The sequence below is a fragment of the Cohnella fermenti genome (assembly GCF_004801405.1).
Classification (GTDB): domain Bacteria; phylum Bacillota; class Bacilli; order Paenibacillales; family Paenibacillaceae; genus Cohnella; species Cohnella fermenti.
In genome coordinates this window covers 1-45,503 of the sequence record NZ_SSOB01000061.1, presented here as the reverse complement: position 1 = coordinate 45,503, position 45,503 = coordinate 1, and the positions used below count along the sequence as shown (strand labels likewise).

Annotated in this window: 37 protein-coding genes; 12 read left to right on the top strand and 25 right to left on the bottom strand. The window is 60.7% G+C overall.

Features of this window, described 5'->3' with window-relative positions; all coding sequences use genetic code 11:
* Window positions 1–385 precede the first annotated feature (385 nt).
* The 3 genes from E6C55_RS30425 to pxpB are packed head-to-tail and all read right to left on the bottom strand — an operon-like array spanning window position 386 to window position 3,573.
* The gene (locus E6C55_RS30425; RefSeq protein WP_136373605.1) at window positions 386–787 is read right to left on the bottom strand and encodes a gamma-glutamylcyclotransferase family protein; all 402 of its coding nucleotides are present in this window, start codon (window positions 785–787) and stop codon (window positions 386–388) included.
* Window positions 788–802: 15 nt separating this feature from the next.
* Window positions 803–1,597, bottom strand: a complete 795-nt coding sequence (locus tag E6C55_RS30420) for a 5-oxoprolinase subunit PxpA (RefSeq protein WP_136373604.1) — start codon at window positions 1,595–1,597, stop codon at window positions 803–805.
* A 47-nt stretch (window positions 1,598–1,644) separates the two neighbouring features.
* A complete protein-coding gene (gene pxpB / locus E6C55_RS30415) occupies window positions 1,645–3,573 on the bottom strand; it encodes a 5-oxoprolinase subunit PxpB (RefSeq protein ID WP_168735963.1) in 1,929 nt (642 codons plus the stop codon).
* Between the two features lie 147 nt (window positions 3,574–3,720).
* On the opposite strand from pxpB, the gene E6C55_RS30410 reads away from it, so the two are divergent.
* Window positions 3,721–4,041, top strand: a complete 321-nt coding sequence (locus tag E6C55_RS30410) for a hypothetical protein (RefSeq protein ID WP_136373602.1) — start codon at window positions 3,721–3,723, stop codon at window positions 4,039–4,041.
* Here E6C55_RS30410 and E6C55_RS30405 read toward each other — a convergent pair.
* The 3 genes from E6C55_RS30405 to ssuE form a co-directional block, all read right to left on the bottom strand.
* Window positions 4,038–4,661 carry a TetR/AcrR family transcriptional regulator gene (locus E6C55_RS30405; protein ID WP_168735962.1) on the bottom strand — a complete coding sequence of 208 codons (624 nt, stop codon included), beginning with the start codon at window positions 4,659–4,661 and terminating at the stop codon, window positions 4,038–4,040. The two genes, E6C55_RS30410 and E6C55_RS30405, sit on opposite strands and share 4 nt — an antisense overlap.
* Window positions 4,662–4,736: 75 nt before the next feature.
* Window positions 4,737–5,705 carry an aldolase catalytic domain-containing protein gene (locus E6C55_RS30400; RefSeq protein WP_136373600.1) on the bottom strand — a complete coding sequence of 323 codons (969 nt, stop codon included), beginning with the start codon at window positions 5,703–5,705 and terminating at the stop codon, window positions 4,737–4,739.
* A gap of 377 nt (window positions 5,706–6,082) precedes the next feature.
* A complete protein-coding gene (gene ssuE, locus E6C55_RS30395; RefSeq protein WP_330999676.1) occupies window positions 6,083–6,643 on the bottom strand; it encodes an NADPH-dependent FMN reductase in 561 nt (186 codons plus the stop codon).
* 558 nt (window positions 6,644–7,201) lie between these two features.
* On the opposite strand from ssuE, the gene E6C55_RS30390 reads away from it, so the two are divergent.
* From E6C55_RS30390 to E6C55_RS30355, 8 genes are all read left to right on the top strand, one after another.
* Window positions 7,202–8,956: a sensor histidine kinase gene (locus E6C55_RS30390; protein WP_136373598.1), complete on the top strand. Its 1,755-nt coding sequence runs from the start codon at window positions 7,202–7,204 to the stop codon at window positions 8,954–8,956.
* Between the two features lie 623 nt (window positions 8,957–9,579).
* A complete protein-coding gene (locus E6C55_RS30385) occupies window positions 9,580–10,551 on the top strand; it encodes an ABC transporter permease (RefSeq protein WP_230986926.1) in 972 nt (323 codons plus the stop codon).
* 46 nt (window positions 10,552–10,597) lie between these two features.
* Complete coding sequence (locus E6C55_RS30380) at window positions 10,598–11,497, top strand: carbohydrate ABC transporter permease (protein ID WP_136373597.1); 900 nt, start codon at window positions 10,598–10,600, stop codon at window positions 11,495–11,497.
* Window positions 11,498–11,594: 97 nt separating this feature from the next.
* Window positions 11,595–13,445: a type 2 periplasmic-binding domain-containing protein gene (locus E6C55_RS30375; RefSeq protein ID WP_136373596.1), complete on the top strand. Its 1,851-nt coding sequence runs from the start codon at window positions 11,595–11,597 to the stop codon at window positions 13,443–13,445.
* 169 nt (window positions 13,446–13,614) lie between these two features.
* Window positions 13,615–15,027, top strand: coding sequence for a response regulator transcription factor (locus E6C55_RS30370; protein WP_168735961.1), 1,413 nt, complete (start codon window positions 13,615–13,617; stop codon window positions 15,025–15,027).
* Window positions 15,028–15,154: 127 nt separating this feature from the next.
* The gene (locus E6C55_RS30365) at window positions 15,155–16,906 is read left to right on the top strand and encodes an extracellular solute-binding protein (protein ID WP_168735960.1); all 1,752 of its coding nucleotides are present in this window, start codon (window positions 15,155–15,157) and stop codon (window positions 16,904–16,906) included.
* Between the two features lie 233 nt (window positions 16,907–17,139).
* On the top strand, window positions 17,140–17,262 hold the full coding sequence (locus E6C55_RS35135) for a hypothetical protein (protein ID WP_269145569.1): 123 nt from the start codon (window positions 17,140–17,142) through the stop codon (window positions 17,260–17,262).
* A 154-nt stretch (window positions 17,263–17,416) separates the two neighbouring features.
* Entirely contained in the window at window positions 17,417–20,794 is a 3,378-nt protein-coding gene (locus tag E6C55_RS30355) for a X2-like carbohydrate binding domain-containing protein (protein WP_136373592.1), read from the top strand.
* 622 nt (window positions 20,795–21,416) lie between these two features.
* Here E6C55_RS30355 and fur read toward each other — a convergent pair.
* Window positions 21,417–21,911: a ferric iron uptake transcriptional regulator gene (gene fur, locus E6C55_RS30350; protein WP_136373607.1), complete on the bottom strand. Its 495-nt coding sequence runs from the start codon at window positions 21,909–21,911 to the stop codon at window positions 21,417–21,419.
* Between the two features lie 177 nt (window positions 21,912–22,088).
* Here fur and E6C55_RS30345 point away from each other — a divergent pair, with 177 nt between their 5' ends.
* A complete protein-coding gene (locus E6C55_RS30345) occupies window positions 22,089–22,763 on the top strand; it encodes a futalosine hydrolase (protein WP_136373606.1) in 675 nt (224 codons plus the stop codon).
* On the top strand, window positions 22,760–23,590 hold the full coding sequence (locus E6C55_RS30340; protein WP_136373591.1) for a 1,4-dihydroxy-6-naphthoate synthase: 831 nt from the start codon (window positions 22,760–22,762) through the stop codon (window positions 23,588–23,590). The genes E6C55_RS30345 and E6C55_RS30340 overlap by 4 nt, the downstream gene beginning before the upstream one ends.
* Window positions 23,591–23,685: 95 nt before the next feature.
* On the opposite strand, the gene E6C55_RS30335 is transcribed toward E6C55_RS30340, so the two are convergent.
* The 17 genes from E6C55_RS30335 to ilvB all read right to left on the bottom strand — a co-directional run bounded on the left by E6C55_RS30335 (window position 23,686) and on the right by ilvB (window position 43,335).
* On the bottom strand, window positions 23,686–24,138 hold the full coding sequence (locus tag E6C55_RS30335) for a Fur family transcriptional regulator (RefSeq protein WP_136373590.1): 453 nt from the start codon (window positions 24,136–24,138) through the stop codon (window positions 23,686–23,688).
* Window positions 24,135–25,409 (bottom strand): MFS transporter, encoded by a 1,275-nt coding sequence (locus tag E6C55_RS30330; RefSeq protein WP_136373589.1) that lies wholly within the window; start codon window positions 25,407–25,409, stop codon window positions 24,135–24,137. The genes E6C55_RS30335 and E6C55_RS30330 overlap by 4 nt, the downstream gene beginning before the upstream one ends.
* A gap of 179 nt (window positions 25,410–25,588) precedes the next feature.
* Window positions 25,589–26,146 carry a redoxin domain-containing protein gene (locus E6C55_RS30325; RefSeq protein WP_136373588.1) on the bottom strand — a complete coding sequence of 186 codons (558 nt, stop codon included), beginning with the start codon at window positions 26,144–26,146 and terminating at the stop codon, window positions 25,589–25,591.
* 79 nt (window positions 26,147–26,225) lie between these two features.
* Window positions 26,226–26,897 carry a Crp/Fnr family transcriptional regulator gene (locus E6C55_RS30320; RefSeq protein WP_136373587.1) on the bottom strand — a complete coding sequence of 224 codons (672 nt, stop codon included), beginning with the start codon at window positions 26,895–26,897 and terminating at the stop codon, window positions 26,226–26,228.
* A 14-nt stretch (window positions 26,898–26,911) separates the two neighbouring features.
* Entirely contained in the window at window positions 26,912–27,703 is a 792-nt protein-coding gene (locus E6C55_RS30315) for an ABC transporter permease (RefSeq protein WP_136373586.1), read from the bottom strand.
* An 8-nt stretch (window positions 27,704–27,711) separates the two neighbouring features.
* A complete protein-coding gene (locus tag E6C55_RS30310) occupies window positions 27,712–28,515 on the bottom strand; it encodes an ABC transporter permease (RefSeq protein WP_136373585.1) in 804 nt (267 codons plus the stop codon).
* A complete protein-coding gene (locus E6C55_RS30305) occupies window positions 28,512–29,489 on the bottom strand; it encodes an ABC transporter ATP-binding protein (RefSeq protein ID WP_136373584.1) in 978 nt (325 codons plus the stop codon). Before E6C55_RS30305 ends, E6C55_RS30310 begins: the two co-directional genes overlap by 4 nt.
* 1,513 nt (window positions 29,490–31,002) lie before the next feature.
* A complete protein-coding gene (locus E6C55_RS30300) occupies window positions 31,003–32,292 on the bottom strand; it encodes an MFS transporter (RefSeq protein WP_136373583.1) in 1,290 nt (429 codons plus the stop codon).
* A gap of 68 nt (window positions 32,293–32,360) precedes the next feature.
* Entirely contained in the window at window positions 32,361–33,743 is a 1,383-nt protein-coding gene (locus E6C55_RS30295; RefSeq protein WP_136373582.1) for a two-component system sensor histidine kinase NtrB, read from the bottom strand.
* A gap of 147 nt (window positions 33,744–33,890) precedes the next feature.
* A complete protein-coding gene (locus tag E6C55_RS30290; protein ID WP_136373581.1) occupies window positions 33,891–35,432 on the bottom strand; it encodes an anti-sigma-I factor RsgI family protein in 1,542 nt (513 codons plus the stop codon).
* Complete coding sequence (sigI, locus tag E6C55_RS30285) at window positions 35,429–36,235, bottom strand: RNA polymerase sigma-I factor (protein WP_136373580.1); 807 nt, start codon at window positions 36,233–36,235, stop codon at window positions 35,429–35,431. The genes E6C55_RS30290 and sigI overlap by 4 nt, the downstream gene beginning before the upstream one ends.
* Before the next feature lie 128 nt (window positions 36,236–36,363).
* Complete coding sequence (locus tag E6C55_RS30280) at window positions 36,364–36,789, bottom strand: hypothetical protein (RefSeq protein ID WP_136373579.1); 426 nt, start codon at window positions 36,787–36,789, stop codon at window positions 36,364–36,366.
* Between the two features lie 222 nt (window positions 36,790–37,011).
* Complete coding sequence (gene leuB / locus E6C55_RS30275) at window positions 37,012–38,091, bottom strand: 3-isopropylmalate dehydrogenase (protein ID WP_136373578.1); 1,080 nt, start codon at window positions 38,089–38,091, stop codon at window positions 37,012–37,014.
* A gap of 543 nt (window positions 38,092–38,634) precedes the next feature.
* A complete protein-coding gene (locus tag E6C55_RS30270; RefSeq protein ID WP_136373577.1) occupies window positions 38,635–39,834 on the bottom strand; it encodes an aminotransferase-like domain-containing protein in 1,200 nt (399 codons plus the stop codon).
* A 90-nt stretch (window positions 39,835–39,924) separates the two neighbouring features.
* Window positions 39,925–40,917, bottom strand: a complete 993-nt coding sequence (gene ilvC, locus E6C55_RS30265; RefSeq protein ID WP_136373576.1) for a ketol-acid reductoisomerase — start codon at window positions 40,915–40,917, stop codon at window positions 39,925–39,927.
* A 190-nt stretch (window positions 40,918–41,107) separates the two neighbouring features.
* On the bottom strand, window positions 41,108–41,593 hold the full coding sequence (gene ilvN, locus E6C55_RS30260) for an acetolactate synthase small subunit (RefSeq protein ID WP_136373575.1): 486 nt from the start codon (window positions 41,591–41,593) through the stop codon (window positions 41,108–41,110).
* Window positions 41,590–43,335, bottom strand: a complete 1,746-nt coding sequence (ilvB, locus tag E6C55_RS30255) for a biosynthetic-type acetolactate synthase large subunit (protein ID WP_136373574.1) — start codon at window positions 43,333–43,335, stop codon at window positions 41,590–41,592. Before ilvB ends, ilvN begins: the two co-directional genes overlap by 4 nt.
* A 543-nt stretch (window positions 43,336–43,878) precedes the next feature.
* Here ilvB and E6C55_RS30250 point away from each other — a divergent pair.
* Window positions 43,879–44,409, top strand: a complete 531-nt coding sequence (locus tag E6C55_RS30250) for a GNAT family N-acetyltransferase (protein WP_136373573.1) — start codon at window positions 43,879–43,881, stop codon at window positions 44,407–44,409.
* A gap of 168 nt (window positions 44,410–44,577) precedes the next feature.
* On the opposite strand, the gene E6C55_RS30245 is transcribed toward E6C55_RS30250, so the two are convergent.
* A complete protein-coding gene (locus tag E6C55_RS30245) occupies window positions 44,578–44,862 on the bottom strand; it encodes a 50S ribosomal protein L33 (protein WP_136373572.1) in 285 nt (94 codons plus the stop codon).
* Window positions 44,863–45,503: the final 641 nt, after the last annotated feature.

Sequence of the window (45,503 nt, the reverse complement as noted above, 5' to 3'; positions counted from 1 at the left end):
GGTTTGCCTCCGGCTTCCTTCAGATTCGGCCTCGCGACCGACACCCTTGCCTTCAGCTAACAGTTCCTACTGCCAAGCCTGTAGCGGACTTGCACCGCCTAGTTACCGCCCATGCCGGGCGCACTTAGAGAAAGGGGCCGTCCCTAAGTCGAATCGACTTGGGGACGGCCCCTTTCGTTTATGTCTATGGCGGATGTGATGCAAAAATACATCTCTTGCCGTCGTTTTATCCTGAAATGATCGCATGAGCTGCAAAAGTACACTTCATTCTCGCCAATTGGCCTTAATTCCGGAAAATCGGCGGAATCAGATGCACTTTTACATCACATCTCTCCAAATCGACTCCGCACAGCACAAAGAGATGTACTTTTGCTTTACATCTAATTCAAAAGCTCCTCTTCCCCTCCGGCCACCAGTCGGTTCCGGCCGGGGGACAGCCCCGATCGTCCGGCCATACGTAGGCCCAGCCGAACAGCTCGGGGCGGTCGGCGTCCGAGAGGCGGATTCGCTCGTAGTCGTTGCTCTCCTCGATTCCGTAGAACTCCTCGTAGCGGTCGGCGGCTTCAAGTCCTTCGCGGCTTACCTCGACCCACAGGCCGCGAACGCAAGGAGAAGCAGGGGGAGAGGAGGAAAAGGGAGGGACGGCTGGAATCAGCGCCGGATAACCGCCGGCGTCGACAAGCCTGCCCCTGACGCTCCCCGGCAACGCGGTTCCAGCCACATATGGCGCAATAAGGCGATGCTGCGCGAATTCCGGCAGCAGCGTGCCGTAGACAAACAGCTTCATCGGCGCCTCCTCTGCTCAGCGCGGCGGCCGGATGGCGTAGCCCCGCTCCAGCAGGCTGCGCCGCAAGGAGGCTGCGAACGCCGCCGCTCCCGGCGTGTCGCCGTGAAGGCACAGCGTCCGCGCCTTGACGATGGCGACGCCGCCGTCCAGCGCGCGCGCTTCGCCGCGCTCCGCGATGGAGAGCGCCTGCCCGATCGCCGCGCTCTCGTCAGCGTGCACCGCACCGCTCAACGAGCGCGGCGCGAGGCTTCCGTCGGCCAGATAGGCCCGGTCGACGAAGCCCTCTTCGACCGGGCGCAGCCCGGCCGCCGTCGCCGCCCGCAGCAGCTCGCTTGCGGCAGGGCCGACGATCGCGAGGCCCGGATCGATCGCGCGGGCGGCGCGTACGATCGCTTCCGCCAGGTCGCGGCGGCGGGAAGCCATATGGTACAGCGCGCCGTGCGGCTTCACGTGGACGAGCGGAACGCCCGCCGCCTTCGCGATCGCCTGAAGGGCGCCGAGCTGATAGAGCACGTCCGCCTCGACCTCGGCGGGCGCAACCGCCAGCTCCCGCCGCCCGAATCCTTCCCGGTCCGGCAGACCGGGGTGCGCGCCGACGGCGACGCCGAGCTCCGCGCACCATTCGACCGTGCGGCGCATCACCCGGGCATTGCCTGCGTGATACCCGCAAGCGATGTTGGCGGAGCTGACCGAGGCCAGCAGTTGCCGGTCTTCCTCCATCTGCGCCGCATCCTCCCGCTCGCCCGCATCCACGTTCAAATCGATCGAACGCGAAGCCGGCGCAGACGAATTCGCCAAGGAATTGCTCATCGTTCCCACCTCGCTCCTCTCACCGACCCTCAAGATTAATGCCGCTTCTACCGGTACCACTTCAGCCGGATACCCGCCGCCAGTTGCGCCAGCCCCTCTTGCTTCTCCCGGTACGCCCGCAGCGCGTCCCGCAGGCCGATCGCTTCGAATCGGATGCGGTCCCCCGGTCGGAGCTGCGCCAGGAGGCCGAGGTCGGCGGCGGCTACGATCGCAATAATCGGATAGCCGCCGGTCGGCTGGCACCCTTGACCGAGCGCGATCGGCTGACCGGACGCCGGCACCTGAATGGCGCCGGCGCAAACCCCGTGCGACAGCAGCTCCGCCTGCCGCTCAAGGCGCAACGGCTCGCCGCTCAGCCGGACGCCCATCCGGTCCGAATCGGCTCCGACCCGGTACTCTCCCGCGAAGAAATCTTGCCTCGCCGACTCCGCGAACCAATCCCATTCCGTCCCTTCGAGCACCCGCAGAACGACGGAGCTGCCGGTGCCGACGCCGCTTCCGGCGGAATCTCGCTCGCACCGGGCGTATTCGCGGCCCGCATGCCAGGCCGCGCCCGCAGGGGCCGACTCGCGCAGCCGCCCCTGCAGCCGCTGCGCCTGCGCCGAAGGCGACGCGGCCCGCAGCTCGTCGCCGGGGCGAAGCGCCCTGCCATAGGCGCCGCCGATGGAGGCGCGAAGGTCCGCGCTCCGGCTGCCGAGCATCGGCCTCGCCGCGAACCCACCGGCTGCCGCCAGATAGGCCCGGCAGCCGCTCGCCCCGCCGCGGAACCGGAGAACCGCTCCCGCACGCAGCAGCGTCGGGCGCCCCGTCGGCAAGCGCTCGCCGCCCGCCGTCGCTCCGAGGTCCGCGCCGGTCAAGGCGACGAGCATGTCGCGCTCCACCCGGTACTCTCCGCCGGACAAGGTAAGCTCCAAGCCCGCCGCTCCTTCGTCGTTGCCGACAAGAAGGTTCGCCGCGCGCAGCGCTTCCTTGTCCATCGCTCCGCCGGCGGAGACGCCGAACGCCTGCCAACCGCCGCCCGTTCTGCCGAGATCCTGTATGGTCGTCTGAAGACCGGGGCGCAAGACGGTCATAACCGTCTCGGCTCCCTCCTCCCAGGCGCCTTCCGCGAAGATGGCGCTCAGGCCCGCCCCCGAAGCTTCGCCTCCGTTCTCCTTCAACCGTCCTCTCAAGCTCCCGTTCGAACTCTTCTCGAGACTCTCTGTCGAACTCCCGCCTCCGCGCTCCTCGAGACTCCCTGCCGCTTCCGCGCCCGCCTTGACGGGGACGAACCGAACCGTATCCCCGGGCCGGATCGGGAACGGCTCGTCCGATTCGGGGCGGAACAGCCGCTCCGGCGTGCGGCCGACAAGCTGCCAGCCGCCGGGCGAAGCGACCGGGTAGATGCCCGTCTGCAGGCCCGCGATGCCGACCGAACCGGCCGGAACGCTTAAGCGCGGCGTCTCGCGCCTTGGCTGCGCCAGATCCCCCGGCAACCCCCGCAAATAAGGAAAACCGGGGGTAAACCCAATCATCGCCACCGAATACTCGGAAGACGAATGCCGCCGGATGAACTCTTCCTCCGACAAGCCGCTCCGGCTGGCCGCTTCCGCCAGATCGGGGCCTGCCTCGCCTCCGTACTCGACCGGAATCGATACGGTCCGCGCGCCCCCCGATCCATCGGCCTCTTGCATGGCCGAAGGTCCCGCCGGCACTTCCTCTGGCGCCAATTCCGCAAGCCGAAGCAGCCGCCCCATCGCTTCCTCGAAGGCCGCTTCGGCTTCCTCTCCGAGCCGCCCCGCCGGCAGACGGTCCGCGTCGAGATTAACCGCCACCGTCTCGTAAGCCGGCACCGTCCCGATCACCCAAGGCAGCCCGGCTGCGGCGATTCGCCTGGCCAGCGCCGCGGGGTCCGGGCTGCTCCCCGGGCAAGGGACGTCCTCCGTCAAGTAGAGCAGCGCCATCCTCTCGCCCATCGGCTTTGCTCTCCACAACATTTTTACCCCAACTCCTCCCGGCTCTCCAAGTTCCCGTCCCGGTTGCAATCTCCCGCGCGCTCCGGCTACAATCGTGTTATTGCACATTCGGGGCCTTCTCGCGCTCGCGGACCCGCAAAGTACCTTCGACAGGAGTTGGTCTCATCCATGGAAACCTATGATCTGGCAACGCTGAGAATGAACCAGGAGGACGAATCGTGGACGATCTTGTTCGATAACGCCAAGCTGATGGTGATGGATGAATACGGCACGCGTTCCTGGTTCATCGACGTCAACGGAATTCCGGACAGCCAACTGCTGGACCGGTTCGCGAACACGGCCGATATCGACGTGACGGTCGAAGCGGTGACGATCGGAGGACGTTCCCTGAAGGGAAGCGGCTTCTTCCATCCGAACCCGAAGCATCAGACGGCTGCCGTTCGCGGACACGGCGAGTTGGTCGGTTACGCTCCCGGCGCGGCCCGTTAATCCGGAATTGGAGTTGTCGCGGCGGCCTCGCCCGGCGCTCTTCCGGAGCGAGCCCCATCGACGAAGAGCGAGAAAATCGCCTGCATCCTATCAAGAAGCGGCACCTCGTCGAGATCGAGCGACCACAGCATGAGAACGCCGTAGTAGGCTTCCACTGCAACGCCTGCGATCTGCTTGGCCGGGCGCTCCGGGGCAATCTCCCCGTTCTGTTGCGCCCGCTCGAGCAGCGGCGTCAGGAATTCGATGAACTTCTCGCTTCTCTTCCTCTGGACGTCGCCGATCTTCGCGCTTCCGAACATGCCCTGGAGAACCGCCCGCGTCGTCGACTTGAACATCGGATACTGCTTCACATAGGCGATCATTCCCTCGTACAGGCGATCCAGAATGGGGCCTTCGCCCTCCAGCTTGTCCCCGATGACGCTGATCAGCATATCCGATTGGAGCGCAAGAATCATGTCCTCCTTGGAAGCGAAGTAGTTGAAGAACGTCCCCTTGGCCACTTCGGCGCGATCGGTAATCATCTGGACGGACGTCGACAGGTAGCCGCGTTCCTCGAACAGCTCGACGGCGGAATCCATGATTCGTTTTCTCGTCAGGTTTTTCTTATCCTCGCGGTTCATGCGTCTCTTCTCCCTCTCCTTGAGAAAAAACGGCTCCATAGGAGCCGTTCTCATTCCGACACGATCAAACGGACATCAGCCCTTGGGGAAAATCTCCGGGGTCGTCAGCTTGTCGTAAAATCTCAGGTATTCGTCCTTCTCTGCGGAAGCGCGCCATGCCATAGCCGAACGGGGATGCTCGTCCAGCACGCCGGTCACCATGTAGGGAATCAGATAGCCCCACTCTTCCTTCTCGCGAAGCTTGACCATATGCTTCTCGATCATGCCGAGCAGCGGGCGCAGGTTGTATTCCGGCTTCGCCAGCTTGGCGAGCAGCAGCTCGGTGTGGCAGTTGCCGGCGGCGCGGCCCATGCCATATACGGAAGCGTCGAGCAGCTCGACGCCCATCTCGGCGGCGACAAGCGTGTTCGCGAGGGCGAGCTGCATGTTGTTATGGGTATGAACACCGAGGCGCTTATGCTTAAGGGCGCGGCGGAACTTCTCGACCAGGTAGCGGAAGTCGTCCGGGTCCAGGCTGCCGTAAGAGTCGACGATGTAGACGACGTCGATCGGGCTCTCGCTGATCAGCGCAAGCGCTTCGGTCAGCTCGTTGTCCATGACGTTCGACAGCGCCATGATGTTGATCGTCGTCTCGTAGCCGCGCTCGTGGAACATCGTGGCCAGCTCGATCGCCTTCTCCGTATCGCGGGCGTAGCAGGCGACGCGGATGAGGTCAAGCGGCGACTCGCTGCGCGGCAGAATGTCGTCCGGATCGACGCGGCCGACGTCGACGAGGGCGGACAGCTTCGTGCGCTTCTTCTCCGGGATCACCTTGCGCAGGAAGTCGTCGTTCAGGAAGCGCCAAGGGCCCGCATCTTCGGAGCCTTTCAGCAGGCGCGGGGAATTTTTGTAGCCGACTTCCATGTATTCGACGCCGGCTTCGTTAAGCGTCTCGTACAGGTCCTGCACGAACTCTACGCTAAAATCCCAATTGTTGACAAGTCCGCCGTCGCGGATCGTGCAGTCGACGATCTGGGTGTGGCGCGTTTTGCTATGTACGGTCATCTTGGGGACAAACTCCTTTACTCTTCTCCATCGATAGGGAGGAACATGCTATTTAGTTTATAACGAAACGGGGGGATTTATCAAGCGGGAACGCTTCAAAGCGTTGAAGCACGGCAGGGGTGGGCAAAATGGGGAGCGGCGGACGCACTCGGCAGCGTAGGAGGTGGGGAGGCAAGGTTAGCGGGGAAGCCCGTTCGGCGGCGGCGCACAGCGCTGGCCAGTGCGGCCGCTTGCCGGCTTCGTTGTGCGGATTTCCCGCACATCGGTGCCCAACGCTGCCCGGCGCACGGAGCGGCCTCGCCCTGGCGAGCGAACGCAGCAAAGCGCGGGGAGCACGCAAGCACTCTCCCCGCTTTGCTGCGCCGCCATCGCGCGTGTTATGCGCGGGCCTCTCTTGTCTGCCAGCGCACTTCCTGCACAAGCAGGTCGACCGCTCCGTCCACGCGGGCCGCGATCTCGTCGGCAAGCGATGCGGTGCCGTCGTCGTTCCACGTGACCTGGCTGTCGATGACGAACACGCCGCCGAGAATGTTGCGCGGCGCCATCGTCGAGAGCACCGGCTTCATCGCGAAGTCGATCGAGAGCAGATGCGCGATTGTGCCGCCGATCGCGATCGGCAGGACGATCTTATTCTCGAGCCCCTTCTGCGGGAGCAAGTCGATGTACGCCTTCAGCGCGCCGGGGAACGACGCCTTGTAGACGGGCGTCGCGATAACAACCGCGTCCGCCTCGGCGACCGTCTTGTTCGCCGCCTGGATCGCTTCGCTGCCGAAGTTGGCGAAGAGCAGATCCTCCGCCGGAAGGTCGCGAACAGAGATGGTCGACACGTCCAGATCGGTGTCGCCAAGACGACTCTTGACGCGGTCGACAACGCCGTTCAGCCTGGACTTGGCGGAAGGATTGCCGATTAATACGACTACTTTGGCCAATGGAATCACGTTCCTTTGCTATCGCTGACGGGCTTCACATGTCCAACCCAATCACTCGGAATATATCCGATTCATAAACTCGGAATTATTCCCATTATAGGCTTCCTTCTCCGGGGCCGTCAAGTGTCGGATGAAGCCCAAACGAAGGCCCGCGGTGCTTGAATCCTCTATCCTCCCATCCCTGAACGCTCGCCCTCCCCATCCTTGAATCCCCTGTCGCCCCGCAATGTACGTAGAGTTCGAATGAATGCTATTGCATGGATAAAATGACGAAGTTATAATAAAACTTAAAGAAGAAGCCGTGCGTCAACACGACTCCTCCCTAGCATAGTAGCCGCTTCAAAGGCGGTCGGCTTGGGAATACGATATCTAAGTTCACAGAAGTAGACCGCATTCCTTGCTATCGGGGCGGTCTATTTCCCTTGTGTAGACAATATCGCAACGATCAGCAAACCGAATACGGTTCGTCGATTTCCAACTGCTCGTTGATTCTCGCCTGGGCTTCCCGCCAAAGCACACAGTCCATTCGACCGCCTTCTATTCCATCCCGAGGGAGATGCGATCGCCATGCCCGCGATTCCCGCCTTGCGCCGCCGCTTCGAGAAGCGTTCCTTGCGCCGAGTTCTCGTTGTCTACGTGATGATCGGCTGCCTGCTTCCTCTCGTCTTCATGTTCGCGCTTACGTATTCGTCCATCTATTCGATCCTGTTCGGCAAAATCCAGAGCGGCATTCTCTCCAGCCTGACGCAGGAAGCCAGCAGCCTCGAGAACACGATCAACAACCTCGACTTCGCGTCCAAGCAGTTCGCGCTCGACGGGCAGATCGTCGACGAGGTGTCCGCCTTCCTCGAAGAGCCGAAGATCTACACGAAGTCGCAGATTATGGAGTCGATCAACGAGAAGATCAATCTCGTCAACTTCACGAACCCGTACCTCGGGCTGACCGCCTACATTCTCCCGAGCGCCGACGATCCGATTCTGTTCTCGAATCTGACGATGGATCGCCGCTTCGACACGTCCGCGCTGCCCCGCTTCATCGAGTACAACGGCGCCGTCTACTTCGGCCCTCACCGCACCCTCTACACGAACAGCAGCAACATGGTATTCTCCGAGCAGCGCATCGTACACGTTCAAGGCGACGAGGTGCTGTATATTTACCTGGAATCCAACTACGACCTCTTCCGCAAAATCCTCGGCCAGCAAACGTACGGAATGCCGGTGGCGCATCTGCTCGCGAACGAGCAAGGCGGCATCTCCTTCATCGAGGACGACGCCATCCCGGGCAATGTGCTTGCCGCAGCCGGCGCGGACGATCGGCAGACGCACTTCGAGGCGGGCGGCTATCACCTGTTCCGCTATTCCAGCCCGCAGGGCTGGCAGTTGCTCGCCGCCGTGAAGAAGTCCGACTTCGACAGCGAGATCCGCGCCTGGATGCTCAAGATGATCGCGCTCGCGCTGGCTACCCTCGCCTTCGCCGGGGGGCTCGCCTTCCTCATCTGGAAGCAGGTGTACCGGCCGCTGCGCAAGGTCAACGTCGAGATCGTCCGCATGGCCGAGAACCGGACGACCCCCGTCGCCTACACGCAGGTCGAGGAGTTCGACTTCGTGCTCAGCAACTTCCAGGAGATGAAGATCAAGATCAACGAGCTGATCCTCGAGGTCGAGGAGAAGGAGAAGCAGAAGGGGAAGTTCGAGATCGAGAAGCTGCTCAGCCAGATCAACCCGCACTTCCTGCACAATACGCTCAATACCGTCCAATGGCTCGCCCGCGCGAACGGGCAGAAGGAGATCGACAAGCTCGTGACGCTACTCGTCAAGGTGCTCCACTACAACCTCGGCAAGCAGAGTCTGATCGTGACCGCCCGCGACGAGCTGGAGGCGATGCGCAACTACATGGAGCTGCAGCGAATCCGGTACGACTACGAGTTCGAATTCAACGTCAGCGCCGAGGAGGAGATTCTGTCGGTCGCGGTGCCGCGCTTCCTGCTGCAGCCGCTCGTCGAGAACGCCATCTACCACGGCATGAGCGAGAGGAACGGCCGGATCGACGTCGCGATCGCCTCGTACGGAAGCTCCCATGCCTTGTTCCGGGTGGAGGACAACGGCGCGGGGCTCGACGCGAAGGAGATGGAGCGGCTGCTCTCGGACGAAGACGCCGATTCCCGGCGCAAGGGGATGGGCATCGGCCTCTCCTACGTCAACCGGATGCTGCGCCGCTACTTCGGAGACGACATGACGTTCTCCATCGAGAGCGAGCCGGGCATCGGAACGAAGGTGTCCATCGTCATCCCCAGACTCACGACCGAGCAGTTGGAAGAATAGGAGTGTAGGAGAATAGAAGAGCAGATATATAAGCTGAACTAGCGAACTTAACGGACTCCCAGTTTCGATGCCCCACGCAATGTGGATGCAGGTCACGAAATATAGTCGGAATTTCATGTTTATTCATTCGTTCGGGTCGCAAACGAGGGCTACGAATGTGAAATTTCGCATATATTCGGTAGAATCGTGGCTGGTTCGGGCAACGAATGTGAAATTTCGCATATATTCGACGGAATCGCGGCTGGTTCGGGCTACGAATGTGAAATTTCACATACATTCGGCAGAATCGCGGCTGGTTCGGACTACGAATGTGAAATTTCGCATATATTCGGCGGAATCGCGCGGTTGGCCACGGATTGTAGTCGGAATTGCTTGCTTATTCGCTCGACCTGGACAGCAGCTCAAGAGCTTTCGGTCCGCAACGATATGCGGTTGTAACTTACTGGGCGAGATTCATTCGTTCAGCTTATATAGGGTGAATTCCGTTCACTCCGGTGAGAAAATCGTGCGACAAGACCAGACGGCCCTCCTTTGACGGAGGGCTTTTTTCGCTCTCGGCCGCCTCCTTCCATCGCTTACAATGAGAACGCGAAACCGATTCCAAAGCGATTGGGGACTCCGATATGTCGTCTGCATCCGGCACGAATCCCGGCACGAATGCCGCCCTTGCCGCCTCCCCGCCTCCCCGCCGCAGGGGACTGGCGAACAAGTACAAGCTGTTCCTGATGGCTCTCCCGTTCCTCGTCGTCACGTTTGTTTTTTTCTACCTTCCGATCTACGGTTGGATCTACGCCTTCTACGACTACTTCCCCGGCATCCCGCTCGCGCAGACGGAATTCGTCGGCTTCAAGTGGTTCAAGTCGATCGCCTCCAACCCGATCCAGACCGAAGAGGTCATCCGCGTCATGAAGAACACGATCGCCATGAGCGGACTGGGCATCGTCACCTCCTTCTTCCCGATCGTATTCGCAATTCTGCTGACCGAGGTGCGAACCGGCTGGTACCGGAGAATCGTCCAGACGCTCACAACCATTCCGAACTTCATCTCCTGGATTCTCGTCTACGCCATCGCGTTCGTCCTCTTCTCGGTCGACGGCGGACTCGTCAATACGCTGCTCGTCAAGATGGGCTTCATCGAGCAGGGCATCAACTTCCTCGCAAGCGGGAACAACGTCTGGTTGCCGATGATTCTCTGGTACTGGTGGAAGTCGCTCGGCTGGAGCGCAATCATCTACCTGGCGGCGATTACCGGCATCGACCAGGAGCTGTACGAGGCCGCGGAGGTCGACGGCGCGAGCCGCTTCCGCAAGATTTGGCACATTACCGTGCCGGGCCTGATCCCGACGTTCTTCGTGCTGCTGCTGCTGTCGATCGGCAATCTCGTCAACAACGGCATCGAGCAATACTTCGCCTTCCAGAATGCGATGAACAAGGACACGATCGAAGTGCTCGACCTGTACGTCTACAACATCGCCTTCGCCAACAACTTCCCGTTCGCGACCGTCGTCAGCATGCTCAAGTCGATCATCAGCGTCACGCTCCTGTTCCTGGCGAACCGCCTGTCCAAGCGGGTCCGCGGCGAATCGATAATCTGAGATTCCCTGACTTGAGAATTCACATTCGGAGAGGAAGAGAGCTTCCATGAACGTTCGCAAGAGCAGCGCCGGCTCGACGGTTTTCCAGCTTCTCAATTATGCGTTCTTCGGGCTGTTCACGCTCAGCTGCGTGTTCCCCTTCTACTACCTGTTCATCAACACGATCAGCGACAACAACCTGTCCGCCACCGGCTACATCACGTTCTATCCCCGGGGCATCCACTTCGACAACTACCTCGAGGTGCTCAAGATCAAGGGGCTCGGCACGGCCGCGTTCGTCAGCCTCTATCGGACCGTCGTCGGCACCGTGCTTACCGTGGGAGCGTCCGCATTCCTGGGCTACCTGTTCACGAAGAAGGAGATGTGGGGGCGGCAGACCTCGTACCGGTTCGTCATCGTCACGCTCTACTTCAGCGCAGGGCTTATCCCCTGGTACATCACGATGCACAACCTGCACCTGACGAACAACTATCTCGCCTATGTGCTGCCGTCGATCATCTCTCCGTTCAATATCATCCTGGTGAAAACATTCATAGAGTCGCTGCCGCCCGCGCTCGAGGAATCCGCTTCGATCGACGGCGCCGGGTATGCGAGGGTGTTCTGGAGTATCGTTCTTCCGCTCAGCGCTCCGATTCTTGCTACCATTACGATTTTCTCCGCGGTGTATCAGTGGAATGCGTTCATCGATACGGCCTTCCTGATGACCGACACGAAGTACTACACGCTGCAATATTTGCTGTACCGCTACCTGAACGAAGCGAACTCGCTCGCGAACCTGATCAAGAGCACGCAGGACTTCAACTCGCTTAACCTGCAGAACATGCAGACGCCGACCTCGGTGCGCATGACCGTCACGATGATCGTCGTGTTCCCGATTCTGTTCATCTACCCGTTCTTCCAGCGCTACTTCGTCAAGGGCATCCTGATCGGCGCGGTCAAGGGGTAAGCGGGAAGCCGATATCCAGCCGGGTTTACCTCCGTTTAACAGGCGGAGCGAAACTATACAATCCATATCTTAGAAGATCAAAGGGAGGCAATTCGAAATGAAGGTCAAACGTCTCACGGCCGGCATCCTCGCGTCGACGATGTTCGTCGTGCTGGCCGCCTGCAGCGGCAACAACGGCAACACGTCCTCGCCGAGCCCGTCCCCGTCGGCTTCGCCGAGCGAATCCGCGTCCGCTTCCGTGTCGCCGAGCGAGTCGGCCAGCGCATCCCCCGATGACAGCGGGCTCGACCACTCCAAGGAGTTGACGCTGACCGTCTTCTCGACGACGGCCAACTACGCGGGCGAGCAGACCGGCTGGTTCGCCAAGCTCATCAAGGACAAGTTCAACATCAAGATGAATATCATCGCCTCCAACCTGGACGGCGGAGACGCGAAGATCGCCGCCATGATGGCGTCCGGCGACATGGGCGACATCATCGTCTGGGGCGACGACAAGGGCAACTACCCCAACGCCATCAAGGCCGGGCTGGTCCGGGATCTGACCAAGGACGATCTGCTGAACAAGTACGGCAAGGACCTCGTGGCGAGGTACCCGAAGGCGATCGAGAAGGCGAAGATCTCGTTCGGGGACGGCAACGCCGTCTACGGCATCGGCAACAACGTCGCGACGAACCCGACCGGCCCTTCCGAAGGCACGGAGATGACGTGGGGACCTGACCTGCGCTGGGACCTGTACCAGCAGATCGGCGCTCCCGAGATCAATTCCGTCGAGGACTACCTGCCCGTGCTCAAGAAGATGCAGGAGCTCGAGCCGACGAACGACCAGGGCAAGAAGACGTATGCGTTCTCGCTCTGGTCGGACTGGGACGGCGGCTACAAGATGACGCTGGCAAAGCAATTCGCCAACATGTTCGGCTACGACGAGATCGTCGACACGGCGCTCTACGTGAAGGCCGACGAGCCGAAGTACTACGACTTCCTCTCCGACGAGAGCTGGTACATGAAGTCGCTTAAGCTGTACTTCGACGCCAACCAGTTGGGCCTCGTCGATCCGGACTCCCCGACGCAGAAGTTCGACGACGTCGCCGGCAAGTACAAGGACGGACGCCTGCTGTTCTCCTGGTTCCCGTGGCTCGGCGCCGCCAACTACAACACGCCGGAGCGGACCGCCGAAGGCAAGGGCTTCGCACTCGTGCCGTTCAAGGGCGAGCTCATGTATTCGACCGGCTTCAACGTCTACGGCGGCAACGGCATCATCTCGATCGGCTCCAAGGCGAAGGAACCGGAACGCATCATGGAATTCATCAACTGGATGTACACGCCGGAAGGCGCCATGATCTCCGCCGGCAGCGGAACGGCCGTGCCGAACGGTCCGAAGGGACTGCTCTGGGACATCAACAGCGACGGCAAGGTGTACGTCACCGACCTTGGCTGGCAGGCTTATCAGGATCAGAAGGGCACCTCCATTCCGGACGAATACGGCGGCGGCAACTTCGCGGACGGCATGAACCAGATCAACTTCAGCTTCGTTATTCCGGCCGACGTCAATCCGGAGACCGGCGAAGCCTACGACCACAACCTGTGGGAGACGTCGCTTACGCGCAACCCGTCCAAGCTCGTCAGCGACTGGCGCGAAAAGATGGGCGTGCTGACCGCGAAGGAATACTTCGTCAAGAACGATGCGCTGGCCGTTGCGCCGCAAGGCTTCACCGGCAAGGAGCCGCTGCAGATGGATCAATCGCTGCTGCAGAAGAACAAGCAGATCGGCACGATCATCCAGCAATATTCCTGGAAGATGGTGTTCGCGAAGAACGAAACGGAATACAACAAGCTCAAGGACGAGATGATCAAGAAGGTCACCGGCCTCGGCTACTACGACGAGATCATGGACTTCTCGATCCAGAAGGCCGAAGAGCTGTTCGAAGCCCGCAAGAGCGTCACGCAGTAACGCCGGCCTGATCGCCGCCGAATCCGAGCCTCCCCAGCCGCGCCCCGAGCCGGCCGGGGAGGTTCGCTCGGCTATGCGGAAGTTCTCTAGCAACTATTTTCCAATTAATATGCTATAATTCCAGAAGCGGCATCGACCTCATTATTGGCGCAAAGGGGAGATTATGACGATGTTGAGAGCGGTCGTGGTGGACGATGAGAAACTGGTGCGCAAAGGCTTCATCTCCATGTTCGATTGGGCCTCGTTCGGAATCGCGGTCGTCGGCGAAGCGGCCGACGGCCGATCCGCGCTGGAACTGCTCGGGCGGACCGAAGCGGACCTGCTGTTCACCGATATCACGATGCCGGGCATGTCCGGCTTCGAGCTCATCAAGGCCGTGCGCCAGCAATACCCGAAGATCCGTTCCGTCATTCTGACCTGCCATCACGAATTCGATTTTATTCAGGAGGCGCTGCGGCTGGGCGCGATCGACTACATCGTGAAGACGCTGCTCGAAGCGGAGAATGCGGACGAAGTGATGGGGCGAATCGTCGAGAGAATCGGCTGGGAGAACATGAACCGCCCCTCCCTCGCCGCCGAGGACACGCCGCAGGCTCTCGCCGAGAATTCCGCCCTGCTGTTCGTTCCGCGAACGGAAGTCGTTCCCGATGCCGAGCTGCTGCGGCTGCCCGTCGTCACGAAGAGCCGATTGATTCGCCTGGGGCGATTCCGGCTCGTTCCGTTGGCCGCGCCTCCTTCGGGAGAGGAGCTTGCCAAGGAGCTGGCGGGCGCCCCCTCGGACCGCGTTCGAAGCTGCCTGCTGTCCGGCATTCAAGGCGAACCGCTGCCGAAGCTGCACGAAGCGCTTCAAGCCGGAGCGGCGCTCTATCAATTCTATTCCGATACGGAACGGGATCGGAGCCGTCTGTCGTACGACACGCTGAAGAGCTATGCCCACGCTTCGGCGGCCAAGGCGGACGAGCGGCTGGAAGCCGGTCGGGAGCTTCGCTGGACGCTCTACAGCCGGGACTTTGACGAATTCATTCAAGGAATCGTCCATAGCCGGGTCCCTCCGGAGAAGCTGCGCGAATTCGCGGAGGAGCTGTGCGAGAGCTGGGAAGGGCTGCTGCTCGACCCCCGGGACGGCGAGCGGCTGGAGAAGGAAGCGGCGCACCAGGCGGCTTGGAAGGATTGGGAGAGCTGGCTGCGCCGCTTCTCCGACCGCGTCCGCAACCGCATGCTGGACCTGTCGCTCTCCCGCGAGGTCATGGCCTGCCTGATCCGCGCCGTGCGTTACATGACCGACAACGCCGGGAGCAAGATCAACCAGAACGACGTCGCCGCCCATATCAGCATGAGCCGCAGCTACTTCAGCCAATGCTTCGCCCGGTTCGCCGGCCAGCCGTTCGGCGAGCTGCTCCGGCACATCCGGATCGAACGCGCCAAGCGGCTGCTCGTCGCGACCAACGCCCCCGTCTACGAGATCGCGGCTTCGGCCGGCTTCGAGGACGACAAGTACTTCAGCAAGCTGTTCCGCGAGCGGGTCGGCATGCTTCCGACGGAATACCGTGCGGGCAGGGACGATTTTGGTCCGACGCGGTAGGAGATCGGTCCGCAATCAGAAGGCAGGAACCGCGGAACATCAGGCGAAATTCCCTCCCCCCGGGAGGCCCGGAACGATTAAAATGAAAGCGCGATCATCCGATGGCGCCGCACGACGGAGGTTGCTCATGTCCATGGTTAAGCTTGCGACCGATTCGCAGATCGAATCGGAGACAAATTCGCAGACCGATTCGGTGAACGGTGCAGTGAACGGTGCGGCGAAAATCGTCAAACTCGCAGTTTCCTGCTCGCTGACGGCGCTGCTTCTCGTCTCCTGCGCAGATCGGGATCGCTCTTCGGGCGAAGCGGCCGCTTCCCTGAAGGCGGAGAACGATCCCGCATACGCCGCCTACGAGACTCCGGTCACGCTGCAGATCGGCTTCAAAATTCCCGACGCCCGCCTCATTACGGGCGATACGAACGACAACAACCCGATGTCGCGCTACTTGGAGCAGTTGACGAACATCAAGGTCGTTCATTCCTGGGAAGCGAAGGGAGACGAAGCGTTCAGCCAGAAGGCCGATCTCGCCATCGCGAGCAGCGACATTCCGGACGCGATGGTCGTGGACCGCGACCAACTGCGCAAGCTTGTCCAATACGGCATGATTCAGGACCTGTCCGACTCGTACGAGATGTACGGCTCCTCCCTTATGAAGGAGATGTACGACGCCACCGGCGGAGCCGCGCTGGACGAAGCCCGCTTCGACGGCAAGCTGTACGGCCTGCCGAACATCGCGATCGAAGCCGATGCCACGTCGCTGCTCTGGGTGCGCAAGGATTGGCTCGACCGGCTCGGGCTGCAGCCGCCTCAGACGCTGGACGACATCGCCCGGATCGCGCAAGCGTTCGTCGCCCAAGACCCGGACGGCAACGGCAAACGCGACACGGTCGGCCTCGCCGGCTACAAGTGGCTCGTGTACGGGCAGAAGCTGAACATGAGCGGCTTCGACGCCGTGTTCAGCAGCTACCATGCGTTCCCGAAGAACTGGATTCGCGACGCATCGGGCAGCGTCGTGTACGGTTCCATCGCGCCGGAGAACAAGCTCGCGCTCGAGAAGCTGGCGGAATGGTACCGCCTCGGCCTGATCGACCCGCAATTCGCGCTGTACAAGGAACCGCAGGAGCCGATTACCTCCAATCGGACCGGCCTGTTCTTCGGCCCGTGGTGGATGCCCTACTACCCGCTCTCCGAGGCGGTCGCCTCCGACACGAAGGCGGAATGGCGCGCGTACGCAGTGCCGCTCGATGCCGAAGGGCAGTACGTCACGCACTCGGCTCCCGTGACCGACCGCTATCTCGTCGTCCGCAAGGGGTACGCGCATCCGGAAGCGGCCGTCAAGCTGCTTAATGCGTTCACGCGGCTCGAGCGCCGGCAGGACCCGAACGAAGCGGCCGTTCGACAGATCGACGAGTTCGCGGCGAAGACGGGCATTCAGCCGCGGCAGTATTACCCGTTCGACCTGCTGCTCGACTACACGGATGCGATCGAACAGCGGTACCACTCCGTCACCGACGTCCTGGCCGGCAGGCGGGACGCCGGCAAGCTCGACCCGGACTCGCGCAAGATTTACGATTACTGGCTCGCGGAGCAAGCAAGCCCGAAGAAGGACATGGACGGCTGGAAGGCGGCCAAGGCGTACGAATACGGCGGCCTCGCGCTCGTCTCCCGGCCGATGGAACGGGTCAAGAGCGTCTTCTACGGAACGACGCCTACCATGGAGAAGCGCTGGGCGGAGCTGGAGAAGCTCGAGAACGAGACGTTCCTGAGCATCGTGGTCGGCGACCTGCCGATCGATGCGTTCGACGACTTCGTGCAGCAATGGAAGGCGAAGGGCGGAAGCGCGATCACCCGAGAGGTGCAGAACCTGACGAGCAGATAACGAGCCGCAGCGATCGGGAAGGAAGCGGGATCGGATCGGCGGATGAGGCAACGCGGCGGATGAGGAAGTCCGGCGATACGACCGCGCACGGGATGAGATGGAGAGCCGAACGGGACGAAAGGAGGTGAATTGACGAAACGATCGGTCGGCAGCGAAGGCTGCGCAGGTGGACATTGGGGTTTGACGACGGGGTTGATGGCGGAGTTTGATGCGGAGCTTGATGGCGGAGCTTGATGGCGGAGCTTGATGCGGAGTTTGATGCGGAGTTTGATGCGGAGTTTGATGCGGAGTTTGATGCGGAGTTTGATGCGGAGTTTGATGCGGAGTTTGATGCGGAGTTTGATGGCGGAGCTTGATGCGGAGTTTGATGGTGGAGTCGGGCTGTGCAATGTGGCAGTTGTTTGCTCTCTTGCTCAACTTTGCTCTCTTGCTCGACAGTATGATTTTCGCACGCTCGAATTTCCTTTTTATAACTAAAAATCAATTATATTATAATTCGGAGGTCTTACCGTGAACAACAAACGTTGGCATCGCGCTCTATCGTTGTGTCTTGCGGCAGCACTCCTTCTGGGCGCGGCACCGCTATTCGGCGGCTCCAAGGCCGAAGCGGCGGGAACCGAAGCGTACAACTGGCGTAATGTCGTCACCGGAGCCGGCGGCGGCTTCGTGCCGGGCATTATCTTTAACGAGTCGCAGCAGAACCTGATTTACGCAAGAACGGACATCGGCGGCGCTTATCGCTGGAACCAATCGACGAGCAGTTGGGTATCGATCTCCGACTCCGTCGGCTGGGTCGATTGGAACAAGAACGGCGTCGACGCGCTCGCCACGGACCCCGTCGACCCGAACCGCGTCTACATGGCGACCGGCACGTATACGAACGACTGGGACACGAACGGCCAGATCATGCGCTCGACCGACCAAGGAGCCACCTGGCAGTCGACGGCGCTTCCGTTCAAGGTCGGCGGCAACATGCCTGGGCGCTCGATGGGCGAGCGGCTCGTCATCGACCCGAACAAGAACAGCATTCTGTTCTTCGGAGCGCGCAGCGGCAACGGCTTGTGGAAGAGCACCGATTACGGAGTCACCTGGAACAAGGTAACGAGCTTCACCAATACGGGCACGTACATCCAGAATCCCGATCTGGATTACGGCAACGATCCGGTCGGCCTGGCCTGGATCACCTTCGATAAGTCGACCGGCAGCTCGGGCAATGCGACGCAGACGATCTATGTCGGCGTAGCCGATACCGGCAACAGCGTCTTCAAGAGCACCGACGGCGGCGCGACATGGGCAGCCGTTCCGGGGCAGCCGACCGGCTACCTGCCGCATCACGGCGTGCTCGCCTCCACCGGCAATCTGTACATCTCTTACAGCGATGGCGTCGGACCTTACGACGGAGCCAAGGGCGATGTCTGGAAGCTTAACACATCGACCGGAGTCTGGACGAATATCAGCCCGGTTCCGAGCTCGAGCACGGATAATTACTACGGCTACGGCGGCCTGGCCGTCGATAAGCAGAACCCGAACACGATCATGGTTGCTACTCTCAATTCCTGGTGGCCGGATGCCAATATTTTCCGCAGTACGGACGGGGGAGCGACGTGGACCCGCATCTGGGACTGGAACGGCTACCCGAGCCGGACGCTGCGCTATTCGCAGGACATCTCCGCCGCTCCGTGGCTGACGTTCGGCAAGGCGGATAACCCGCCGGAACCGGGGCTTAAGCTCGGCTGGATGATCGGCGACCTCGAGATCGATCCGTTCAACTCCAATCGGATGATGTACGGCACCGGCGCAACGATCTACGGAACGAACAACCTTGGCGCCTGGGATACCGGAGGAACGGTCAACATCTCCGTCATGGCCAAAGGCATCGAGGAGATGGCCGTTCTCGGTCTCGTCAGCCCGCCTTCCGGGGCGCATCTGCTCAGCGCAATCGGCGACGTCTCGGGCTTCCGCCACGATGATCTGACGACAGCGCCGACGGCCTATCAGACGAACCCGAGATGGGCGACGACGTACGGCATCGACTTCGCGGAATCGAATCCGAGTCTCGTCGTTCGGGTCGGGATGGCGGACTACGATGACACGACCGAGTCCAATCCGAAGTCGATCGGCATCTCGAACGATGGCGGCACAACCTGGTACAAGGCGAACTCCGAGCCTTCCGGCACCGCCGGAGGCGGCACTGTCGCCGTGGCCGCCGACGGAAGCTCGTTCGTCTGGAGCACCTCGGACAAGGGCGTCTACTACTCGAAGACGAACGGCAACTCCTGGACCGCGAGCACGGGCGTTCCGGCTCTGGCCAAGATTGCATCCGACCGCGTGAACAAGAACAAATTCTACGCCTTCTACTCGGGCACATTCTACATCAGCACGGACGGAGGAGCGACGTTCACCGCGACAGCCGCGACCGGCCTGCCGACCAACAACGTATCCGGCCTGCTGCCGAACGAGGCGCAGATCAGCATCAAGACCGTGCCCGGCATCGAAGGCGACATCTGGTTCGCCGGCGGGAACGCTACCGAGGGCATCTACGGCTTATGGCACTCGACGAACTCCGGCACCTCCTTCACGAAGCTGAGCAACGTGCAGGAAGCCGACCTGATCGGGCTTGGCATGGCCGCTCCCGGCCAATCCTACATGGCCCTCTACACCGTTGCCAAAATCGACGGCGTAAGAGGAGTGTTCCGTTCCGACGACGCCGGCGCCAGTTGGGTACGCATCAACGATGACCAGCACCAGTATGCGCGCATTAACATGGCGATCACCGGCGATCCTCGCGTGTATGGCCGCGTCTATCTCGGCACGAACGGCCGCGGCATTCTCGTCGCCGATCCGGTGAACACCGTCGTCAGCTCGACGATCAGCCCGACGACCGCCACCTTCGACAAGAAGACGGCGAACCAGGCCGATGTCGCCGTAACGATGACGCTGAACGGCAACACGCTCAGCTCGATCAAGAACGGCACCGCGACACTCGTCTCCGGCACCGATTACACCGTCTCCGGCTCGACGGTCACCATCAAGAAAGCATACCTCGCCGCTCAGGCCGTCGGAACGACGACGCTCACCTTCGCCTTCAGTGCCGGGGCGAACGCCGCTCTCGCCGTCTCCGTCGTCGACACGACCTCGACCGCCAGCAACTCGACGATCAGCCCGACGACGGCCTCCTTCGACAAGAACACGGCGAACCAGGCCGATGTCGCCGTAACGATGACGCTGAACGGCAACACGCTCAGCTCGATCAAGAACGGCACGGCGACGCTCGTCTCCGGCACCGATTACACCGTCTCCGGCTCGACGGTCACCATCAAGAAAGCATACCTCGCCGCTCAGGCCGTCGGAACGACGACGCTCACCTTCGCCTTCAGTGCCGGGGCAAACGCCGCTCTTGCGGTCTCCGTCGTCGACACGACCTCGACCTCAACGGGGGCTCTGAAGGTGCAGATGTACAATGGAACGACAACCGCTTCCTCCAACACGATCAACCCGCGAATCAAGCTTGTCAACACGGGTACAACCGCCGTTACGCTAAGCAGCGTGAAGATCCGGTACTACTACACGGTCGACGCGAACATCGCCCAGAACTTCTTCTGCGACTGGTCGTCGTCCGGCAACACGAACATCACCGGCACATTCGTCACGATGGCAACGCCGAAGACCGGCGCCGATACCTACCTGGAGATCGGCTTCACAAGCGGAGCCGGCAGCCTCGCGGCCGGAGCGAACACGGAGATTCAGATCCGCGTCTCCCGGACCGACTGGTCCAACTACACCCAGACGGGAGACTACTCCTTCGACTCGTCTCACACGGCTTATGCCGACTGGACGAAGACGACGGCCTACTTGTCCGGCTCGCTCGTCTGGGGCGTGGAACCGTAACAAAAGCGCAATCGATATAGGCAGCAACTAATATACGGGCGGCCGCAGCGTACTTCGCTGTGGTCGCCCGTATCCGTTGCGGAACCATAGCAGACATGCGCGAGCCAACTTATCAGCGATAGCCCGGCGCGGTAGGGTTTCCCGCTCATCACCCTCTCCAACCGTCTCTTCGGAGCGCCGTTGTGCGGATTCCTCCACTAACTCCTCTCACTCCTCTCACTTCGCCTCTCCGCGCTCGAATGATCGGACTTCCTCCGCTACCTCGGTTCGGCGGCGATTATATGTGGTTTTTCACATAAAAGTGGTCTGACGAGGCGCTGGTTGGTGATTGTATGCGGTTTTTCGCATAAAAACGGTCAGTTGCGGCGGGGAGGCGGCGATTATATGCGGTTTTTCGCATAAAAATGGGGAACTGGGGCGGTTCAGCGGCGATTGTATGTGGTTTTTCGCATAAATTTGGGGGTGTTGGGGGCTGATCGCTCGAAGAAGCCTTGTCTGGTCAATAAAACAAAACAGCGCCCCGTCAACCTCCCGCGAGGTCTTCGGGTCGCTCTCCTGTCCATCGCACGCCTTGCCGCGGTCCCTGTTGCCCGGATACCGCCGTGCGACGGTCGCCTGCCGCTCAGGACACGGCCTTGCCGCAGTCGCCTTCCGGCTTGCCGTCCTTCGCCGCCTTCTCCTTCGCGTTGCAGTCACGGCAGATGCCGTGGAAGTCGAGGCGATGGTCCATCACGCGGAAGCCGAGCTCCTTCTCGATCCGATTCTCCATCGGCAGCAGCCAGTCTTCCTTGATCTCCTCCACCGTCCCGCACCGCGTGCAGATGAGATGATGGTGCATGTGCGGCTGATCGTCGCTGCGCAGGTCGAATCTCGCGCCTCCGTCCCCGAAGTTGACCTTCTCGACCACATGAAGCTCGGCGAGCAGTTCAAGCGAACGGTATACGGTCGCCAGCCCGATGTTCGGGTAGTTCGGCTTGATCAGCATATAGACGTCTTCCGCCGTCAGGTGGTCCTTCTCGTTCTCCAGAAGCACCCGAACCGTCGCTTCACGCTGCGGCGTCAGCTTATAGCCCTTCTCTATCATCTGCCGGTTGATCTTCTCCATCTGTTCCGTTATCGACATGGGTCCTCACCTCTCTGACCGCATACGGAATTCTCGTCCCGGTCTCGCGATTCACTTAATTAGAATAATTCTAAAGTGATTGTACCCTAAAACCTCTCCCGAAGCAAACCCTTTTGTCATCCGGCGGCTCATTTGTTAAAGTTAAGTTATGGCAGGATTGGAGATGAATCGATGCAGCACCAAGAACGCAAGATTTACAAACGCATTCTTATCATGACAGCCGTCCCGATGGAAAAGGATGCGGTAGCAAGGGGACTCCAGCGAGCGGAAGCGGACGGGTTCGTCGTCGAAGTCGCCGGCGTCGGCCCCGCCTCCGCCGCAGCCAGCACCGCCGCGCTGCTCGCCGGGCGCGGCTTCGATCTTGTCGTCAGCGCCGGAATCGGCGGCGGCTACCCCGGGCGGGCGGCGATCGGCGAGCTCGCCGTCTCAAGCGTGATCGTCGCCGCGGACCTCGGCGCGGAGACGCCGGACGGCTTCGTCGGCGTGGACAAGCTCGGCTTCGGGTCCGCCCGGATCGAAGTCGACGCCGAGCTGGCGGCACGCTTGACCGAGGCGCTGTGCGTTGCCGAGCTCCCGGCTGCGCTCGGGCCGGCCTTGACGCTCTCGACCGTGACCGGCACGGCCGCCACCGCCGAGCGGCTCGCCGCCCTCATACCGGGCGCCGCGTCCGAAGGGATGGAAGGCTTCGGCGTCGCCGCCGCCGCCCGCCACTTCGGCGTCCCCGCGCTCGAGCTGCGCGCGATCTCGAACGCGGTCGGCCCCCGCGACCGGGCCGCCTGGCGCATCCCGGATGCGCTCCGCTCGCTGGAGCGCGCATCAACTATACTAGCGGAGGTTCTGCGATGAATATTGCCTTCTCCCCGTGTCCGAACGACACGTTTGTTTTCCACGCGTGGGTGCACGGCCTTGTGCCGGGAGCTCCCGAGCTTAACGTCACTTATGCCGATATCGACAAGACGAATCACTGGGCTGCCGACGTGCAAGGCCCGGAGGTCATGAAGATCTCCTACGCCGCGCTTCCGTGGGTGCTTAACGACTACGCCCTCATTCCGTGCGGCGGAGCGCTCGGCCGGGGCTGCGGCCCGCTTGTTCTGACGAAGGACGACGTGCAGACCCCCGCCTCCCTGTCCGGCAAGCGCGTCGCCGTTCCGAGCGACCGTTCGACCGCTTACCTGCTTTTCCGCCTCTGGGTGGCGCAGAAGGTGCCGGGAGGCGTCGGCGAGATCGTCATCATGCCGTTCCATGAGATCATGCCCGCCGTCCGGAGCGGCAAGATCGACGCGGGACTCGTCATTCACGAAGCCCGCTTCACCTACCCGAATTACGGCCTGAGCCTTGTCGCCGACATGGGCAGCTGGTGGGAGGAAGATACCGGCCTGCCGATCCCGCTCGGCGCGATCATCGCCCGCCGCCACCTCGACCGGAAGGAGATCGAGGATTGGACGCGAGCTTCCGTGCGCTATGCATGGGCTCACCCGGAAGCTTCGCGGGCTTACGTGGCCGACCACGCGCAGGAGATGGCTCCCGAGGTGACGAAGCAGCACATCGAGCTCTACGTGAACGAGTTCACCGAGAATCTCGGAGACAGCGGATATGCCGCCGCCCGAGCACTGCTCGGCCGAGCGGCCCAGGAAGGTCTCGTTCCCTCGTTCGACCTCTCGCTGCTGCGCTGAACGACGACAGAGACTTGCTTGCGGTACGCGGGCAAGTCTTTCTTTTCCCAATACAGAATGTAATTATTACTATTAGTTCCGAAGGAGCGCACCGTTCATGACTGAACCGCCGTCTCCTTCTGACAATCTTCGCAGATCCCGTAGATCTCGAAGCGATGGCTCACAATCTTATAGTTCCCCGGCAGCTTGAGCGTATCCTGCATCGGGCAGAAATCGAACGTCAGCGTCTTCTCGCAGTTGGTGCAGATCAGATGATGGTGGTGGTGATCCAGGCAGGACGACTTGAACTTCAGCCCGCCCTCCATGAAGTAGAACTGCTCCAGCACGCCCATCTCGCTCAGCATTCTCAGGTTGCGGTACACCGTGTCGAAGCTGACGCTTGGGTACTTCCCCGTCAACTGGTCGTAGACGTCCTTCGGAGACAGGTACTGCTCAGTCGTGGAGAAAATGTTGGCGAGAGTGCGGCGTTGGTCCGTGATTCTCCAGCCATTCCTCGACATGACGGCGAGCATATCCTGTGCCTTATGGTGATGTTGATGTTCGGTCATCGCGTGATCTCCTCTCCATCGCAGGCCGGCGCTGCCGCCTCCTGACGATAGTCGTCGATTCTTCCATCATACCAGTTCTGCCGCCGCCCCGACAAGCGGGCCGGGTGCGCAAGCCAGATCAGGAAGGTCAGCGCGATGGCGCTGCCGCCGGTCAGGCATACTCCGGGCCAGCCCCACATCTTCCAGGCGAAGCTTCCGAGCGAGGAGCCGATCGCCCCGCCGAGGAAGGTCGTCACCATCTGCACCGTGTTCAGGCGGCTGCGAGCGGATGGATCGAGCGCGTAAATTCGCGTCTGGTTCGACACCTGGGTTCCTTGAACGCCGAGATCGAACAGAATAATGCCGAGAATGAGAATCCATAGAGAGGTTCCGAGAAGGCCGAAGCCAATATAGGAGACGAGCGACAGAACGGTCAGCCCGCCGATGATCGCCTTCGGGGAGAATCGGTCCGCGAGCCGGCCGACCAGCGGCGCTCCCGCGGCTCCGGCGACGCCGATCAGGCCGAACAAGCCGGCGATCCGGCTGCTGTAGCCGTAGGGCTCCCCTTCCAGATAGAACGAGAGCGAGGTCCAGAACGCACTGAACCCGACGAAGTTCATCGCCCCGATCAGGGCGGACTCCCTCAGGATGGAGTGCTTGCGCACAAGCGTGCCGAGCGAGCGCAGCAGCTCGCCGTACCGAAGCGCCGACACGGGCCGGCTTGTCGGCAGCAGCGCCCGCAGCAGCAGGAGCAGGCCGACCATCGCGGCGGCCGCGATCCAGAACATGAGGCGCCAGCCCCATGTTCCGCCGATCAGGCCCGATACGGCCCGGGCCGACAGAATGCCCGTGAGCAGGCCGCTCGCGACCGTGCCGATCGCGCGGCCCCGCTCCTCCGGCGCGGCCAGCTCGGCCGCAAGCGGAATCATGATCTGCGGCACGATCGTCGTCATGCCGACGGCGAAGCTCGCCGCGTACATCCAGGCGAGGCTCTGGGCGGTCGCGACGCCGACAAGCGAGAGCGCGACGAGCGCGAGCAGCGCCGTGATCAGCGAGCGGCGCTCCTTGATGTCGCCGAGCGGCACGAACAGGAAGAGGCCGAGCGCGTAGCCGAGCTGCGTGCAGGTCGAGATGAGGCCCGCCGCATCCGCCGTTATGCCGAACGAGCGGGCGATGTCCGCGAGCAGCGGCTGGTTGTAGTAGAGATTGGCGACGGTCATGCCGGCCGAGAAGGCCATCGTCAGCAGCAGCCCTCTGGACAGGCGAGGGCCGGCAAGGGGGAGATTCGTCATGGGGAGCGATTCCTTTCCGATGGGCCTTCCGCATCTTGCTGCATAACGTTCGCAACAACGATCCGGCCGGCCCCGTCCGCGATTCCCCCATTATAAGCACCGATTCCGCGGTTGACCAGCTTGTCGGCAGGTTTTTGTCACCGTGACCAAAATCCCGGCTTGTTCCGTTCCAAACGGCCTTACCGCCCGGCGGCGAACCGGTCGATCTCTTCCAGCGCAAGCTGGTCCGTAATCAGGCGGCTGTAATGGGCAAGCCGTATGATGCCGTTCTCGTCAATCAGGAATTCGGCGGGCATTCGATGGAAGTTGGAGCCTTCCTCCGGAGTAAGGGCGAACCCGGCCGCAGCCGCTTCTTCGACGCAATTCTTCGTATTCGCATCCGCCAAGGTCAACCGCACCTTCTCCTCGGACGTCTCGACGCCGAACAAATCGTACAATTGCGATGCAGGGTCCGCTGCAAGCGGGAACGGAGCGTTCTGCGCTCCGACGTGCGTCCTCAGATTCGCTTCCGGCGATTCGAAGACGGCGATGACGTCCAGCCCTTGGCGCTGCCACTCCGGATAGCGGCCGATCAGGCGATGCACCCGCAGATTGCATAAGGCGCAAGCGGAGAAGCGCATGAAGGCGAGCAGCACTTTGCGGCCGCGATAATGCTCAAGCGATAAGAAGTTGCCCTGCTGGTCGACGGTTCGGAATGCCGGGGCGGCCATGCCCGGTTGAAGCTGTTGTTGTGTCATAAAAAACGCCTCCTGTACATGGATGATGGATTAGATTGTCCAATCCAATGTACCAGAGCCATCGGCCCGCTTCTGTGACTTAGTCACCGAACAGCGTCTCCAGCTCCGCGCGGCGAGCGATTCGCACCCAGCCCCGTCCTTGCTGCACCAGTCCCTGCCGCTGCCAACGCAGCAAGGTGCGGCTCACGACTTCACGCGCGGTGCCGAGCTCGGAAGCGAGTCCGGCGTGCGTCATTCGCAGCTCCGGCCGCTCCTCCGACGTGGAAGCGAGCAGCGCTTCCGCCAGTTGCCTGTCCAGCGGCTTGGTCTTCCGCGCTTGGAGCTGCTCGCCCATATGAAGCAGCCCGTCGAGCAGGTTGCCGAATACGGTTCGGCGGATCGCCTCGTACTTCGTCACCCAACGGAGGAAGCTGAGCTTGGAGACGAACAGCGCTTCGACCTCCGTCTCGGCTTCGACAATCGCCGGGTAGTCCCGTCCGCTCAGTCCGCTCAGCACGAGCAGAGCGCAAATCTCGCCGGCATGAAGCTTGTTGACGACGCGCTCGCTCCCGTCTTCTCCGACTTGGCAAATCCGGGCGATTCCGCTCAGCATCAACATGCTGTAGGACATCGCTTCTTCCCGTTGGAAGAGGCGCGAGGCGGCGGGGAAGGTCCGCACTTCCGGACGAGCCTCCGCCCAATCCTCGGGGGACACTTCCTTCAGACACGGAAGCGTCTCCCATAATCGTGTGTCTGCAATAAATGAATTCATCCTCGGCTCCCCTCTCAAGATCCGGTAGACCGGTAATGCCTCACGCCAAGCCGCCAGACCAGCACACACGGAACGAGGAACAGGACGCCCGCGAGAGGCATCGCCATGTAGGCGGCAGCGGGGCCGTCGGCCCGATCCAGCAGGAACAGCATCGGCAAGTAGTTGACGCAGCCGAACGGGATCACGAACGTGAAGAAGACGGTCACCCACCGCTTGTAGATGTCCAGCGGATATTGCGCCATCTCGCGGCCGCCGTCGGTGAAGACATTGGCCACCTCAAGCCCCTGGACGGTCCAGAAGCACATCGTCGCGAACAGAACGAAGATGCCGGCGAAGATACAGACGCCGCACGCGATCATCAGAACAAGCGTTGCGATCTTGGCTGCGTTCCAGGCGATCGGCAGGTTGATCAATGCGACCGCAAGCACGATTGCCCCCTGAAGAAGGCGGCCGAACCGCGTGAACTCGAACTGCGAGCCGAGCACCTGCACGATCGTGCTTCGCGGGCGCACAAGCAGCCGATCGAAGTCCCCGGAGACGACAAGCGACGAGAACATATCGAAGCCGCGCGCGAAGCATTCCGCAATCGAGAATGCCAGATGGATGACGGCGAAGATGAGCGCCACCTCATAGAAGGACCATCCCTGCAACTGTCCGAATCGCTCGAACAGGAAGTAGAGCGAAGCGAAGACGGCGAACGGGATGAAGAACTGACCCGCCGTCAGCAGCAGGAACGACGCCCGGTACTGCATCTGGGACCGGAACAGCATGGACAAGTAGCTGAAGTACAGTCGGAATCCGGACATAGCTGCTTCTAACCCCCTTGAATGACGGTCCGGCGAAGCGCCCGGGAGAGCAGCCATGCGCCGAACGCGACGAGAATGGCGACCCAGCCGAGCTGGACGGCAACGCCTGCCGCCGCCTCGCGAACCGGAATATGCCCGGAGTACACCCGGAACGGGAAGTCCGCGGTCCAGCGGAACGGCAGGAAGTTGACCGCGTTCTGAAGCCAGCCCGGCATAAGCGGCACGGGAATAACCATCCCCGCGAAGAACTCCCCTGCGACGGCGATCATCAGCGTCGAGCCGACGGGCGACAGCGTCCAGAACACCGAGATGTAGATAAGCATCGAGACGCCGACAACGATGAAGAGCCCGAGAATCAGAGCGAGCAGGAACAAGGCGAAGCTCGCCGCGGAAGGCGGGAAGCCGAGGCGGTACGGCTTCGGCAGCACGAGGACGATCGGCAGCAGCGGCAGGTAGCGCAGCGTCGCGCCGGCAAGGCGCTGGCCGAGCAGCTTGGCGTACCAGAAGCCGTAGATGCCGCACGGGCGGCACAGCTCATAAGCGATATTGCCGCTCATGATAAGCCCGAAGATCTCGTTGTCCCGATACCAGAGCATAATAAGGGTGAGGAAAATCTGCTGAAGCCACGTGTACGTAATCAGATCCGGCAGATCGATCGTAGCGGATTTTGCGCCGTTCGCATAGAAGGCCATATAGACCATAATGAACACGAAGCCGAAGAACAACTGCGTGGCAATGCCGGCGAACGCCGCCGTCCGGTACTGCATCCCGAGCTGGAACCGGAGCCTCCAGACCGATGCGTACGCTCTCATATCCGATGCTCCCGATACAGCTCGACGATCATCTCGTCGACCGGCTTGGCCTCGACGGAGACGTCGATCAGCTCGATCTGCCCGGTCAGCCGGGAGAGCACGTCGGCCATCCGATTCCGCTCCGTATCCACGCTCAGCACCGTCCGCTCCCCCGTCCACGACAGCAGCGTCGCGCCCGGCACTTCCGGCGCCTTCTCGCTTGGCTCGTGGTCGACGGTGATTTTCCTCTCGGTGCCGAATCGGCTTCGCAGCTTCTCGATCGTCCCGTCGTACAGCAGCGTCCCCTTGCCGATCATCAAGATCCGTCCGGCCAGCGCTTCGATGTCGCTCATGTCGTGCGTGGTGAGAATGACGGTGACGCCCTTCTCCTCGTTGAGCGTACGAATGAACTTGCGCACCGCCAGCTTGCTGACCGCGTCGAGGCCGATCGTCGGCTCGTCCAGGAACAGAATGCGCGGCCCGTGCAGCAGCGACGCAGCGATCTCGCAGCGCATCCGCTGGCCGAGGCTGAGCTGGCGGACCGGCACCTGCAGGATCGGCTCCAGATCGAGCGTCTCCGTCAGCATGGCGAGATTCGACCGGTAGTCGGCCTCCCGAATCCGGTAGATGTCCTTCAGCAGCTCGAAGGAGTCGAGCACCGGCACGTCCCACCATAGCTGGGAGCGCTGTCCGAACACGACGCCGATGCTGCGCACGTATTCCGTGCGGTCGCGCCACGGCGTGTGCCCCATGATGCGGCAGCTCCCCTCGTCGGGGACAAGAATCCCGCTCATCACCTTGATGCTCGTCGACTTGCCCGCACCGTTCGGCCCGATGTAGCCGACGATCTCGCCTTCGCCGATCGAGAACGAGACATCCCGCAGCGCATGAACGATCGTATGCTCCCGCGCGAACAGCGCCTTGAACGCCTGCCCGATCCCCGGCGAGCGCTTGGCCACTTTGAATGATTTGCTGATTCCTTGCAGCTCGATCAAGTGTATTTCCCTCCCTTGTGCATCCTCTTTTTGCCGCTTCTGGTTTCGTTTTAACGCGCTCAAAAAATATATCCAAATCCCGCCGAAAAGTATAGACTTATGTTTTTCTTCGAGTTATACTAATATTATAGATGGCGAGGACATCTATATTTTCTTAAAAACTATCTAAAACAGGCTGACGACGTTGTTGACGTCGTTTTTTTGTTTTATTTTTCTAAGTTTCGATCCCCCTCCGATGCCCCATTTCGTGCGTCGTTGTACGGGTTTCCCGCACATCTCCCTCTCCGTTGCCTCGTTTCGTGCGTCGTTGTACGGCTTTCCCGCACATCTCCCTCTCCGTTGCCCCGTTTCGTGCGTCGTTGTACGGCTTTCCCGCACATCTCCCTCTCCGTTGCCCCGCCTTGTGCGCCGTTGTACAGGTTTCCCGCACATCTCCCTCTCCGGTCCCCCGCCTCGTGCGTCGTTGTACGGCTTTCCCGCACATCTTCCTCTCCGATGCTCCGTTTCGTGCGTCGTTGTACGGCTTTCCCGCATATCTTCCTCTCCGATGCCCCGTTTCGTGCGTCGTTGTCCGGGTTTCCCGCACATCTTCCTCTCCGGTCCCCCGCCTCGTGCGTCGTTGTACGGGTTTCCCGCACATTTCCCTCTCCGATGCCCCATTTCGTGCGTCGTTGTACGGGTTTCCCGCACATTTCCCTCTCCGATGCCCCATTTCGTGCGTCGTTGTACGGGTTTCCCGCACATCTCCCTCTTCGATGCCCGACCTTCTCCCCCATGTCGCCTGCTGCAAACAAAATAAGCCGCCTTCCACCGGAGGCGACTCTTTTGTTGCTTTGCTGTTAACCTTGTATCCGCTCCCCACCCTCTTGTATCCGTCCTCCCCCCCTCGCCCCGACGAAGCAACGATTTTATGTGATTTTTCACATTCACCGGCTCGGATTTCGGGTGAATCGAGGCGTTTTATGTGGTTTTTCGCATAAATTCGACACTTTGGTTGCGGAATAGTGTTTATGTATGTGGTTTTTCGCATAAAATCGTCCAATTCGTCTGTGATCGGTGAGTGCGAATGTGAAATTTCATATAAAATCCCGGCCGTAAGGTACCGGTTGAGTCACTACGACTCAACCGCAGCAGCAGCCGCCCCGCGACGGGCGACAAGCCCAGTTCTCGCCGCTCCCCGCTCCCAGCTCGCCCAGTTCGCCCGCTGATCCATCTCTCCAAGCGTCCTCCCCCCCCTCGCCCCGACGAAGTAACGATTTTATGTGATTTTTCACATTCATCAGCTCGGATTTCGGGTGAATCGAGGCGTTTTATGTGGTTTTTCGCATAAATTCGACACTTTGGTTGCGGAATAGTGTTGATGTATGTGGTTTTTCGCATAAAATCGTCCAATTGGTTTGTGATCGGTGAGTGCGAATGTGAAATTTCGTATAAAATCCCCGCCGTAAGGTAAAGGTTGAGTCACTACGACTCAGCCGCAGCCGCCCGCACCACGCAGCCGGTCAGAGCCTCCTCATCCCCCGCGCCGGAACAGCCTTGGAGCGACCAGCGTCGAGAGCGCCAGCAACGCGATTCCGACCGAGAGGACGATTCCGTATTGCCGGAGCCAGTCCGGAGCGCCTGCCCCTGCCGCCTGCTGGAACAGCCAGCCGCCGAGGTTCGGGCCGAGGAAGCCCGCAAGGCCGGTCAACGCCGAGAAGACGGCGACGTACATCGGGCGTTCGGACTTCGGCGTGTCTCCGATCAGGAAGTTGAAGATCAGCAGGTTGTAGCCGCCGAGCCCCAAGCCGAGCAGAATGTGCGAGACACACAGGACAAGCAGCGCCGGAACCAGCTCCATCCCCGCCCACGAGGCGCATGCGATCGAGATGAGCGGGAACACCCACAGCAGCAGCGTCTGCGCGGGATAACGGCTGTTCAAGCTGCCCCAGATCGGATAGCTGATCATCATGACGATGTTCTGAAGCATCGTGATCAGCGTCACCTGGCTGTAGCTCAGCTCAAGCACATTCAGCATGGAGAAGGAGAAAAGCGGAACGACGACGTTCTGGGCGAGCAGGAAGACGGTGACGAACAGAGTGGCGGAGCGGAACGCGCGATCCTTGAGCGGACCCGACAACTGCTTCCCCTTGTTCGTGTCCCCCGAGCGGATGAATGCCGGGTTCGGATGCCTCGTCAGCTCCCAACTGTTCCACACCATGCAGAGGGCGCACAGCGAGAAGAGCACCGCGAAGCCGAAGCCATCCTCCATTCGTTGCATCCATTGTCCCCCGAGGAACAGCGTCAGGCTGGCGACCGCCCAATGGATCGTATTGCGAATGCCGAAGTACCGCCCCCGAACCGAAGGAGGCACCATATCCGCGAGCAGAGAGGTCCAGATGACGCCGCCGGATTGAGCGAGAATGTACGAGAAGAGGTAGAGCACGACGTAAGTGCCGAACCAAGCCTCATGGGGAAAAAGCAGCGGGATCAGCCCGGTCAGCACCCAGAGGATACGATGGGACGTCGCGAACAGAGTGAGCAGCAAGCGGCGATTGCTCCATCGCTGCATGGCGAGGGCAATGAAGATCTGAATCACGAGCGTAAGCGACGGAATCGCCGTGATCAGCCCGATCTGCTCGGAGCGGAAGCCGAGGAACAGCAGATAGGCGGTCTGAAGCGGACCGCCTAGCAGGTTGTTGATAATCGTGGCCGGGATGCCTTCTCTAATCGAAGTGCGCATCCCTCGCCGGGTCTCGGAATCGGCTATGCGTCCCGTCCGGAAGAACCCATTGTTAAGAGAAGAGTTAAACCTGCGAATCATCGTCGAGTTCCCCCATGGAGGCCAAGTCCGGGCGGGTCGACTCGCGCCGATCCCGCATCACCCTGATTCTACTCTCTCTCCTCCACCAATGGCAAATAGATAATAAATTCGGTGCCATCGCCGGGTGTGCTCTGCACTTCGATCATGCCGCCATGGTTGCGCACAATGCGGTAACTGACGGAAAGCCCCAGTCCCGTTCCCGCTTCCTTCGTCGTGAAGAACGGGTCGAAGAGCCGAGTCAGCGTCGCCCGATCCATGCCCTGACCGTTGTCCCGGATGCGGACAAGCGCGTACTTCCCATCCTTGCGGGCAGAGAGCTCGATCAAGCCTTGCCGTCCGTCCTCCCTGGCTTGAATGGCATCAATCGCATTCTTGACGATGTTGAGGAGAACCTGCTTGATCTGCTTCACGTCGATCGCAACGGAGATGTCGGAATCGTAGATCTCGAACTTGAGCTCGCATCCCTTCATATGCGCTTCGCTCTCGGTGAGCAGAATCGTCTCCTTCACCAGCTCGGCCACCGTCAGCTTCCGCTTCATCGGCGCCGAAGGCTTGGAGGAATTCAGGAATTCGAAGATGATGTCGTTCGCCCGATCGATCTCCGAGAGGATGATTCGCACATACTCCTGTTTGCCTATCGATTCCAGGTAAGGCTTCAGCAGTTGGATGAAGCCGCGAATCGACGTCAACGGGTTGCGAATCTCATGGGCGATGGCGGCCGCTATCTTCCCCAGCATGGCCAGCTTATCGTTCTGGAAGGCGGTCTGCTCGATCTGCTTGTATTCCGATACATCCTTCACACTGACGAGGTAGTCCCCGTCCAGTTCCTCGATCCGGGAGATGCCGATCAGCAGGATGCGGCCATTCTCGTCCTCGAATTCGCCGTGGTAGCGGCGATAGTAGAGGAAGTCCTTCAGCATCCTCAAGAAGATTCTGCGGGCCGACCGGCGGAGGGTCGGGTGGAACAGAATCTGACGAACCGATTGGCCGACAAGAGAGCGGCGCGGCACTTGCAGGAACCTGGCCATCTGCAGGTTCAGGAACCGAAGATGGCCGTAAGAATCGAACAGAGCGATTCCGGTGTCCATGTGCTGGAGGACCGTCTCGAACTTGCCGGCGCGCTCGGACTCCACGGGAATCGCTTCCACAACCGCTTCCCGGAGCCGATCCGGGTGCCCCTCTTCTGCGGTTGCGGCCGTCTCGAATACATTCAACACGGAGATCGCCTCCATTAGAAACAAAAGAGACCGGTGCATGATGGACATCCGGTCTTCGTCTTCGGCGTTCGAGAGGAGCATTCGAACGCTCTCTTCATGATACTTCAGCATGTCGTCCGTCGGAATGTCCTGCAAGGAGGGGCGCAGCTCGGTCAAGCTCTTGCCGATCGTGTCATCGCCGCCCATGACGAAGACAACGAGTGCAGAGAAATAACGAGTCTCCCACCTTGTCATAAAAGGACGCCTCCTGCGATGTTAGATGAAGGACATTCATACAAAAATTCACATCTATCATAGTCGCGACAAGATCAACCTGTCAATGAGAGATCTTGTCGAGACTCGTCCCGCATCTTGTCGAGAAAACACCCCTGCTGCCGCTCGTTATCTCCCCCGATTGCTTGAATTGCCGTCCGTTCGACCGTTCTGTCGGTTGCTGCCTTGACGGTCGCTTGAATTGCTCCATCCTCCTTCACGCCAATTGGAAGACTTGTTGTCCCCTATATTGCCCGAATTTCCGGTCTTGCCGCTCCCGGTGGACGTCTCCGTCCGACTCCCCTGGCCGGCAACGCCCGACTTGTCGTTCCAAGCGTTCCCCCAGCCTGTCGAACGATTCCCGTCCGTCGAATTCCTATTGTTCCATGAATTCGTCTTGTCCGACGAATTTGTCTTATCGCTTGAATTCCCTTGACCCGATGAATTCCCTTGACCCGACGAATTCCCCTGACCCGATGAATTCCCTTGGCCGGTCGAATTCCCCTGACCCGTGGAATTTCCCTGGCCCGACGAATTCCCTTGCCCCGTCCAATTCTTCTTGTCCGTCCAATTCCCTTGGCTCGAGGAGTTGTTCTTGTCCGCGTCGCTTCGCTGTCTCCATGAGTTTGCCTTATCCGAAGACGACGGCTTGTTCGAAGCCGGCGCCGTGCCTTCGGGCGGCTTCGCCGACGCGGAAGACGAGCTCGGGTTCCCGGGCTTGTCGTTCCCGGGCTTGTCGTTGCCGGACTTCGCGTCCGCTTCGCGCTTCGCCCGCGCTTCCGCGAGCTTCTGCTCCCGCTCCTTCGCCTTGGCGACAAGCGTCTTCCATTCCTCCTCGGAGGCTTCCTTGTCCTTCTCCTCGGACTCCTGCAGCACGGTGCCGACTCCGCCCCACGACGAAGAGATCTCCTTCAGCGACTGCTCCTTCAGCTTCTTGAGAGACACGCGGTGCCCCTGGCTCTCGGCCTTCAGCCAGAATGCCATCTTCCCCGCGGAGACGCCCTTCTCGAGCGCCTGCTCGCGAACCTCCTTCGGCACCGAGACCGTCGTTACGACCGGAGCCGCCGCCGTCCCGGCATCCGCTCCTTCCTCGTCGCCAGAAGCCGTGCCGATTCCCTTGGCCGACTGCTCGATCGATTGCCGGATCATGGCGGAGACGTCGCTCTCCCAGCCCTCGTTGACCTTGCCGACGGGAACCGTCGTCAGCACGACCTCGCTGTCCTCGCCGCCCAGCAGATGGAGCGACGCAAGCTTATCGACGATCTGTTCCGTCACGCTCGCCAGGTTCCGGCCCTTGTAGTCGATTCCCTCGATGATCGGAAGGGCGTCCTCGTTCACGGCGCGAAGCTCCCGGACGCGGTCCTTCCCGTCGATCCCGAGCTCCACGCTCGGATTGACGTCCATCGTCACGTACGCGACGACCGAAGGGGGCCGCACCAACAAGCCCCCGAACAGCAGCAGGAACAGCACGGCGACTGCGCCGATTCCGGCTGCCCACCGCGCCCGGCTTCTTGCCGCCGTCCGGGGAACAGAGCGTACCTCCTCCGTCTCGAGCTCGATCTCGTCCCCCACCTGATAATGATTTTCCCGGGGAACCAGGACGAAGTTGCCTCCTCTGGCAAGCACGACAGCCCGCCTGCCCTTTAACGACATGACAATCGCCTTGCTCATTGAAGCCCCTCCTCCCCGTCCGAGCTCGCGCCGGTTATATATTGCTGCAGCAGCGGATACTCGCCCGCCGCAATCAATGCGACCGTGATCAGATATTTGCGATGCCTCTCCAACGTCTTGCGCGACACGCTCTCCAACTGTCCCAGCTCCTTCAAGGGAAGTTTCTTCTTATCCTTCAGCGCAGCAAGCAGCGATTCCCGCTGGGCAAGCCGCAGCCCGATCTCGAGCAGCGCTTCCCTGGAATCCTGATGCTTCGGCGATTGCTCGGTCAGATCGAAGAACGAGACGCCGTACGCCGCCAGCTCTTCGCTGAGCGAGACGATCTCGTCCCTCCGGTCCTGCGCGAGCTGCTCGCGGGAATAGACCGTGATCGCTTCCTTCGCCTCGAGGCGGCTGAGCACGGAGCTCTCGTCGCCGGCCTCTCCCTGCAGGGAGCTGTAAGGCACCGACGTCAGATGCCGCTTCTCCTTGCGAGCGTGATCGATAAGCCGCCGGTTCATGACCTGGGCGGCGAAGCCGACGAATCGGCTTCCCCCATCGCTGGAATAGCGCGTAATCGCCTCGTCAAAGGCCAACAAGGCCACACTGAACTCATCGTCCCGATCCGGATCGATGTACCGCTTGCTGAAGCGGCTCGCCGTCGTAACGATGAATGGCCGATATTGTTTAATTAAATCGTTGCGCAGCTCTTCGCTGCCTCGCTGAATCGCTTCAACCGTCTCTTCCGGATTCGATGCCTCCGGCTCGGGAGCGGCCGCCGCGCTGCCGCGTCCTGTCCATTTTCTCCACAATACGAGAAGCAAGCGCTCACCCCACGTTCATATCATTCGAAGTCTGATTCCTGTGATTAGGGGGTACAAGCAAAAAAAACCATCCCCCGAGAAAATCGCGCAGAGATGGCGTGTATTCCGCATATGCATGCAGACCTTGATCAGAACGTTCCTCCCGTCATCCGCTTCGTCTTCAGCTTGTGCTTGCGCTGCGCAAGCACGCCGAGCCGGCGCTTGAGCTGCTGCTCCCACTCCGTATCGCCGATCTGCTTGGAGAAGGACAGGAGATCGAGAGCCATGTCGATCTGGCTCTGAACGATCTGCATCGGGTCTTCGTCTTCGTTGTTCACGCAATTCTCGTGGAGGGCTTTGTCCGATTCGTCGACGTAGTCGTGGAAGTCGACCTCGGAAGCGCCGTCTCCGTGCGCATATTCCGCCAGAATCTCATACTCGTTCTCTACCAGATAATGGACTTCCACCCGATGGCACACCGGACAGAACAGAATGGGCACGTTATGGATTCTCGTCCGATAATGCTTCAAGGTTCCCTTCGTTCCGATCATGCTTGCTCCGCAGCAGAAACTCATCGTCTTCCCTCCCCGAACCGTACCACGCAATCCGAGATGCGTTTATTCACTATAATGCACTCTTTATAATATTCTCTTCGATCCTTCCGAATTCCTGCCGCAAGGACGATTACCCTGCAACACTGATTTTGACGCATTCTGGCGAAAAAAGCAAAGACGCATGCGGAAGCATGCGCCTATTGCTGCCAATCGGTTCGGTCGGAACCGAGAGGAAGTCCGGAATTAGCGAGCCATTGCCGCAACGATCAGATCGCCCATGGCCGTCGTTCCGATCGCCTTGCTCTTGTCGACGGCGATGTCGCCCGTGCGGTGGCCGGCATCCAGAACTTGCTTGACGGCGCGCTCGATCACGTCGCCCGCTTCCTGGTAGCCGAACGTCAGCTTGAACATGAGCGCAACCGACAGGACCGTCGCGATCGGGTTCGCGATGCCTTGGCCCGCGATGTCCGGCGCCGAGCCGTGGACCGGCTCGTACAGGCCGAAGCTGCCTTCGCCGAGCGATGCGGACGACAGCATGCCGATCGATCCGGTCAGCATGGCCGCTTCGTCGCTCAGGATGTCGCCGAACATGTTCTCCGTCACGATGACGTCGAAGCTCGACGGACGGCGGAGCAGTTGCATCGCGCAGTTGTCGACGAGCACGTGCTCAAGCTCGATGTCCGGATACTCCGGCGCGATGCGGTTGACCGTCTCGCGCCACAGGCGGGACGTCTCGAGCACGTTCGCCTTGTCGACGGACGCGAGGCGCTTGCTGCGCGTGCCGGCGATCTCGAACGCCTGGCGCACGATGCGCTCGACTTCGGTCACGTTGTACACGCAAGTATCGACCGCTTCCTCGCCTTGCGCGCCTTCACGGCGGAACTTCTCGCCGAAGTAGATGCCGCCCGTCAGCTCGCGGACGACGATCAGGTCGGTGCCTTCGAGCACTTCAGGCTTCAGCGTGGACGCATCCTTCAGGCAGTCGAACACGACGGCCGGGCGGATGTTCGAGAACAGGCCGAGCGCCTTGCGAATGCCGAGCAGGCCCGTCTCCGGACGAAGCTCCTTCGAGTTGTTGTCCCACTTCGGTCCGCCTACCGCGCCGAGCAGAACGGCATCCGCGTTCTTGCAGATGTCCAGCGTCTCTTGCGGAAGCGGAGTTCCCTTCTCGTCGATGGCGATCCCGCCGAACAGGCCGTGCTCGAGCTCGAACTTGTAGCCGAACAGCTCTTCCGTCTTCTTCAACACTTTAATCGCTTCGCCAACGACCTCCGGGCCGATCCCGTCGCCGGCGATAACGGCGATTTTCTTCACTTCAGACATGATTCGACACACTCCCGTTTACGATTGTCCTATGAAGGCACTATTACAGTTGTAGCATACTTGGGCACGGCAGGCAAAATACATAAAAGCTATTGTTTTCATAGTTGTGGCCTATAGAAGCGGGGACGGGCCGTTTGGGCTGTTTGGTCTCCCGTTGCCTCCGCCATTGAGCCTGTTCGGACTGTTTCGGGCTGATCAAGTCGACCGAATCCACCGAATTCACCGAATCGACCAGATAACCACCGGCCTTCACCCCTCTGGCCCGCTGTCTTTGGCGATTTGCTGTCTGCCATTGGCGATTTTATGCGTCTTTTCACATTCGTTGGATCGGATTTCGCGGAATCGCGGCGTTTTATGCGATTTTTAGCATACATACGGCAACCCGAAGCGAAATTTTCTCCATGTATGCTATTTTTCACATAGAATCGCCCAACCTGCCCGTTATCGCGCCGCACGAATGTGATTTCTCACATAAAATCCTGATCCCTGGCGAGATGGGCGGCTTCACCGACTATAGCGGAGCCTCCATCCCTATCCACCGCGTTATCCCTTCACCAGAACGCTCCGGAACGCCCGGTCGAGGCGCTTCATGCCTTCGATCGCCGCGTCGGTGTCGTTGTAGGTGAAGTTCATGCGCAGCGTGTTCAGCTCCGGCTCTTCCGCGAAGAAGGAGACGCCCGGCACGAACGCCGCGCCTTCCGCCACCGCAACCTTCAGCAGAGCCCCCGCATCGATGCCCTCCGGAAGGCGAAGCCAGATGAACATGCCGCCCTTCGGCTCCTCCCACGTCACGCCCGGCCAAGCGTATTGCTCAAGCAGAGAGACGAGCTGCTTCTTGCGCGCTTCATACTCCGTGCGAACGAATTCGATGTGGCCGTCGAGGTCGAAGTGCTCGAGCAGTTGGTACAATGTCTGCTGGTCAAGCGAGCTTGACTGCAGGTCGGACGCCTGCTTCGCGCGGGCCATGTTCCGGATGACCTCCGGATCGGCGATCACCCAGCCGGTGCGCAGCCCCGGAGCGACCGTCTTGGAGAACGTGCTCGTGTACACGACGCAGGAGCCGTGCGGATGGTTGTCGAGGGAGAACAGCGAACGGTACTCCACCGAAGCGTCGCCGAACTTGAGCTCGCCGTACGGGTCGTCCTCGAGGATAAGCGTGTCGCAGCGATGGCACAGCTCCAGGACGCCGCGGCGGCGCTCCTCGCTCCACACCGTGCCGGCCGGATTCGAGAACGTCGGGATGACATACAGAATCTTCGGCTTCAGCTCCTTAAGCTTCGCCTCGAGATCCGCCAGGTCCAGACCGTCCGAATCCCCGTCCACGGAGATCGGCGTCGCGCCGTAGGAGCGGAACACCTGCAGCGCCGACAAGTAAGTCGGGCGCTCGACGAGGATGACGTCGCCCGGATCGATATAGATGCGGGTGAGCAGGTCGATCGCTTGCTGCGAGCCCGTCGTGATGAGCATGTCGTCCGGAGTCACCTTGACATGCTTCTTCTCCATGCGGCGGCACAGCGCCTCGCGCAGCGGCAGGTAGCCCTCGGTCAAGCCGTATTGGAGCGCCTTGTTGCCTTGCTCCATAACGCGCCCGAACGCCTCCGAGATCGCCTGCGACGGGAAGTGCTCCTCCGCGGGCAAGCCCCCGGCGAACGAGAGAATCGAATCGCCTTGCGTCAGCTTCAGAATCTCGCGCACGGCCGAAGAAGAGAAGCTCCCAAGCCGCTCGGAAAATCGATAGTTCATCTGAATCCCCCATTCCCTGTCGGATAAGAAAAGGCTGCCCCGGGGAGCAGTGCCTGCCCCCGGGACAGCCGGTGCCAACGAGTCGGTCGATTATTTCTTGATCCAGTGCATCAGGCCGCGGAGCTGAGCGCCGACCACTTCGATCGGATGCTCGGCTTCGTTGCGGCGGGTAGCCGTCAGGAAGGCGCGTCCGGATTGGTTCTCAAGGATGAAGTCGCGAGCGAACTTGCCTTGTTGGATATCGGACAGAACAGCCTTCATCGCCTTCTTCGTCTCATCCGTTACGACGCGAGGACCGGTGACATAGTCGCCGTATTCGGCCGTGTTGGAGATCGAGCTGCGCATGGAAGCAAGGCCGCCTTCGTACATCAGGTCGACGATCAGCTTCAGCTCGTGCAAGCACTCGAAGTAAGCCATCTCCGGAGCGTAGCCGGCTTCAACCAGCGTCTCGAAGCCAGCCTTGACGAGCGCGCTTGCGCCGCCGCACAGAACCGCTTGTTCGCCGAACAGGTCGGTCTCGGTCTCTTCGCGGAAGGAAGTCTCGATAACCCCTGCACGGGTACAGCCGATGCCCTTCGCATAAGCCATGCCGATCTCGAACGCCTTGCCCGTTCCGTTCTGGTGAACAGCAATCAGTCCCGGTACGCCGAAGCCTTCGACATACGTGCGGCGAACCATGTGGCCCGGGGACTTCGGAGCGACGAGCAGAACGTCGGCGTCGCTTGGCGCGACGATCTGGCCGAAGTGAACGTTGAAGCCGTGGGAGAACATGAGAGCTGCGCCCTTCTTCAGGTTAGGCTCGATCTCATTCTTATAGACAGCCGCTTGAGTCTCATCCGGCATCAGGATTTGAACGACATCCGCCTTGCGGGTAGCGTCGGCAACGTTCAGAACTTCGAAGCCGTCGTTGCGAGCCGCTTCGGCAGACTTGCCTTCGCGAAGACCGATGATAACGGACAGGCCGCTGTCGCGCAGGTTCTGAGCTTGAGCATGGCCTTGGCTGCCGTAGCCGATGACCGCAATTGTCTTGCCTTTCAGGGCGCCGAGGTCGGCGTCTTTCTCATGGAATAACTTGACTGCCATTGGATGTGTTCCTCCTTAATTGGATAAAGCTTGATTTGGGGATAAAACAATATGGGCAACCCTCATGGAACGGGCGTTCCAAGAGAGAAGAATCGGACAAGCCCTGACGGCGGCCTGCCGCTCCTCTCCTCGAACACCCGCTCCAACGGGGAGCGGACGATAGCTGCAGGATAGAAGCTTCAAATATCGATCAGCGCGCGCCGCGAATCATCGCGGTGACGCCCGTGCGAGACAGCTCGCGGATGCCGTACGGCTTCAACAATTCGATCATCGCATCTATTTTATCCGAATCGCCGACAACTTGCACGATCAAGCTGCTCGGTCCGATGTCGACGACCGCCGCGCGGAACGTCTCGACGACGCCGAGAATCTCCGGCCGGGAGGAAGGCTCGGCGTTGACCTTGATCAGGCCGAGCTCTCTTCCGACCATCGGACTCGAACCGATGTCGATAACCTTGATAACGTCGACGATCTTGTAAAGCTGCTTCTGGATCTGCTCCAGCGTGTGGTCGTCGCCGGTGGTCACGATGACCATCCGGGACAGGCCGGGCTCTTCGGAGGCTCCAACCGTAATGCTCTCGATGTTGAAGCCTCTGCGTCCGAACAGCCCAGACACCCGTTGCAGAACGCCCGGCTGGTCGTTCACGAGAATGGCAATGGTATGTTTGGTGTTCATTCGGAATCCCCCATAAGCATTTGATCGATGGTGCTGCCTTGCGTAACCATCGGATAGACGTTCTCGTCCTTGCGAACGACGAACTCCACGAGGGCCGGTCCCGGATGGCGAAGCGCCTCGTCCCATGCCGCTCTCGCTTCTTCCTTGTTCGTCGCGCGGAACGACTTGACGCCGTACGCCTCGCCCAGCTTCACGAAGTCCGGGCTGCCGGCCAGGTCGATATGGCTGAAGCGGTTCTCGTGGATCAGTTCCTGCCACTGGCGCACCATGCCGAGCACCTGGTTGTTCAAGATCGCGACCTTGACCGGAATGTTGTTGATCGCGCAGATGGCCAGCTCCTGCGCACACATCTGCATGCCGCCGTCGCCGTTGATCGAGACGACCGTGCGGTCCGGATTGCCCATCTGCGCCCCGATGGCGGACGGGAAGCCGAAGCCCATCGTGCCCAGGCCGCCCGATGTCACGAGCGAACGCGGCTTGTTGAACGGATAATATTGCGCCGCCCACATCTGATGCTGGCCGACGTCCGTCGTCACGATCGCGTCGCCGTTCGTCGTGTCGTGGATAAGGGAGACTACCCATTGCGGCTTCAGTTCCGTATCGGAATCGATGTACTTGAACGGCTTGTCGGCCTTCCACTGCTTGATCTGGGCGCGCCATGCGTCCGCCTGGTCCGCTCGCTTCGCCAGCGTGTTGGCCAGTTGCAGCACCGCCTTCACATCGCCGACGATCGGGATATCGGTCGGCACGTTCTTGCCGATCTCGGCCGGATCGATGTCGATGTGAACGATCTTCGCCTTCGGGGCGAAGCCGGACAGCTTGCCCGTTACGCGGTCGTCGAAGCGCGCGCCGATATTGATCAGGAGGTCCGCGTTCTGGATCGCGGTGTTCGCGGTCCACGTTCCGTGCATGCCCGGGAAGCCCATGTGCAGCTCGTGGCCGGTCGGGAACGCGCCGAGTCCGAGCAGCGTCGTCGTGATCGGGATCTGCGTCTTCGTGACGAACTCGTACAGCTCTTCATGAGCGCCCGAGTAGATCGCGCCGCCGCCGACGAGCAGGATCGGACGTTCGGCCTTCTCGATGGCGCGAACCATCTTGTCGACCTGGTTGCGGTTCGGGTTGACCGTCGGATGATAGCCGCGAAGATTGACTTCCGTCACCGGCTGGAACAGCGCCTTCGCCGCGGAGACGTCCTTCGGGATGTCGATCAGAACCGGTCCCTTGCGTCCCGTGTTCGCGATATGGAACGCTTCGTGAATAATGCGAGGCAGCTCCTTGACGTCGCGAACCATGTAGCTGTGCTTCGTAACCGGCATCGTAATGCCGACGATGTCGGCTTCCTGGAACGCGTCCGTGCCGATCAGCGAGGAGATGACGTTGCCGGTGATGACGACGAGCGGCACCGAATCCATGTAGGCGGTCGCGATTCCCGTCACGAGATTCGTCGCGCCGGGACCCGAGGTGGCGATGCAGACGCCGACCTTGCCGGTGCTGCGAGCGTAACCGTCCGCGGCGTGAATGGCTCCTTGCTCATGTCTGGTGAGCAAGTGGTTGAAGTCGCTGAAGCCGTACATGGCATCGTAGATATAGAGGACCGCTCCGCCCGGATAACCGAAGACGCAATCCACACCCTCCAACAACAGGCTGCGCAGCAGCATATCGGAGCCCGAGATAACTTCCGGTTTGCTCCATTTCTCAATCAATTCTTCTTTGGATTTCAGCGTGGCACTTTGTGCGCTCATCCGTCATCCTCCTTCCGGAATGTAAAGTTTGTCGTGTGTCTCGGATCGTAACAATCAAAAAAAGCCCTTCGTCCCGAACATCAACTTGATGTTCAGGGACGAAAGGCTATGCCTTCCGCGGTACCACCCGGATTTACCGTTCGCTTCGCAGCGACGGCCTCGTAAAGTAAGGTTGCGGACTTGAGCGCTCAAGCGGCAATCGCATACTTTAGGCGCGTTAACGTGCGCCATCCCGATTCACCCTACAACGCCGAAGACGGCGGTTCAGGCGAACAGCTCCAAGGAGACCCAGCGTGCAGGGATTAAGGCATCGGTCGCAGCATATCCGACGCTCTCTGAGCTCAAGAGCCCTCTCGCTTCTTCCTTATCATTGCTGTTGGATGTTCGGTTGAATGGTTCTAATTATATGCTTCCCCGATGCATTCGTCAATACAAGGATGAAATTCGCGGAGAACAACCCCTCCCGTACGATCATACCTTATAGCAGTCGGCCGCATAGCAGTCGGTCGCACGATCCCGCCCGCGCTAACGGAGGTGACCCGCATGATACGTTGGAAGCAGCCTCGGGATACCAAAGGAATCGTCAGGCTCGTCCGCACTCAGCTCGTGCCCAAGTCCCCTTGGCAGCATCCCCGCGACGGACGTCTCTATTCGGAGATCGTCCAGCGCCTGCGCCAAGGCTCGACCCTGGTCGCCGCGAAGAACCGCGGAGGCGAGCTGTTCGGGTTCCTGCATCTGATCGTCCAGAACAAGGTGCTCTTCGTCGACCTCCTCGCTGTCGATCCCGCTTACCAGAACCGAAGATGGGGAACGGAACTGATGCTTCGCGCAGAGGAGATCGGCCGCGCAAGAGGCTGCCGCACGAGCATGCTCTACGTCGACAAGGACAACGCGAGAGCCCTTCGCTTCTATACCCGAATGGGCTACTCGAACGAGCAGTACGTGGAAGCCCTCGTCTGCTACCGCATGGAGAAGAATCTGGCCAGCGAGCCGGCGTGGAACTGGCAGCTTGCCGCCGCCCGGGGCGAGCGCGCCTCCGCAGGCAACGACGGTTGGCTCGGCCACCCGCTCTAGGTCCCGTGCCGCACGAACAAGCCTCCGCCTCCGAAGCCGCGCTCTGGCGGCCCCGAGAGTCGCGGAGGCTTTCACTCGTCCGGTTGTCCGGCTATTTATTGCGCTGCCGCCAGCAAGGACCGCCTCGCTCCCGCCGCTTGCCATCGGTCGTGACGACCGATTGCCCGCTTACCACCAGCCGCCTCCCCAGCCTCCGAAGCCTCCGTAACCTCCGAAGCCCCCGAAGCCCCCGCCTCCCCAGCCATACGGAGTCGTTCCGATGGCGAGAAGATCGAAGAGCACGAGCGGTATGATCGCCTTCGTGCGGGCTTTCTTGCCGCCGGAAGCCTCGAGAATCAGCTTGTTGCCGCTGATGCGGACGAGCTTCCCGCTAACGACGCTGCCGTCCTTGCGCTTCGCATAGACCGTCTTGCCGACCAGCCTCACAACTTGTTCGCGAGTAACCTGTGCCATTTTCCCCCTCCTCCCCGAACGTGTCGGCTTCAGCGAAGCATCTCCGCCGGACCGAACCCGTTGTCCTATAGTTTATGAAGGAGGACGGGCGGCCCGTCTGCACCCTTGTCCTGCAGCGCGAAAAGAGGCGGCCGCTCTCGGCGGGACGGCAGGCGGGGATTTTATATGATTTTTCACATTCGTCGGCGCGGATTCCGGGTGAATTGAGGTGTTTTATGTGGTTTTTAGCATATATGGCGCATCTCGGAACGGAAATATGTCCATGTATGTGGTTTTTCGCATATAATCGCCCAAACAGCCCGATATCGGGCCGCGCCAATGTGAAATTTCGCATAAAATTCGCATAAAATCCGGCAACTCGCGACACACCGCCGACCTCCCCCGACGTGACCGCAACTTCTATCGAGGTTCATCGCAGCTCCCCGCAAGCCGCACCGCAAGCCGCGCCGCTGCAGCTCCTCCCGCGAGGTGCGGCGGCGCGTGCAGGCCGTCAGCCTCGCGTGCATATCGCAGGTAAGAAAAACCGTCAGGGATGAGTTCATTCCCTGACGGTCCTTTGTTTTGCGTTCCATGAGACTATTCTGCAGTTGTGCTACGGACATCCTCAATCCTGTATTCATTACCGTGTACCCCTTTGTAAT

Bases quoted from the DNA above. Each gene is read 5' to 3' on its own strand.
- ilvN (WP_136373575.1), bottom strand. From the start codon at position 41,593: ATGAACACCAAACATACCATTGCCATTCTCGTGAACGACCAGCCGGGC.
- E6C55_RS30365 (WP_168735960.1), top strand. From the start codon at position 15,155: ATGTCCATGGTTAAGCTTGCGACCGATTCGCAGATCGAATCGGAGACA.
- E6C55_RS30425 (WP_136373605.1), bottom strand. From the start codon at position 787: ATGAAGCTGTTTGTCTACGGCACGCTGCTGCCGGAATTCGCGCAGCAT.
- E6C55_RS30330 (WP_136373589.1), bottom strand. From the start codon at position 25,409: ATGACGAATCTCCCCCTTGCCGGCCCTCGCCTGTCCAGAGGGCTGCTG.
- E6C55_RS30390 (WP_136373598.1), top strand. From the start codon at position 7,202: ATGCCCGCGATTCCCGCCTTGCGCCGCCGCTTCGAGAAGCGTTCCTTG.
- E6C55_RS30320 (WP_136373587.1), bottom strand. From the start codon at position 26,897: ATGAATTCATTTATTGCAGACACACGATTATGGGAGACGCTTCCGTGT.
- E6C55_RS30335 (WP_136373590.1), bottom strand. From the start codon at position 24,138: ATGACCGAACATCAACATCACCATAAGGCACAGGATATGCTCGCCGTC.
- E6C55_RS30385 (WP_230986926.1), top strand. From the start codon at position 9,580: ATGTCGTCTGCATCCGGCACGAATCCCGGCACGAATGCCGCCCTTGCC.
- E6C55_RS30345 (WP_136373606.1), top strand. From the start codon at position 22,089: ATGCAGCACCAAGAACGCAAGATTTACAAACGCATTCTTATCATGACA.
- E6C55_RS30375 (WP_136373596.1), top strand. From the start codon at position 11,595: ATGAAGGTCAAACGTCTCACGGCCGGCATCCTCGCGTCGACGATGTTC.
- E6C55_RS30405 (WP_168735962.1), bottom strand. From the start codon at position 4,661: ATGAACCGCGAGGATAAGAAAAACCTGACGAGAAAACGAATCATGGAT.
- E6C55_RS30410 (WP_136373602.1), top strand. From the start codon at position 3,721: ATGGAAACCTATGATCTGGCAACGCTGAGAATGAACCAGGAGGACGAA.
- leuB (WP_136373578.1), bottom strand. From the start codon at position 38,091: ATGTCTGAAGTGAAGAAAATCGCCGTTATCGCCGGCGACGGGATCGGC.
- ilvC (WP_136373576.1), bottom strand. From the start codon at position 40,917: ATGGCAGTCAAGTTATTCCATGAGAAAGACGCCGACCTCGGCGCCCTG.
- E6C55_RS30340 (WP_136373591.1), top strand. From the start codon at position 22,760: ATGAATATTGCCTTCTCCCCGTGTCCGAACGACACGTTTGTTTTCCAC.
- E6C55_RS30380 (WP_136373597.1), top strand. From the start codon at position 10,598: ATGAACGTTCGCAAGAGCAGCGCCGGCTCGACGGTTTTCCAGCTTCTC.
- E6C55_RS35135 (WP_269145569.1), top strand. From the start codon at position 17,140: ATGGCGGAGCTTGATGCGGAGTTTGATGCGGAGTTTGATGCGGAGTTT.
- E6C55_RS30315 (WP_136373586.1), bottom strand. From the start codon at position 27,703: ATGTCCGGATTCCGACTGTACTTCAGCTACTTGTCCATGCTGTTCCGG.
- E6C55_RS30250 (WP_136373573.1), top strand. From the start codon at position 43,879: ATGATACGTTGGAAGCAGCCTCGGGATACCAAAGGAATCGTCAGGCTC.
- E6C55_RS30270 (WP_136373577.1), bottom strand. From the start codon at position 39,834: ATGAACTATCGATTTTCCGAGCGGCTTGGGAGCTTCTCTTCTTCGGCC.
- E6C55_RS30300 (WP_136373583.1), bottom strand. From the start codon at position 32,292: ATGATTCGCAGGTTTAACTCTTCTCTTAACAATGGGTTCTTCCGGACG.
- E6C55_RS30280 (WP_136373579.1), bottom strand. From the start codon at position 36,789: ATGAGTTTCTGCTGCGGAGCAAGCATGATCGGAACGAAGGGAACCTTG.
- pxpB (WP_168735963.1), bottom strand. From the start codon at position 3,573: ATGTTGTGGAGAGCAAAGCCGATGGGCGAGAGGATGGCGCTGCTCTAC.
- E6C55_RS30245 (WP_136373572.1), bottom strand. From the start codon at position 44,862: ATGGCACAGGTTACTCGCGAACAAGTTGTGAGGCTGGTCGGCAAGACG.
- E6C55_RS30295 (WP_136373582.1), bottom strand. From the start codon at position 33,743: ATGACAAGGTGGGAGACTCGTTATTTCTCTGCACTCGTTGTCTTCGTC.
- E6C55_RS30310 (WP_136373585.1), bottom strand. From the start codon at position 28,515: ATGAGAGCGTACGCATCGGTCTGGAGGCTCCGGTTCCAGCTCGGGATG.
- E6C55_RS30325 (WP_136373588.1), bottom strand. From the start codon at position 26,146: ATGACACAACAACAGCTTCAACCGGGCATGGCCGCCCCGGCATTCCGA.
- E6C55_RS30290 (WP_136373581.1), bottom strand. From the start codon at position 35,432: ATGAGCAAGGCGATTGTCATGTCGTTAAAGGGCAGGCGGGCTGTCGTG.
- ilvB (WP_136373574.1), bottom strand. From the start codon at position 43,335: ATGAGCGCACAAAGTGCCACGCTGAAATCCAAAGAAGAATTGATTGAG.
- E6C55_RS30370 (WP_168735961.1), top strand. From the start codon at position 13,615: ATGTTGAGAGCGGTCGTGGTGGACGATGAGAAACTGGTGCGCAAAGGC.
- E6C55_RS30420 (WP_136373604.1), bottom strand. From the start codon at position 1,597: ATGAGCAATTCCTTGGCGAATTCGTCTGCGCCGGCTTCGCGTTCGATC.
- E6C55_RS30400 (WP_136373600.1), bottom strand. From the start codon at position 5,705: ATGACCGTACATAGCAAAACGCGCCACACCCAGATCGTCGACTGCACG.